Source organism: Pseudomonas fuscovaginae SE-1, from assembly GCF_000364705.1.
GTDB lineage: Bacteria > Pseudomonadota > Gammaproteobacteria > Pseudomonadales > Pseudomonadaceae > Aquipseudomonas > Aquipseudomonas fuscovaginae_A.
On sequence record NZ_AQOH01000204.1, the window covers coordinates 1 to 57,671 of the forward strand.

Sequence of the window (57,671 nt, forward strand, 5' to 3'; positions counted from 1 at the left end):
TCCAACACAGCTATCGCCAGCAAGCCGGCTCCTGCAGTACCCTGTGTGGCTATCTCGACAAGCAGCCCTGCCGCCCATGCTCTTTCTCATCGCCTACATCGCCAGCGTCGTGCTGATCAATTTCGCCTTTTCCAGCGCGCCGCACCTGGACATCATCTGGTCGGCCTGGGGCGGGTTGGTGTTCGTGCTGCGGGACATGGTGCAGACCCGCTTCGGCCATGGCGCCATCGTCGCCATGCTGGCGGCGCTGCTGCTGTCCTACGTCACTTCCGATCCGGCCATTGCCCTGGCCAGCGCCACGGCCTTCGCCGTATCCGAATGCATCGACTGGCTGGTGTTCACCATCACCCGACGCCCCCTGCATGACCGCCTGTGGATCAGTTCGGCGCTGAGCATCCCGCTGGACACCTTCATCTTCTTCGGCCTGATCGGTGCACTGACCCCCGGGGTGATCCTCACTGCGCTGGGTTCCAAGTTCGCCGGGGTCACCGTGGTTTGGCTGGCCATGGCCTGGCGCCAGCGCAAGGCCGTTCATCAGGATGCCCTGAAGGGATAGCCCGGATGGGGCGCCTGCCATACAGGCGAACCGCCGCAGTTCATGTAAAATGCCCGCCTTTCTTCCCAGCAGGTGCCCGTTGACCGGGCGCCTTCGATGATCCGTTGCCTCGAGGACCTGAAATGACCCGTATCGGAACTCCACTGTCGCCGACCGCGACTCGCGTATTGCTCTGTGGCTGTGGTGAACTGGGCAAGGAAGTGGTGATCGAACTGCAACGCCTGGGAGCCGAGGTGATTGCCGTCGACCGCTACGCGAACGCGCCGGCGATGCAGGTCGCCCACCGCAGCCACGTGATCAACATGCTCGACGGCGCCGCCCTGCGCGCGGTGATCGAAGCCGAGAAGCCCCACTTCATCGTGCCGGAAATCGAGGCCATCGCCACCGCCACCCTGGTGGAGCTGGAAACCGAAGGTTTCACCGTGGTGCCGACCGCTCGCGCCGCGCAACTGACCATGAATCGTGAGGGTATTCGCCGCCTGGCTGCCGAAGAGCTGAAGCTGCCGACCTCGCCGTATCACTTCGCGGACACCTTCGAAGACTACAGCAAGGCGGTCCAGGACCTCGGTTTCCCTTGCGTGGTCAAGCCGGTGATGAGTTCCTCGGGCAAGGGCCAGAGCCTGCTGCGCAGCGTCGATGACGTGCAGAAGGCCTGGGACTATGCCCAGGAAGGCGGGCGTGCCGGCAAGGGTCGTGTGATCGTCGAAGGCTTCATCGATTTCGATTACGAAATCACCCTGCTGACCGTGCGCCATGTCGGCGGCACCACTTTCTGCGCGCCGGTCGGTCATCGCCAGGAGAAGGGGGACTACCAGGAGTCCTGGCAGCCTCAGGCCATGAGTCCGGTGGCGCTGGCCGAATCGGAACGGGTTGCCAAGGCGGTTACCGAGGCCCTGGGTGGACGTGGCATGTTCGGCGTCGAGCTGTTCATCAAGGGCGACCAGGTGTGGTTCAGCGAAGTGTCGCCGCGTCCGCATGACACCGGCATGGTCACCATGATCTCCCAGGACCTGTCGCAGTTCGCCCTGCATGCGCGGGCCATCCTCGGTCTGCCGATCCCGCTGATCCGTCAGTTCGGCCCGTCGGCCTCGGCGGTGATCCTGGTGGAAGGCAAGTCGACCCAGACCGCGTTCGCCAACCTCGGCGCGGCCCTGAGCGAACCGGACACCGCCTTGCGCCTGTTCGGCAAGCCGGAAGTCAACGGCCAGCGTCGCATGGGCGTGGCCCTGGCACGTGACGAGTCGATCGAAGCGGCGCGGGCCAAGGCGACCCGCGCGTCCCAGGCGGTCGTTGTAGAGCTGTAAACCGCGGTTGCCCCATCCGCGGGCGAGCCCGCTCCCACAATAAGCGAGTCCGATTCGGAGTTCCTTGTGGGAGCCGGCTTGCTGGCGATCCGCCGCAGGCGGCCATCACGTCTCTATCAGCGGATCTTGTCCAAATCGCTGTAACGCGTTTCCTTCAGGCACAGAACGGCAATCAGGCTCAACGCCGCCGCCGCCGACACATACCCGCCAACCCAGCTCAAGCCCCCCATCGTCACCAGTTTCTGGGCAAAGAACGGCGCCGCCGAGGCACCGACGATACCGCCCAGGTTATAGGCTGCCGAAGCGCCGGTATAACGCACATGGGTGGGGAACAGCTCTGGCAGCAGCGCACCCATCGGGGCGAACGTCACCCCCATCAGGAACAGTTCCAGGCTCAGGAACAGCGCCACGCCCCAGGTCGAGCCATGGCCGAGCAACGGCTCCATGGTGAACCCGGAAAGCAGCGCCAGCAGCGCGCCGACGATCAGCACCGGCTTGCGTCCCAGGCGATCGCTGGCCCAGGCCGCCAATGGCGTGGCCGCCGCCATGAACAGCACGGCAAAGCACAGCAGACCGAGGAAGGTTTCGCGGCTGTAGCCCAGGTTGGCGACGCCGTAGCTCAGGGAGAACACTGCCGAGATGTAGAACAGCGCATAACACACCACCATGGCCACCGAGCCCAGCAGCACCGGTACCCAGTAGCGGCTGAACAGCTCGACCAGCGGCATTTTCACCCGCTCATGGCGCGCCACGGCATTGGCGAAGATCGGCGTTTCCTCGAGCTTGAGGCGCACATAGAGGCCGACGATGACCAGTACAGCGCTGATCAGGAACGGAATTCGCCAGCCCCACGAGCGGAACTGCTCGTCGCTGAGGCTCATGGCGAGAATCAGGAACAGGCCGTTGGCCGCGAGAAAGCCGATCGAAGGGCCCAGTTGCGGGAACATGCCGAACCAGGCGCGCTTGCCCTCGGGGGCGTTTTCGGTCGCCAGCAGCGCGGCGCCGCCCCATTCACCGCCCAGACCCAGGCCCTGGCCGAAGCGCAGCAGGCAGAGCAGCAATGGGGCCCAGGCACCAATGCTGGCGTAACCGGGCAATACGCCGATCAGCGTGGTGCACACGCCCATCAGCAGCAGCGAGGCGACCAGGGTCGACTTGCGGCCGATCCGGTCACCGAAGTGTCCGAACAGGATCGAGCCCAGTGGGCGTGCGAGAAAGGCGATACCGAAAGTCAGGAATGCCGACAGCATCTGCGCGGTGCTGTCGGTCTGGGGGAAGAACACCGGGCCGATCACCAGCGCGGCAGCGGTGGCGTAGACATAGAAGTCGTAGAACTCGATGGCGGTGCCGATGAAGCTGGCAGTCGCGACCCGGGCGGTGGAGTTCAGCGGTGTGGTCGATCTGGCGTCATCGAAGGGGGTGCTGGAAGTCATTGCGCGATTCCCTGAAAGTCTTGCTCGTACGAATTATTAGAAGTGAACACCCAGGGATAAGGGTTTTTCCCGGGCCGGTCGGGGTTCTGTCCGGCGCGGGGATCTACAGTGTGCGGGGCCGGAGGGCGGGTTGCGGGTGGGCAGGCGGTCCGGTGAGGCTGGGTAAGCCGGCTTGATTATAGGAAGCAGGCTACGCATCGAACAAGAGCGCCGCTCAGGCTTCCGGCCCGCAGCGGCTTGTCATGCACAAAATGGATGGGGACCCGGAGCTCCCTGGGAGCAGGGCTTGTCGGAACGCCGCACCGCCGCGAAGCTTTCGCCGGCCTCGAAGGCCCTTTCGCAGGTCAGCCTTGCTCCTACGGCGGAGGGGGAGTGGGCGCGCTGCTGGTGTGCCAGGCCAGTACCTGGCTGACCCGGTTGTCCTCGGTCTCGAGGATCTCCAGGCGATAACGGCCGATTTTCAGGCAGACCGCGCTTTCCGGAATGGTTTCCAGGGCCTCGGTGACCAGGCCGTTGAGGGTCTTGGGGCCGTCGCAGGGCAGGTGCCAGCCCAGGCTCTTGTTCAGCTCGCGGATCGAGGCGGCCCCTTCGATCACCAGGCGACCGTCGGCCTGGGGGTGGATGTGCGGGTTGTCGAGGCTGTGTTCGCTTTCGAATTCGCCGACGATCTCTTCGAGAATGTCTTCCAGGGTGACGATGCCCAGCACTTCACCGTACTCGTCCACGACCAGGCCCAGGCGTCGTTGCTGCTTGTGGAAGTTCAGCAACTGCAATTGCAGCGGTGTGCTTTCCGGGACGAAATAGGGTTCGTGGCAGGCGCTCAGCAGGGCGGGCAGGGTCAGGCTGGCATCGGGCAGCAGGTGGCGCACCTGGCGGGTATTGAGTACCGCCTCGACCTGGTTGATATCGCTGTGGAACACCGGCAGGCGGGTGCGCTTACTGTTGCGCAGTTGCTCGATGATGTCTTCGATCGGGTCGTCCAGGTTGATGCCGTCGACTTCGCTGCGCGGCACGAGGATGTCATTGACGGTGATGTTGTCCAGTGCATGAATGCCGGACAGCAACTGCGGTCGGGTCGAGTGTTCCTTGCCGGACTCGTCGAGGTCGACCGGCGGGACATCCTCGTCGCTCTGCCTGACCGCGCCGGCCTTGCTGATGAACGGGCGCAGCAGCAGGCGGGCCGTGCCATTGAGCAGCCAGGCGGCGGGGTAGAGGATCTTCAGCGGGATGCCGAGCAGGGCATTGCCGACCGCGAGCATGGCTTCGGGATAGCGGGCGGCGAGCAGGCGCGGCAGGTAGTCGGCCAGCACCAGCAGGGCGACGGCACTGCCCAGGCAGGCCAGCCAGGGACCGTGGTTGCCCCAGAGCAGCAGCGAGAGCAGGGTGGCGATGATCACCACGACGATGCGGCACAGGGTGTTGCAGAGGATCAGGCTTTCACGCGGGAAGCTCAGGCGGGCGGCCGGCTTGTCGCCGAAGCGGGAGGTCGGGCGCCGGGCTGTGAGCAGGTGCTGGGCGACCTCGATGGCGGTGAACAGCGCTGACCAGAGGATCAGCAGGGCCAATACGGCGAGCATCGGCCCGGCGGGCAGGTTGTCCATGTTCTCGGCCCGTCAGATATGCAGGATGTATTCGCGGACCAGCTTGCTGCCGAAATAGGCCAGCATCAGCAGGCAGAAACCGGCCAGGGTCCAGCGGATCGCCTTGTGCCCGCGCCAGCCGAGGCGGTTGCGCCCCCACAACAGTACACTGAACACCACCCAGGCCAGGCAGGCCAGCAGGGTCTTGTGCACCAGGTGCTGGGCGAACAGATTCTCGACGAACAGCCAGCCGGAGATCAGCGACAGCGACAGCAGGGTCCAGCCGGCCCAGAGGAAACCGAACAGCAGGCTTTCCATGGTCTGCAGTGGCGGGAAATTGCGGATCAGCCCGGAGGGATGCTTGTTCTTCAACTGGTGATCCTGCAACAGCAGCAGCAGCGACTGGAACACCGCGATGGTGAACATGCCGTAGGCGAGGATCGAAAGCAGGATGTGCGCGAGGATGCCCGGCTCCTCGTCGATGATCTGCACCGTACCCGAGGGCGCGAACTGCGCGAGCAATACGGTCAGCAGCCCCAGCGGAAACAGCAGGAGCAGCAGGTTCTCCACGGGAATCCGCAGGCAGGCGACCAGGGTCAGGGCAATCACCGCGACGGCGATCAGGCTGGCGGCGTTGAAGAAGTCCAGGCCCAGGCCGACCGGAGTCGCCAGGTGGGCGCACAGGGCGATGGCGTGGGCCAGTACGGCGAAGGTGCCGAGCCCGACCAGCAGGCGCTTGTCGGCCTTGGCGCGCTGGCGCAGGCGCGCGCCTTGATAGAGGGCCGCGGCGGCATACAGGCAGGCTGCGGCGATGCTGGTCAGAAAGCTGGGTGACAGAGGAGGCATAAGTCCTGTGAAGCAAGCCCGAAAGGCGCTGAGTTTGGCATACAACCGCCAGTCCACGAAAGACCGTGGCGCTAGTGCCGCGCACGCAGTCTCGTTATAATTCGCGATCTGCCCATGCTGCAGGCTCGCCAGGCGGGTTTTTCCGTTCGCCGGCGGCCCATTACCTCAGTGGCTTCAAAGGATCGCGCATGTTTGAAAACCTGACCGACCGTCTCTCGCAGACGCTGCGCCATGTCACCGGCAAGGCCAAGCTGACCGAGGACAATATCAAAGACACCCTGCGTGAAGTGCGCATGGCGTTGCTCGAGGCCGACGTCGCCCTGCCGGTGGTGAAGGACTTCGTCAATTCGGTCAAGGAGCGCGCGGTCGGTACCGAAGTCTCGCGCAGCCTGACACCGGGCCAGGCGTTCGTGAAGATCGTCCAGGCCGAACTCGAAAGCCTGATGGGCGCGGCCAACGAGGACCTGAATCTCGCGGCCGTGCCGCCTGCGGTCATTCTGATGGCCGGTTTGCAGGGGGCCGGCAAGACCACCACCGCCGGCAAGCTGGCGCGCTTCCTCAAGGAGCGCAAGAAGAAAAGCGTGATGGTGGTCTCGGCGGACGTCTACCGCCCGGCCGCGATCAAGCAGTTGGAAACCTTGGCCAACGATATCGGCGTGACCTTCTTCCCGTCCGATATCAGTCAGAAGCCGGTGACCATCGCCGAGGCTGCCATCAAGGAAGCACGGCTGAAGTTCATCGACGTGGTGATCGTCGATACCGCCGGTCGTCTGCACGTCGACGCCGAGATGATGGTCGAGATCCAGCAACTGCACGCGGCGATCAAACCGGTGGAGACGCTGTTCGTGGTCGACGCCATGACCGGTCAGGACGCGGCCAATACCGCCAAGGCCTTCGGTGACGCACTGCCGCTGACCGGCGTGGTGCTGACCAAGGTCGACGGCGATGCCCGTGGCGGTGCCGCGCTGTCGGTGCGTGCCATTACTGGCAAGCCGATCAAGTTCATCGGTATGGGCGAGAAGAGCGAAGCGCTCGATCCCTTCCATCCGGACCGGATCGCCTCGCGGATCCTCGGCATGGGCGACGTGCTCAGTCTGATCGAGCAGGCCGAGCAGACCCTCGACAAGGAAAAGGCCGACAAGCTGGCCAAGAAACTGAAGAAGGGCAAGGGCTTCGACCTCGAGGACTTCCGCGATCAGTTGCAACAGATGAAGAACATGGGCGGTCTCGGCGGCCTGATGGACAAGCTGCCGAACATCGGTGGCGTGAACCTGTCGCAGATGGGCAACGCCCAGAATGCGGCGGAGAAGCAATTCAAGCAGATGGAAGCCATCATCAACTCCATGACTCCGGCCGAGCGCCGCGACCCCGAGCTCATCAGCGGTTCGCGCAAGCGCCGGATCGCTTTGGGCTCCGGCACCCAGGTGCAGGACATCGGGCGCTTGATCAAGCAGCACAAGCAGATGCAGAAGATGATGAAGAAATTCACCGCCAAGGGCGGCATGGCCAAGATGATGCGCGGTCTTGGTGGCATGATGCCGGGTGGCGGCATGCCGAAAATGTAAGGAATCCGCGCCGGCCGTCGTGTCGGCGTTGCCCCGCAGGGATGCGGGGAACTCCAGCAAACCCGCGGTGGCGGGGGCTGGTCCGCCGTTCATCGCAACGGCTTCATGGCAGATCTCTATCGTACGGCGCTGGACGCCGGAAAAAGGCATTGGCAAAAGTCCGGATATTCCTTAGAATATGCGGCCTTTCGGGCACCCATGCCCGCTGTGCATTTAGATTTGCAGCACCGACTACAGGAACGATGTTCACATGCTAACAATCCGTCTTGCCCTTGGCGGCTCCAAAAAGCGCCCGTTTTACCACCTGACCGTAACCGACAGCCGCAACGCGCGTGACGGTTCGCACAAAGAACAAGTGGGTTTCTTCAACCCGATTGCTCGTGGTCAGGAAGTTCGTCTGTCCGTGAACCAAGAGCGCGTCAACTACTGGTTGAGCGTGGGTGCACAACCTTCTGAGCGCGTTGCTCAGTTGCTGAAGGAAAACGCCAAGGCTGCGGCCTGAGCGATATGAACGCGACGCCTGTTTCTACCGATGATCTGATCGTTATCGGCAAGATCTATTCTGTTCATGGCGTTCGCGGCGAAGTAAAGGTCTATTCCTTTACGGATCCGATCAAGAACCTGTTGAACTACAAGACCTGGACGCTCAAGCGCGAAGGTAGTGTGAAACAGGTTGAGCTGGTCAGTGGACGCGGGAACGAAAAGTTCCTGGTCGCGAAGCTCAAGGGTCTCGATGATCGTGAAGAAGCTCGTCTTCTGGCCGGTTATGAGATCTGCGTGCCAAGCAGCCTGTTCCCTGAGCTGACCGACGGCGAGTACTACTGGTACCAGTTGGAAGGTCTGAAGGTCATCGACACTCTCGGGCAATTGTTTGGGAAAATCGATCACCTGCTCGAAACCGGCTCGAATGATGTCATGGTGGTCAAGCCTTGTCCGGGCAGCCTGGATGATCGCGAACGCCTGTTGCCGTATACCGAGCAATGCGTGTTGGCAGTCGACCTGGTGGCTGGCGAGATGAAGGTGGATTGGGACGCGGACTTCTAAGCAATGGCGAGCCTGCGCGTAGAAGTGATCACGCTGTTTCCCGAGATGTTTTCCGCCATCAGCGACTACGGCATCACCAGTCGTGCGGTGAAACAGGGGTTGTTGCAACTGACCTGTTGGAACCCGCGGGACTACACGACGGATCGACATCACACTGTGGACGATCGCCCGTTTGGCGGTGGTCCGGGCATGGTGATGAAGATCAAGCCCCTCGAGGACGCCCTGGTCGAGGCCAAGGCAGCAGCGGGGGAGGCGGCGAAGGTGATCTACCTGTCGCCCCAGGGTCGGCAACTGAATCAGTTGGCGGTTCGCGACCTGGCGAAAGAGGATGCCTTGATCCTCATTGCTGGTCGTTATGAAGGCATCGACGAGCGTTTCATAGAGGCGCATGTCGATGAAGAGTGGTCGATTGGGGACTATGTCCTGTCCGGTGGTGAACTGCCGGCGATGGTCCTGATAGATGCGGTTACACGGCTGCTGCCCGGAGCTTTAGGGCATGCGGACTCCGCGGAGGAGGATTCCTTCACGGATGGTTTGCTGGATTGCCCGCACTACACCCGTCCGGAGGTGTATGCGGATCAGCGTGTTCCCGACGTGTTGCTCAGTGGCAACCACGCACATATCCGGCGTTGGCGTCTGAAGCAGTCCCTTGGCAGGACCTCGGAACGACGCGCCGATCTTCTGGAAAGACGCTCGCTTTCTGGAGAAGAGAAGAAGCTGCTCGAGGAATATATCCGCGAGCGGGACGATAGTTAACAACGTATCGATGGTAGATCCGACGATTTACCTTAGGAGCACAGCATGACCAACAAAATCATTCTGCAACTCGAAGCCGAGCAGATGACCAAAGAGATCCCAGCCTTTGCCCCGGGCGACACCATTGTCGTTCAGGTGAAAGTGAAGGAAGGCGATCGTTCGCGTCTGCAGGCCTTTGAAGGCGTGGTAATTGCCAAGCGTAACCGCGGTGTGAACAGCGCGTTCACCGTACGTAAAATCTCCAACGGTGTTGGCGTAGAGCGTACTTTCCAGACCTACAGCCCGCAAATCGACAGCATGGCTGTCAAGCGTCGCGGTGACGTACGTAAAGCCAAGCTGTACTACCTGCGCGACCTGTCGGGTAAAGCCGCTCGCATCAAGGAAAAACTGGCCTGAGTCCAGCTTCCGATGCAGAAAAAAGCAGCCTACGGGCTGCTTTTTTGTTGCCTGGATTTTTATCCTTGGGCACTCTGACTCCGTTTGCCGTGTCACGCTTTTCGAGTCTTTATGCCAGCCATCGATCATCCCCTCATCGACCAGTTTCTCGACGCCCTGTGGCTGGAAAAAGGCCTCTCGGACAATACTCGCGATGCCTATCGAAGCGACCTGACGCTTTTCAATGGCTGGCTGCAGGAAAAGGGCCTGGAACTGGTCAGCGCCGGGCGCGAGCTGATTCTCGATCACCTGTCCTGGCGTGTGGAGCAAGCCTACAAACCTCGTTCCACGGCGCGTTTTCTCTCCGGCGCACGTGGCTTCTATCGCTATCTGCTGCGAGAAAAGCTGATCGCCGTCGACCCCACCCTCCAGGTCGAGATGCCGCAATTGGGCAGGCCATTGCCCAAGTCCCTGTCGGAAGCCGACGTCGAAGCGCTACTCAAGGCGCCGGACCTGAGCGAGGCCATCGGCCAGCGCGACCGTGCCATGCTCGAAGTGCTGTATGCCTGTGGGCTGCGGGTGACCGAGCTGGTCAGCCTGACCCTGGAGCAGGTCAACCTGCGCCAGGGCGTGCTGCGGGTAATGGGCAAGGGCAGCAAGGAACGGCTGGTGCCGATGGGCGAGGAGGCAATCGTCTGGGTCGAACGCTACCTGCGCGATGCCCGTGGCGAACTGCTTGGCGGGCGACCCAGCGACGTGCTGTTTCCCAGTCAGCGCGGCGAGCAGATGACCCGCCAGACCTTCTGGCATCGGATCAAGCACCAGGCCCGGGTCGCCGGGATCGGCAAAGCGCTGTCGCCGCATACCCTGCGCCATGCCTTTGCCACCCACCTGCTCAACCATGGGGCGGATCTGCGTGTGGTGCAGATGCTGCTCGGCCACAGCGACCTGTCGACTACCCAGATCTATACCCATGTCGCCCGTGCCCGCCTGCGGGACATGCATGCCAGGCATCACCCGCGCGGTTGATCCATACGGGCTTCGGCCCGGCCGGGCTTATGTGTTAGGCTCTATCGGTTTGCGATGCGGGCGCTTGCAGTCGCTCCGTTTCAGAATGGACAGACCAGCCTGGCCCCGTGCCCGCCATCAGGAGTTTCCATGCGCTTGATCCAGATTTTCGCCGCCGCCGCCCTGGCGCTGGCCAGTACCTTCGCCCTGGCCGACGACGCTGCCGAACAGGCGATCCGCAAGAGCCTCGACAGCCTCCAGTTGGAGACGCCGGTCGAGAGCATCACCGCCAGTCCTTTGAGCGGCCTGTATGAAGTGAAGCTCAAGGGCAGCCGCGTGTTGTACGCCAGTGCCGACGGCCAGTTCGTCATGCAGGGCTACCTGTTCCAGCTCAAGGATGGCAAGCCGGTCAACCTGACCGAGAAGACCGAGCGCCTGGGTATCTCGAAGCTGATCAACGGTATTCCGGTGGCTGAAACCGTGGTCTATCCGGCCGTCGGTGAGACCAAGTCGCACATCACGGTGTTCACCGACACCACCTGCCCTTATTGCCACAAGCTGCACGCCGAAGTGCCAGCCCTGAACAAGATGGGCATCGAGGTCCGCTACGTGGCGTTCCCGCGTCAGGGCCTGGGCTCGCCGGGTGACCAGCAGTTGCAGGCGGTCTGGTGTTCGGCCGACAAGCGGGCGGCCATGGACAAGATGGTCGAAGGCGAGGAAATCAAGGCCGCCAAGTGCGCCAACCCGGTTTCCCGGCAGTTCGCCCTGGGTCAGTCGATCGGTGTCAACGGGACACCGGCCATCGTTTTGGCCGACGGTCAGGTCATTCCAGGCTACCAGCCGGCCGCACAAGTCGCCAAACTGGCACTGGCAGCCAAGTAATTCAGCTTCGGCGCACTTCGTCTTCAGGTGAGCCCGAGCACGGCCACGGGCATCTGGCCCGTCGCTCTTAAACAGCAGGCCGCTGGTGGATCAGCGGCTGTTTTTCACGGCCGACCTCGTGTCGGCCGTTTCATGGGGAGTCAAGAGTGAAACCGGTCAAAGTAGGCATCTGTGGGTTAGGTACCGTCGGTGGCGGCACCTTCAACGTACTTCAGCGTAACGCCGAGGAAATTGCTCGTCGTGCCGGGCGTGGGATCGAAGTGGCACAAATTGCCATTCGCACGCCAAAGCCTCAGTTCCAAACGACCGGTATTGCGATTACCAACGATGTCTTCGAAGTGGCCACGAACCCTGAGATCGACGTCGTCGTAGAGCTGATGGGCGGCTATACCGTTGCCCGTGAGCTGGTACTCAAAGCGATCGAGAACGGCAAGCACGTGGTCACCGCGAACAAGGCGCTGATCGCCGTGCACGGTAACGAAATTTTCGCCAAGGCCCGTGAGATGGGCGTCATCGTGGCCTTCGAGGCCGCGGTGGCAGGCGGCATCCCGGTGATCAAGGCGATTCGCGAGGGCCTGTCGGCCAACCGTATCAACTGGGTGGCCGGGATCATCAACGGCACCGGCAACTTCATCCTCACCGAAATGCGCGAGAAAGGGCGCACTTTCGAGGACGTGCTGGCCGAGGCCCAGGCCCTGGGTTACGCCGAGGCCGATCCGACCTTCGACGTCGAGGGCATCGATGCCGCACATAAGCTGACCATCCTGGCTTCCATCGCCTTCGGGATTCCGCTGCAGTTCGACAAGGCCTACACCGAGGGCATCACCAGGCTGACCACCGCCGACGTGAACTACGCCGAGGCCCTGGGCTATCGCATCAAGCACCTGGGCGTGGCACGCAGCACCGCTGCCGGCATCGAGCTGCGGGTACACCCGACGCTGATCCCGGCCGATCGCCTGATCGCCAACGTCAACGGCGTGATGAACGCGGTCATGGTCAACGGCGATGCCGCCGGCTCGACCCTGTTCTACGGTGCCGGTGCCGGCATGGAGCCGACCGCTTCCTCGGTGATCGCCGACCTGGTCGACGTGGTTCGCGCCATGACCTCCGATCCGGAGAACCGCGTGCCACACCTGGCCTTCCAGCCGGACTCGCTGTCGGCTCACCCGATCCTGCCGATCGAAGCCTGCGAGAGCTCGTACTACCTGCGTATCCAGGCCAAGGACCATCCGGGCGTGCTGGCCCAGGTGGCGAGCATCCTGTCCGAGCGCGGGATCAACATCGAGTCGATCATGCAGAAGGAAGTCGAGGAGCAGGATGGCCTGGTGCCGATGATCCTGCTGACCCACCGCGTGGTCGAACAACGCATCAACGATGCCATCGCGGCGCTGGAGGCCCTGCAGGGTGTGGTCGGCCCTGTCGTGCGGATCCGCGTCGAGCATTTGAACTGAGTCGACGTCGTCGACTGGAGAGGAATTTTTCATGCGTTACATCAGTACCCGCGGCCAGGCACCCGCGCTGAATTTCGAAGACGTGCTGCTGGCCGGCCTGGCCAGTGACGGCGGCCTGTACGTGCCGGAGAACCTGCCACGTTTCACCCAGGAGGAAATCGCTTCCTGGGCGGGCCTGCCTTACCACGAGCTGGCTTTCCGGGTCATGCGTCCGTTCGTCACCGGCAGCATCCCGGATGCGGACTTCAAGAAGATCCTCGAGGAAACCTACGGCGTCTTCGCCCATAACGCCGTGGCACCGCTGCGCCAGCTGAACGGCAACGAGTGGGTACTCGAGCTGTTCCATGGCCCGACCCTGGCCTTCAAGGATTTTGCCCTGCAACTGCTGGGTCGCCTGCTCGACTACGTGCTGGCAAAACGCGGCGAGCGCGTGGTGATCATCGGCGCCACCTCCGGCGATACCGGCTCGGCGGCGATCGAAGGTTGCAAGCACTGCGAGAACGTCGACATCTTCATCCTGCACCCGCACAACCGGGTATCGGAAGTGCAGCGTCGGCAGATGACCACCCTCTTCGGCGAGAACATCCATAATATCGCCGTCGAAGGCAACTTCGACGACTGCCAGGAGATGGTCAAGAACAGCTTCGCCGACCAGAGCTTCCTCAAGGGCACGCGCCTGGTCGCGGTGAACTCGATCAACTGGGCGCGGATCATGGCCCAGATCGTCTACTACTTCCACGCGGCACTGCAACTGGGCGGCCCGGCGCGTTCGGTATCGTTCTCGGTGCCGACCGGCAACTTCGGCGACATCTTCGCCGGCTACCTGGCGCGCAACATGGGCCTGCCGGTCAATCAACTGATCGTCGCGACCAACCGCAATGACATCCTGCACCGCTTCATGAGCGGCAACCAGTACGTCAAGGAAACCCTGCACGCCACGCTGTCGCCGTCGATGGACATCATGGTCTCGTCGAACTTCGAGCGCCTGCTGTTCGACCTGCACGGTCGCAACGGTGCGGCGATTGCCGGCCTGATGGACACCTTCAGGCAGGGCGGCGGTTTCAGCGTCGAGCAGGATCGCTGGACCGAGGCGCGCAAGCTGTTCGACTCCCTGGCGGTGGATGATGCGCAAACCTGCGAGACCATTGCCGAAGTCTTTGCCCAGACTGGCGAAGTGCTCGACCCGCACACCGCCATCGGCGTCAAGGCGGCCCGTGAATGCCGCCGCAGCCTGGACACCCCGATGGTGATCCTCGGTACCGCGCACCCGGTCAAGTTCCCTGAGGCAGTTGAGAAGGCGGGTGTAGGAAAAGCGCTTGAACTACCTGCACACCTTTCGGATTTGTTTGAAAGGGAAGAGCGTTGCACAGTGCTGGCCAATGACCTGAAAGTCATGCAGGCCTTTGTCAGCCAGCATGGCAACCGTGGCAAGCCGCTTTGACCGACTAGAAAGGTCACACTTTAGAGCCCGCCCCTTGGCGGGCTTTATCGTTTTTGCATGCCACACTTTCCCCCTGTTTTTCATGTCCATCGAGTCAAAAAGGGGGCGGGTACTTCGCCATGGCATTTGCGGGGAGATCGATCCATTCCATCCTGGCGTGGCTGTCATGGGCGCTGCTGACGAGCCTGTCTGGCGAGTTGATGGCCGCCCAGGGCCTGCCTTTCAATTTGCCCACGTCGTTCGTCGAACTGCCCCGACTGCCCCTCAGCACCGATGAACAGCGCTGGCTGGGCAGGGATCGTCGCCTCCGGGTGGGCATCTCGGTGGCCGACTATGAGCCCGTCGATATCACCAGCGACCGCAATCGCTACCAGGGCATCAGCGCCGACTATGTGGGCCTGATCCGCGATCGGCTGGGGGTGCAGGTGGAGGTACTGGGGTTCGTCGAGCGGGACCAGGCCGTGGAGGCCCTGCTCGCCGGGCAGATCGATGTGCTGACCAGCGCCAACGGTTTCGAGCGGGGCTTTCCCGAACTGGCCTTTTCCAGTGAGTACATGCCTGACCGCTCGGTGATCGTCAGCCGCACTGAAACCCCGAACCCCGACGATCTGCGGGGGCGCAAGGTACTCCTGCTCGAAGGCTACGCCGATGCCTCGGTGGTGCATGCCACCTATCCCCATAGCCGGATCATCCTCGCTCCGACCCTCTACAGTGCCCTGGAGGCGCTGCTCCAGGGTGAGGTCGACGCCTTCATCGGCAACGAGGTCATCGTCAGAGCCTACAAGACCCTGCGTCCCTACATGGGGCTGCAGATCCGCGGACAAAGCGCCCTGCCACCGATCGGTTTCGCGTTTGCCACACGCAAGTCCGAGCCTCTGCTCGGCGCCCTGATCCAGCGTGTGCTGGACAGTCTCGACGAGGCGGTACGCCGGGAGATCCTGGCGCGCTGGACGACCGGCTTCGGTTCGGACATCGCCCAGCCGCGGGTCGAGCTGACGCCGGCGGAGCGTGCCTGGATCGACCGACATCCACGGGTCACCGTCGCTTCCCAGCAGTACCCGCCCTATATCTACAGGGACGTTCACAACCGTTGGGTCGGCCTCAATGCCGACCTGCTGGCGCGGATTTCGCGGATGACCGGCCTGCAGTTCGTCTTCGACGAGAGCTTCTCCACGGTCCAGACCCTGGAGATGCTCAAGGATGGCCGGGCCCTGATGAATGGCTCGCTGGCTGAAAGTCCCGAACGCAAGGCCTTCCTGAATTTCACCTACGCGTTTGGCGGCAGTTCCTGGGTGTTCGTCGTACCGGCCGATTCTCCCCCGTTGGGCTCGCTCGGCCAGTTGGCCGGCCGGGTGCTGGCGTTGCCCGAGGAACATGCGCTGCAGGCCATGATCCGCCGCGAGTATCCGAACGTCGTGCTGCGTGGCGTCAGGACCCAGGAGGAGGCCAGGGCGTTGGTCGAAAGCGGCGCGGCGGCGGCCACCATCCAGAGTGACGCCCTGGCCTATCTGCACCCTCCTGGCAGGCTGAAGGTCGGGCGTAGCGTGGAAGGGCTCTGGTCGGCGGACAGCTTCTCGGTCGCCAAGAGCTCTCCGGAGTTGCTCAGTATCCTCAACAAGTCCCTGGAGGCCTTTCCGGTCGCGGAACTGCGGGCCTTGCGCATCAAGTGGCTGGGTGCCGTTCCGGTGGCACCGCCGCCCTCGGTCTGGAAGCGGGTACCGCGTTGGGCCTACGGGCTGGCTGTTGCCCTGCTGGTGGTGGGCGGTGTCTCGCTCATCTGGAACCGCCGCCTGAATGTGCAGATTGGCCAGCGCCGCCATGCCGAACGGGAGCTCAATGATCGGCTGGCGTTCCAGCGCGCGTTGCTCGATGGCATTCCCGATCCGATCTTCGTGCGGGATCTGCAGGGACGCCTGATCACTTGCAATCGTAGCTACGAGCAGCGCCTGGCGACGACATTGGAGCAGGTGCACGGGCGTCGAATCACCGAGGAGGGCCTGTTGCTGCCGGCGGTCGCGCAGGCGCTGCATCGCGACTTCCTTTCGTTGCTGGAGAACCAGCAACCGGTGTTCAGGGACCGGACGCTGGAGTTCCCCGATGGCAGTATCGACGTCTACCTGTGGATGGTGCCATTCCACTCGGCGGGAGCGCAATTGCAAGGGTTGTTGGGGGGCTGGATCGACATCACCGAGCGCAAGCAGCTCGAGGTGCAACTGACCGAGGCCCGCCGCGAGGCCGAGCGTGCCAGCCAAGCCAAGAGTGCGTTCCTGGCCACGATGAGTCATGAGATACGCACGCCCATGGCGGCGATCATCGGTCTGCTCGAGGTCGAGCGGGAACAGGTACTGGCCCGTGGGCAGGTGTTCTCGCAGGGGTTGCAGGTGGCCTACCAGTCGGCCCGGGAATTGACCGCGCTGATCGGCGACAGCCTTGACCTGGCCAAGATCGAGGCCGGAGGCATGCGCCTGGTGCCGCAGCCGACCGACCTGAGAACCCTGCTGGAAGGCGTCGTGCAGCTGTTCGAGGCATTGGCCCGGGACAAGGGAGTCGTCCTGAGCCTGGGTATCGATCCGCTGCTGGCGAGCCTGTATTGGCTCGATCCGCTGCGTTTGCGGCAGATCCTGCACAACCTGATCGGCAATGCGCTGAAGTTCACCAGCCAGGGTTTCGTCCGCGTGCGGGTCCTGCGCTGCGCAGAGGTGGCGGGCACCGACCGCCTGCGTATCGACATCGAGGATTCCGGCAGGGGCATCGGCCCCGAGCAGCAGGCGATCCTGTTCTCGCCCTTCGTCCAGGTACAGGGTGAGGCCGAAGAGGAGCATGGGGGCACCGGCCTGGGCCTGAGCATCTGCAAGCAACTGGTGGAACTGATGGACGGTTCCATCGAGCTTGAGAGCCAGCCGGGGCAGGGGACCCGGGTGCACATCGAGCTGGCATTGCGGCGTGAAACGCAGCCTGCACCCCCCGCGCCGCAGGACAGTGCAAGGCAGCGCCTGCCCTGCCTGAACATCCTGATCATCGATGACCTGTCCGCCAACCGCCTGGTGCTGCAACAGCAGCTCGGGTTCCTTGGCCAGAACGTGGAGGCCTGCCAGACGGCGCAGGCGGCGTTGCAGGCCTGGCGCGGCCGGCATTTCGATCTGGTCATCAGCGATTGCAACATGCCGGGTATGAACGGCTATCAATTGGCACGGGCCCTGCGTCAGTTGGAGGCCGAGGAGCAAAGGCCTCCGTGCATGATCGTCGGTTGTACGGCCAATGCCATGAGCGACGAGCGTCAACGCTGCCAGCAGGCCGGCATGAACGACCTGCTGGTCAAGCCGGTTCTTCTGGATGACCTGACCCGGCTGTTGACACAGATCGTGCCTCGGCAAAAGTCCTTCGACATCCGGACGCTCATCAGCATGACCCACGCCGATGCCGGTGTACTCCAGCATATGCTGCTGGAACTGTGGCGGAACCTGCACGATGAGCGGGCCGAACTGCAGTCCAGGCTTGGCCTGGATGACTGGGACGGTGTGGCGGCTTGCGTGCATCGCCTCAAGGGCATCGCCTGCCTGGTCGATGCGATTGCCCTGGCGCAGGCCTGCGTCGACATGGATCACTGCGTACGGTTGAGGCAACCCGAGCAATTGCCAGCCACAGGGCAAGTGCTCAAGGCCGTGATCGACCGGATGATTGCCGACATCGAGCCGAACCTGCAGGAAAAACCGGCACTTTAGGACTTGTCCTATGGGGAACGCCGGGCAGCCTGGCTAAGGTGGAAGGCCGATGCGGATAACCACCGCTTCCACTTGCGGAGATCATCGATGCGTGCGCTCAGGATCCTGGTTCTTGAAGACAACCCCTTTCAACTGATGGCCTTGCATCAGATGCTCAATGCCAATGGCGTTTTCGATGTACTCACGGCCGAAAGTGTCGAGAGTGCACGCCAGTCGCTGACCAACCGGGGGCCGGTCGACATTGCCATCTGCGATCTGCAACTGGAGGAAGGCGATGGTCTGGAACTGATCCGGCACCTGGCGGAAACCCGCGAGGCACAGGCACTGATCATTCTCAGCAGCCTTGATACGGAACTGCGCGAAGGCGCTGCCCACATGGCCCGTCAGCAGGGGCTGCATGTGCTGGGCTGCCTGCTCAAGCCTGCCACGGCAGCGATACTCGGTGAACTGCTGGCAACCTATCAGCACCGCTTCAGCCGTCAGCGTCCAGGGCTGCCGTTGGCCCAGGTCTGTGAACTGCTCTCATTGCACGAGTTGCAGGCGGGGGCCGGGGCTGACGCGATCCGCAGGTACTGCGACGTCTTCTTTCAACCGAAGGTGAGCGGTGATGGCCGGGTGCTGGGGGTCGAGGCGCTGGCTCGCTGGCAACACCCGGAGCAAGGCACGCTGCTGCCCGACACCTTCATCCCGGTGCTGGAGTATGCCGGCCTTTCCCAGGCCCTGGCCTGGCACATGCTTGAACAGGCCATCGGCCTTTCGGTGGAGGTGCATCTGGGGACCGAACGGTATCTGCCGGTGACGGTGAATATCCCGGGGGTGATGGTGGAGCAGACGGATTTCGCCAGCCGGTTGGGCGAACTGCTCGCCCGTTTCGCACTGCCTGCCGAATGCCTGACCCTGGAAGTGATCGACGGCACCGACTGCAGCAGCGAGGTGAGCCAGGCGGAAGGCCTGTTGCGTTTGCGGATCCTCGGCTGCCAGCTGTCGATCGGCAATTTCGGTGTCTCCGGTGCCGGGTTGCAGAGGCTGCTCGAGCTGCCTTTCTCGGAGTTGAAGATCGCTCCGCGCTTTGTCAGCGGCATGGCCGAGGATTCACGCAAGCGTTCGATCGTCGCCGGGGTGCTGAGCATGGCCAAGGGCATGGGGTTGCGGGCGGTGATCAGCGGTGTCGAAACCGACGAGGAGTATCGGCTGACCCGGGAGTTGGGCGACGTGCTGGTTCAGGGGCGATTCATTGCCGCCCCGATGAGTTCTGCTGAACTGTTGCCCTGGCTGAACAGGGCCGGGCCTGCCTGCACGGTCGAACGTGAATGGCAAGCGGGCTAGGACAAACCCTGCTCCTGCAGATACAGAAACAGGGCGGCATCGTTGGTGAGTCCGAGTTTACGCATCGCGCTGATTTTCTGGGCACTGACGGTCTGCTTGCTGCGGCACAGGCGGGCGGCGATCTCACCCACCGTGCGGCCCGCCGCCAGCAGGCGGGTGACTTCCAGTTCCCGCGGTGAAAGCAGTTCCGGATCACCCAGCCGGTGCCTGCCGACTTCCCCGGCCAAGGCCAGGGTCTGGCGTACGGAGTCGGCTACGAACACCTTGCCCTGGCGCACATGCTGGATGGCCATGGGCAACTCGTTCGCCAGGCTGGCCTTGCTCAGCAGCCCCATCACCCCCTGGTCGAGGATGTAGCGGAACAGTCCGGCATTGTTGAGCATGGTGACCACCACGATCGGCAGTGCCGGATAGTTGCGCAGCAGGGCCTCGATCATCCGCAGGCCGTCGTTCTGGTCTGCCGTCGGCATCATGAAGTCGGTCACGAGCGCATCGCAGGGAAGGCGGTCGAGCCGGTCGAAGAGTTCCCCCGGAGTACTCGCTTCGCCAACGACACGGAGTGCAGGCGTTCGCTCGAGGACGGCCCGCAGGCCGATCAGGAATATCGGGTGATCATCCGCCAGGACGATCCGTAGTGGCATCTGTGACGACGAACTCAAGACAAGTCTCCGGTGGCGCAGCAGCGATGTGACTGAAAATTAAGCAAAAAAGAACAGATGATCGGGCCTGTGTCTGTGAGTAAAGCCGACACAGCCTGTAGTAAAAGTCTAAAAAACCATTGATCTGATTTTAGCCGCGCTTTTCCCGCTGTTTTTTCCTTGTCATCTTTCTCGTTCATGTTCGATAGACGTCGATCAGTTCGCGGGACCTTGGAGGTTCCGGCGAACTTTCTTCTCCTACTGGCGGTCACTGACTCCAGGCACCTTTGTTTTCGACCTTTAGGCTTTTGACTATTGAGTGGTGATCGAGATGGAAAGTATCAGCCTGTTGCTCAATGAAGCGCTGAGTCCGTATGCCGTTACCCTGACGCCTTCCGGCGGGCACGGTGAGTGCGTGGTAAGCGTGAGGGGTGTTGCCGGACCGGTTCTGGTGGAGCGTGAGGTCAACCAGGCGCAATTGACCGACAAACGCCTGCTGACCGATGTGGTCGATGGCCTGCATCGTGATTTGCGCATTGCCGAAGGACGTCTGGAACCCTGCGTGATTGCGGCCCTACGCAATGCCGCTGAGCATCGGGGTGCACATGGCGCCAGCCGGTAGAAATTTTTTGGAACCTTCCTCCCGGAGGTGCTGTCAGAATTTATAACGGCAAGAGCAGGCATTGTGCTCCGGTGTTTGTGGCTTGTCGTACGGGTCTTTGTAGGCCACGTTTAGCCCCGAGTCGTCTCCCCACTTCTCGGGGTTTCTTTTGCCCGGAATTTGTCACCGGTCATCGGGGGCAAGGAAAAACTGTCGGGCATCTTCCCGGTACCTTTCCCGGTCAGCCGGTGCCAGCCACCGCGCGTAGAGTTCTACCAGCCTGTCCTGACGCAATCCGCGCAGAATGTCGTTGATACGGGGAATCGCCGCGCGGCCTTGCGGCGTGTTCGAGCAGGCGACCCGGATGAACTGGTAACGGGCGGTGTCCCTGATCGGATAGAACACCAGGTCATCATCGGCGATCTGTTGCTGCCGGGCCTGATAGCGGATCTCCACGCCGTAGCCGAGCAAGGCCTTCAGGCGTCCCGCGCGTTGCATCTGTAACAGGCTGCCAAGGGCGTCGTTGCCATAATGCCGCACCAGATGTCGCTCGTTGGCCTGGGACAATACCTCGTCGATCGGCTGGCCGTAGCTGCGCTCGGCGATGATTCCCAGTTGCAGACTGTCGCTGTTCAGCAACGCGGCGAGATCGACCTGGCCTTCGTGCAGAAAGGGTTCGATCAGTGCCCGATCCTTCTGCCGAACCACCAGGCCGTTGCTGGTCGTGCCCATGCTGCGAATGGAGAACAGCATTTTTTGCGCCCGTGCCGCTGTCCACAGCAGTGCCGGATCACAAGTGAACGCCGGGCTGTCGAGCATCTGCATGCCCCGCGCGCGGTTCACTCGCAGGATGGTGTGGTCGTACTCCGGCAGCCGCTCCATCAGCAGCGGCAACATCTGATCGACGGCGCCCTGGCCCTGTTGCGGCCCATCGAAAATGCTCAGGGGCGGCAGGTCCCGCAGCAACCAGATCAAGGTCTCCCTGGCCTGCGCGACAGGTGACAGTACGCCGATCAACATCGCCAACATCAGGGGAACGAGGCGTCGCCACAAGGCACTGGGAGTCATGAGGCTGATACCTTCCTCGGCTTGAAACCAGTCGTTGGTTACCGTGCCACGTCAAATGGCGCCACTTTCACGCAGTCGGACAATCTGTGCCTCATCGTAGCCAAGGTTGTTCAACACCTCGGTGTTGTGTTCGCCCAACCGCGGTCCGACCCATTCGCTGGAGCCGGGTGTATCCGAGAGTTTCGGCACGATGCCGGGCATCTTGAAGTCCTTGCCATCCGGCAGCTTGGCCTGCAGGAACATTTCCCGGGCGAGGAACTGCGGATCGCCGAACATGTCCTCGGCGCTGTAGATGCGGCTGGCCGGGACCTCGGCCGTGGTCAGCACGGCGAGTACCGCGTCCAGCGGTTGCGAGTTGGCCCAGCGGTCGATCACGCCATAGAGCTCATCGCGCCGGCTGTCACGCCCGTCGTTGCTGGCCAGTTGCGGGTCGTTCGCCAGGTCTTCGCGACCGATGGCGAGCATGAAGCGCTTGAAGATCGCATCGCCGTTGGCGCCGATCTGCACATGGCGGCCATCGGCGGTGGTGTGGATCGACGAGGGCGTGATGCCGGGCATGATGTTGCCGGTGCGTTCGCGGATGAAACCGAACACGTCGAACTCCGGCACCATGCTCTCCATCATCGCGAAGATCGCTTCGTACAGGGCGACATCCACCACCTGGCCCTGGCCGCCGTTCACTTCGCGGTGACGCAAGGCCATCAGCGCGCCGATCACGCCCCACAGCGCGGCGATCGAGTCGCCGATGGAGATGCCGGTGCGCACCGGCGGGCGGTCGTCGAAGCCGGTGATGTAGCGCAGTCCGCCCATGGATTCGCCGACCGCGCCAAAGCCCGGCTGGTCCTTCATCGGCCCGGTCTGGCCGAAGCCCGACAGGCGCACCATCACCAGCTTGGGGTTGAGTGCATGCAGGGTTTCCCAGCCCAGGCCGAGTTTTTCCAGGACGCCGGGGCGGAAGTTCTCGATCAGGATGTCGGCTTCGCTCAACAACTGCCTGAGGATCGCCAGGCCGTCGGGATGCTTCAGGTTCAACGTCAGGGATTTCTTGTTGCGCGCCTGGACGAACCACCACAGCGACGTGCCTTCGTACAGCTTGCGCCACTTGCGCAGCGGATCGCCGCCGTCCGGCGATTCGACCTTGATCACCTGCGCGCCGAATTCGGCGCAGATCCGCGAGGCGAAAGGCCCGGCGATCAGTGTGCCGAGTTCGATGACTTTCAGGCCGGAGAGAGGTTTGTCGGCGACTGGCATGGACGATCCTGTAGGACAAGATTGGGGTTGTAGAGCCTTTTAACATGACGCGCGCCATCTTCATAACCATCGATAGTCGTTGATTGACCTGCGTATCGGTTAGACTTGCCACCTTTCCCGTCTTTAGAAGCCCTGTTCATGGCCCAGCCGTCCACGACCTACAAGTTCGAACTCAACCTCACCGACATGGATCGCAACGTCTACGAGAGCGTCAAGCAGACCATTGCCCGCCATCCTTCGGAGACCGAAGAACGGATGGCCGTGCGGCTGTTGGCCTACGCCCTCTGGTACAACGAGCTGCTGGCCTTTGGCCGTGGCCTGTCTGAAGTAGACGAACCAGCGTTGTGGGAAAAAAGTCTGGACGACCGTGTACTGCACTGGATCGAAGTCGGCCAGCCGGACGCCGAACGCCTGACCTGGTGCTCGCGTCGCACCGAACGCACCAGCCTGCTGGCCTACGGCAGTCTGCGGGTCTGGGAAGGCAAGGTGGTGCCGGCAGTGAAGAACCTGAAGAACGTCAATATCGCCGCCGTTCCGCAAGAGGTGCTGGAAACCCTTGCCCAGGACATGCCCCGGGTGATCAAGTGGGACGTGATGATCAGCGACGGCACCGTCTTCGTCACCGACGACCGTGGCCAGCACGAAGTCCAGCTCCAGTGGCTGCTGGGCGAGCGCGGCTGAGTCCGGACGCCGTTTCAATTCCTGTGTCCTGAAGAGAAATTCCGCCAGCGTTATGCGTATCGAACCCCGCCCACTGCCCGCCACCCTGCCGTTCCTCGGTGACTTGCCGCCCCTGCTGACCCGCCTGTACGCGGCGCGGGGCGTAATGTCGCAAGAAGAGTTGGATACGAGCCTGCAACGGCTGATTCCGTATCAGCAACTCAAGGGCATTGATGCCGCGGTGGATTTGCTGGTGGCGGCCTTTGAGCAACGTCAGCGCATCCTGATCGTCGGTGATTTCGATGCGGACGGTGCGACCGCCAGTGCTGTGGGCGTGTTGGGCTTGCGTTTGCTGGGCGCCGCCCATGTTGATTATCTGGTGCCCAATCGTTTCAAGTTTGGTTACGGCCTAACTCCTGAAATTGTGACTGAGGCATTGCCGCGCAAGCCGCAGTTGCTGATCACTGTTGATAACGGAATCTCGAGTATTGATGGTGTGCTGGCGGCGAAAGAGGCTGGCCTGAAGGTGCTGGTTACCGATCACCACTTGCCTGGCGATGAGTTGCCAGCGGCGGATGCCATCGTCAACCCCAATCAGCCTGGCTGTGAATTTCCAAGCAAATCGTTGGCTGGCGTTGGAGTGATTTTCTACGTTCTGATGGCCTTACGTGCTCGCTTGCGCGACGATCTGGGTTGGTACACGAGCAAAAAACAGCCGAATATCGGCGAATTGCTTGATTTGGTGGCGTTGGGCAGCGTTGCGGATGTGGTACCGCTCGATGCCAATAATCGTATTCTGGTTCAGCAGGGGCTCAAGCGTATTCGTGCTGGGCAGGCTCGCGCAGGCATCAAGGCGATTTTGCAGATTGCCAAGCGCGACCATGCGCGTATCACCTCCACCGACCTGGGCTTCATTCTGGGACCGCGTCTGAATGCGGCTGGGCGCCTGGACGACATGAGCCTGGGGATCGAATGCCTGCTCAGCGATAATGCAGAGGTAGCCAGGGAAATGGCGACTCAGCTTGATGATTTGAACAAGGACCGTAAATCCATAGAGCAGGGTATGCAGCGTGAAGCGCTGAAGCAGTTGAAGGATTTGTCCCTGGAGACAATGCCTTTCGGCTTGTGCCTGTTCGAGCCGGATTGGCATCAGGGGGTCATCGGCATCTTGGCGTCGCGAATGAAGGACCGGTATCACCGTCCGACGATTGCTTTTGCCGATGCGGGAGATGGCATGCTTAAGGGATCGGGGCGTTCGGTAGCGGGGTTTCATATCCGTGATGCCTTGAGTGTCGTGGCGGCGCGCTATCCTAATCTGATGGGGAAATACGGTGGACACGCAATGGCTGCGGGTCTAAGTCTGCCCAAAGAACATTTCCCGCAGTTCGCCCAAGCGTTCGATGACGAAGTGCGCCGTCATTTAGGCGAAGACGACCTGACCGGCAGGCTGGTAACGGACGGGCCGTTGTCGGTGGAAGAGTTCAACCTCACCTTGGCTCACGCATTGCGCAACGCCGGCCCTTGGGGCCAGCATTTCCCTGAGCCGGTTTTCCATGGCGTGTTCGAACTGTTGAACAAGCGCATAGTGGGTGAGCGGCACCTGAAAGTGCAGCTCAGAAGCGAGTGTGGTTCGTTGAAGCTTGAGGGCATTGCTTTCGGAATCGATCCCGAGGCCTGGGCGAACGCGCGGGTAGAGTGGGTCGAGTTGGCTTACAAGTTGGACGTCAACGAATACCAAGGCAAGGAAACCGTCCAACTGAAGATCGATCATATCGAACCGCGCTGATATACGCAGCGTTTGAACCCTCCGGTGTCCGCCATTGTCGACTAGGCTCTAAGCACTGTCTGAATGGTCTTGTGACGTTGTCTTCCTTTCCACCCGCCGGGGGGGCGGCCATCTACTTCGATCATGTCACTCGCCGACGTTCTCACAGAACCCTGGAGCCAGCCCACTTGATTTGAGAGGTGCCCCATGAGTCTGCTGCTTGAACCCTATACCCTTCGTCAATTGACCCTGGCGAACCGCATCGCGGTCTCGCCGATGTGCCAGTACTCCAGTGTCGATGGCCTGGCCAACGACTGGCACCTGGTTCACCTCGGCAGCCGCGCGGTGGGGGGCGCCGGGCTGGTCTTTACCGAAGCCACGGCAGTGACCGCCGACGGCCGCATCACCGCCCAGGACCTGGGCCTGTGGAACGACGAACAGATCGAACCGTTGCAGCGCATCACCCGCTTTATCGCGGCGCAGGGCGCCGTGGCCGGGATCCAACTGGCCCATGCCGGACGCAAGGCCAGCACGCATCGGCCGTGGCTCGGCAAGCATGGCAGCGTCAAGCCGGAGGAGGGTGGCTGGACGCCGGTCGGACCGTCGCCGATCGCTTTCGACCCACAGCACACCCAGCCTGTACAACTCGACGAGGGGCAGATCGCCGATGTGATCGGGGCCTTCGTCGCGGCGGCTCGACGCGCGCTGGTCGCCGGCTTCAAGGTGGCCGAGGTGCATGCCGCCCATGGCTACCTGCTGCACCAGTTCCTCTCGCCACTGAGCAACCAGCGGCGTGACCAGTACGGTGGCTCGTTCGACAACCGTATCCGCCTGGTCCTGCAGGTGAGCGAGGCGGTGCGTGCGGTCTGGCCTGAAGAATTGCCGCTGTTCGTGCGGGTTTCGGCCACCGACTGGGTGGAGGATGGCTGGAACCCGGATGAAACCGTGGAGCTGGCGCGGCGCCTGAAAGCCCTTGGTGTCGACCTGATCGACGTCTCGTCCGGCGGGACCGCCGCCAACGCGGAGATTCCCACCGGGCCGGGCTACCAGACCCGCTTCGCCGAACGCGTGCGCAAGGAATCGGGTATCGCCACCGGCACGGTCGGGTTGATCACCGAGCCGGCCCAGGCCGAACACATCTTGCGTACCTGCCAGGCCGACATCATCCTGTTGGCCCGCGAGCTGCTGCGCGATCCCTACTGGCCGTTGCACGCCGACGACGACCTGGGCGGACGCAAGGCCGTCTGGCCGGCGCAGTACCAGCGTGCGACCCATCGCGACCAACCCATCCATGAATCGGACCTGCGTGAATAAAGGCCATAAGGTGTTGATCGAGCGAGACCTGCAGTTGGGCGACCTGGGCCAGTGGCACTGATCGATCGCAAGAAACTGATCGAACAGTCTACCGTGTCCAGGCCGACCGCGACGCGCTGTTCTGCCTGCTGAACCAGCTGGGCAGCATGTCGCGGTTCTGATAGCCGATGAATGATCGTACCTGCGACAGGCCGACATCCTTGAACGGGAAGTCGCGGCGGGTGAGGTCTGTCTTGTTGCGTTAATTGCCCGAGCAACCGTCGTCGGCCCGGGCGATTGCCGTTACCGGCTGATACTCCAGGCGTCGCCCGCTGGCGCGGTACCGCGGTCGTAGGGTTTGCCCAGCCACATGTAGAGCAGGCCGAGGCCGATGACGATCGCCGTGGTCAGGACCATGGCGTAGTTGGTGTACCACGGCGCATCCGGGGTCCGCGGCCAGGCCATGTTGACGATCGCGCTGACCCCGTAGAGCAGCGCTCCGATGTTCACCGGTAGGCCCCAGGCGCCGAGGTTGAACTGGCCACTGGGTTTCCAGCCGCGGGCCCGGGCGAACAGGGCGGCGAGCACGATCATCTGGAAGGCCAGGTAGATGCCGATGGCGGCGAAGCTGACGATGGTCGCCACCGCGTCCTGCAGGAAGAAGCCCAGGGCGATGATCAGCGCCGGCAGCACGCCGGAGACGAACAGCGCCGGGACCGGCACCTGGGTGGTCGGCGAGAGGCGCTTGAGCAGTTGGCTGCCGATGACCATCTCGTCGCGGGCGTAGGCGTACAGCAGCCGGCTGGCGGCGGCCTGCAGGCTGATCACGCAGGAGATGAACGAGATCATCACCACGCCCATCACCACTTTCGAGCCGACGCTGCCGAAGGCATTGTTGAGAATGGTGGTCACCGGGTCCTTGTCGGTGCCGTTGATCACCGCCTGCATGTCCGGCACGGCGAGGATCAGCGCCAGGCAGGCGAACATCGCCGCGATACCGCCGATGTAGATGGTCATGCGCATGGCCACCGGAATGCGCTTGCTCGGGTTCGGGGTTTCCTCGGCCACGTCGCCGCAGGCCTCGAAACCGTAGTAGAGGAACATGCCGGCCAGGGACGCGGTGAGGAACGCCGGCAGGTAGGAGCCGTCGACGCGGATGTCGAAGGTGTCGAGCAGCACGCTCAACGGCTGGTGGCGTTCGAAGACCAGCAGGTAGACCCCGACGACCACCGCGCCGACCAGTTCGCAGAGAAAACCGAACAGGGCGATACGCGCCAGGGTCTTGGTGCCGCTGAGATTGATCAGGGTGGCGAACAGCGTCAGCACCAGGGCGATGACGATGTTGGTGTGGTTGCTTGGCTCGAAACCGAGCATGGCCGCCAAGTAGGGGCCTGCGCCGACGGCGACGGCGGCGATGGTCACGCACAGGGCGATGGAGTAGATCCAGCCGACCATCCACGCCCAGCGTTTGCCGACCAGGCGCCGGGCCCAGGGATAGACGCCCCCGGAGATCGGGAACTGCGAAACCACTTCGCCGAAGATCAGGCACACCAGCAACTGCCCGCAACCGACCAGCAGGTAGGCCCAGAACATCGGGGGGCCACCGGCGGCCAGGCACAGGCCGAACAGGGTGTAGACGCCGACCACCGGCGACAGGTAGGTGAAGCCCAGGGCGAAGTTTTCCCACAGGCTCATGCTGCGATTGAAGTTCGAGGTGTAGCCCAGTTGCCTCAGTTGTTCGGCATCGCTGTCGGCGTTGGCGCCGAGATGGGGTTGTGCACTCATGGCGGTATTGCTCCGGAAGATCGGCGGATTCTGGCCGTTCGAAACCGTGGCCGGGCCATGGGGCCCGTCCCGGTTCGATGTTGTCGTGTTGGTTCTGGTTTACGGGTGGAGCGTCCATGAGACCGCAAGGCGGTCTGCCGCTGACAGGCCGGCTTCCTGCCGGCCTGCTGGCGAATCCGTCAGTGCTTGAACATCACATGGCGCACGGTGGTGTAGTCCTCCAGGCCGTACATGGACATGTCCTTGCCATAGCCGGACAGTTTCTGCCCGCCATGGGGCATCTCGCTGACCAGCATGAAGTGGGTGTTGACCCAGGTGCAGCCGTACTGCAGGCGGGCCGAGAGGCGATGGGCACGGCCGACATCGGCTGTCCAGACCGACGACGCCAGACCGTAGTCCGAGTCGTTGGCCCACTCCAGCACCTGCGCCTCATCGGTGAAGCGGGTCACCGACACCACCGGACCGAACACCTCGCGGCGGACGATCTCGTCGTCCTGCTGGGCGTCGGCCAGCACGGTCGGCTCGAAGAAGAAACCGGGACCCTCCACGGCCTTGCCGCCGGTCACCAGGCGGATGTGCGGCTGGGCGATCGCGCGTTCGACGAAGCCGACGACTCGGTCACGATGCTGGGCGGTGATCAGCGGGCCGAGTTCGGTCGACGGATCGTCCTGCGGGCCGTACTGGATGCTGCTCACGGCGGCACCGAGCTTCTCGACGAATTTCTCGTAGATGCCGGCCTGGGCATAGATGCGGCAGGCGGCGGTGCAGTCCTGTCCGGCGTTGTAAAAGCCGAAGGTGCGGATGCCCTCGACGGCGGCATCGATATCGGCGTCATCGAAGATGATCACCGGCGCCTTGCCGCCCAGTTCCATGTGCATCCGCTTGACGCTGTCGGCGGTGCTGGAAATGATGTTCGAGCCGGTGGCGATCGAGCCGGTCAGCGACACCATGCGCACTTTCGGATGGGTCACCAGCGGGCTGCCGACGCTCGGGCCACGGCCGAACACCAGGTTCAGCACACCGGCCGGAAAAATGTCGGCGGCCAGTTCGGCCAGGCGCAGGGCGGTCAACGGGGTCTGTTCCGACGGCTTGAGCACCACGGTGTTGCCGGCGGCCAGGGCCGGGGCTATTTTCCAGGCGACCATCATCAGCGGGTAGTTCCACGGTGCGATGGAGGCGATCACGCCCACCGGGTCGCGACGGATCATCGAGGTGTGGCCCGGCAGGTACTCACCGGCGGCCGAACCGCTCAGGCAGCGGCTGGCGCCGGCGAAGAAACGGAACACGTCGGCAATCGCCGGGATCTCGTCGTTGAGCGCGGCGCTCAATGGCTTGCCGCAATTGTCCGACTCCAGCTTCGCCAGCTCCTCGCCATGGGCCTCGATGGCGTCGGCGAGTTTGAGCAGCAGCAGCGAGCGGTCCTTCGGCGCGGTCTGCGACCAGTTGGCGAAGGCGGCGTCTGCGGCGCGTACGGCGGCATCGACCTGGGCCTCGCTGGCCTCGGGGATTTCCACCAGCACACGGCCCAGGGCCGGGTTGAGCACGGGTTGGGCAGGGCCTTCGCCGGTGACGAGGCGGCCGTTGATCAGCAGTCTGGTTTGCATATCGATGTCCTCATGAGGCATTCACAGGTTCCGATGAACACCGTTTCGTTGACGCGGGTTCCCTGTAGGAGCGGGGCTTGCCCGCGAAGCTTTTAGCGATCTTGCGGATGCATTCGCGGGCAAGCCCTGCTCCTACAGGTTGGGTGTTCATCCTGGTAAAGGGGTTATTTGCCGCTGCCGGCCACGCTCTCGCCGCCACGGGTCAGGTAGTAGGCGCCGAGGATCGGCAGCATGGTGACCAGCATCACCAGCATCGCCACCACGTTGGTCACCGGTACGTCCCGTGGCCGGCTGAGCTGGTTGAGCAGCCAGATCGGCAGGGTGCGTTCGTGCCCGGCGGTGAAGGTGGTGACGATGATCTCGTCGAACGACAGGGCGAAGGCCAGCATGCCGCCGGCCAGCAGCGCCGAGCCGAGGTTCGGCAGGATGATGTAGCGGAAGGTCTGCCAGCCGTCGGCGCCGAGATCCATCGACGCCTCGATCAGGCTGTGGGAGGTGCGCCGCAGCCGGGCGATGACGTTGTTGTAGACGATCACCACGCAGAAGGTCGCGTGCCCGACGACGATGGTGAACATGCCGGGTTCTATCCCCAGCGACTTGAAGGTCGCCAGCAGGGCGATGCCGGTGATGATCCCTGGCAGGGCGATCGGCAGGATCAGCATCAGCGAGATGCCCTGCTTGCCGAAGAACTCTCGGCGATACAAGGCCGCCGAGGCCAGGGTACCGAGGACCATGGCGATCAGCGTGGCGATGGCGGCGACCTGCAGCGACAGCTTGATCGCTTCCAGCACGTCCGGCCGCGAGAAGGCCACGCTGAACCACTTCAGGGTGAAGCCCTGGGGCGGGAAACTGAACGCCGCGTCTTCGGTGTTGAAGGCGTACAGGAAGATGATCAGGATCGGGAAGTGCAGGAACACCAGCCCGCCCCAGGCCGCGATACGCAGGCCCAGGGACGCTCTGTCCCCGTGCTTTTCTGACTTAGAGTGCATCGAAGGCCCCCAGGCGTTTGACGATGGACAGGTAGACGGCGATCAGCACGATCGGCACCAGAGTGAAGGCGGCCGCCATGGGCATGTTGCCGATGGCGCCCTGCTGGGCGTAGACCATGCTGCCGACGAAGTAGCCGGGCGGGCCCACCAGTTGCGGCACGATGAAGTCACCCAGGGTCAGCGAGAAGGTGAAGATCGAGCCGGCGGCGATGCCGGGTACCGACAGCGGCAGGATCACCTGCATGAAGGTCTGGCGCGGCTTCGCCCCGAGGTCGGCGGAAGCCTGCAGCAGCGAGGGCGGCAGGCGCTCCAGCGAGGCCTGGATCGGCAGGATCATGAACGGCAGCCAGATGTAGACGAACACCAGGAAGCGCCCCAGGTGCGAGGTCGACAGGGTGCTGCCCCCGACGCCGGGAATGCCCAGTACGAACTGCAGCAGCGGTTCCAGGCCCAGGTGCTGGACGAACCACTGGGCGACGCCGCCCTTGGCCAGCAGCAGGGTCCAGGCATAGGCCTTGACGATGTAGCTGGCCCACATCGGCATCATTACCGCGATGTAGAAGAACGCCTTGGTCTTGCCGCTGGTGTAGCGCGCCATGTAGTAGGCGATCGGGAACGCGACGATCCCGGCGGCGATCGATACCGCCACCGCCATGCTCAGGGTACGCACGATGATGTCGAAGTTCGCCGGATTGAACAGCGCTGCGAAGTTCGCCAGGGTCAGGTCCGGGGTGACCGCCATGGTGAAGTCGTCGAAGGTGTAGAAGCCCTGCCAGAGCAGGGTCAGCAGTGAGCCGAGGTAGATCGCGCCGAACCAGATCAGCGGCGGTACCAGCAGCAGCGCCAGGTAGAAGTTGGGCCGGCGGTAGAGCAGGTTGGAGAACCTGCGCAGGGGCGACGGACTGGCCGTCGTCGAGTTCAGGGCCAGGCTGCTCATGTCACACCTCGCTCGCCAGCTGGATCATGGCTTCCCGTGCCCAGCGCGCGGTAAGGCGCTGGCCGGTCTGGTGGCGGGCGCTGGTGTCCTGCCACTGGGTGTTGAGCTGGCTGATGTTGAGGCTCTGGCCGTTGTCCAGCTTCAGCTCGAAGCGGGTGGCGCTGCCCTGGTACTGGATGTCGTGGAGCACGCCGCTGACCTCGACCTCGTTGCCCTGGGCCGGGCCCTCGGCGAAACGCACGTGCTCGGGGCGGATCGAGAAGGGTTGGTCACTGCCGCCCAACTGCCGGGCCAATTCGCCACGGATCACGTTGGAGGTGCCGACGAATTCGGCGACGAAGGCGGTCGCCGGTTTCATGTAGAGGTTGCGCGGGGTATCGACCTGCTCGATGCGGCCCTTGTTGAACACGGCCACGCGGTCGGACATCGACAGGGCCTCGGTCTGGTCGTGGGTGACGAAGATGAAGGTGATGCCCAACTGGCGTTGCAGCTTCTTCAGTTCGCTCTGCATCTGCTCGCGCAGCTTGAGGTCCAGGGCACCGAGGGGCTCGTCGAGCAGCAGCACCCGTGGGCGATTGACCAGCGCCCGGGCCAGGGCCACGCGCTGGCGCTGGCCGCCGGACAGTTGCACCGGCTTGCGTTCGCCGTAGCCGCCCAGGGCGACCATGGCCAGGGCTTCCTCGGCGCGTGCCAGGCGTTCGCCCTTGCCGACGCCCTTGACCTTGAGGCCATAGGCGACGTTGTCACGCACGTTCATGTGGGGGAACAGCGCGTAATCCTGGAACACGGTGTTCACGTCGCGCTGGTACGGCGGCAGCCCGGCGGCTTCCTCGCCGTGGATGCGGATCGAGCCGGCGCTGGGTTGTTCGAAGCCGGCGATCAGGCGCAGGCAGGTGGTCTTGCCCGAGCCGGAGGGGCCGAGCATGGAGAAGAACTCGCCGTCCTGGATATCGATGGAAACCCGGTCAACGGCCTTCACTTCGCCAAACTGACGGGAAACGTGGGTGAACTGGACTGCAAGCGTCATGGTGCGGTGCTCCAAGAAGACATGTGTGGCGAGGGGGCTTGTCCCCGCTCGGCTGCGAAGCAGCCGTAGGCCGGTTACTGCGCTTTATCTGATGCAACCGGGCAGCCGGATTCAGGGGCGCTTTGCGCCCCAGCGCGGCGGTGCGGCGTCCCGACAAGCCCGCTCGCCACAGGTTTCGTTATTGCCGGGGGAGAATCAGCGGCCACCCATGATCGCGATGTAGTCCTGGGTCCAACGGCTGTAAGGGACGAACTTGCCGCCTTCGGCTTGCGGGGTCTTCCAGAAGGCGATCTTGTCGAAGGTCTCGAAGCCGTTGGTCTTGCAGCCTTCGGCGCCGAGCAGTTCGCTCTCCTTGCACGCCGCGGGCACCGCCGGCAGGGAGCCGAACCAGGCGGCCACGTCACCCTGGACCTTGGGTTGCAGCGACCAGTTCATCCACTTGTAGGCGCAGTTGGGGTGCTTGGCCTCGGCGTGCAGCATGGTGGTGTCGGCCCAGCCGGTCACGCCTTCCTTGGGAATGGTCGAGGCCACGGGCTGCTTGTCGGCCTGCAGGCCGTTGACCATGTAGCCCCAGGAACTGGAGGCGGCGACGCCTTCGTTCTTGAAGTCGCTCATCTGCACGGTCGCATCGTGCCAGTAGCGGTGGATCAGCGGCTGCTGGGCACGCAGCAGGTCGAGCACGGCCTTGTACTGGGTCTCGGTCAGCTCATAAGGGTTCTGGATGCCCAGTTCCGGCTTGGCCGACTTGAGGTACAGCGCCGCGTCGGCGATGTAGATCGGGCCGTCATAGGCTTGCACGCGGCCCTTGTTCGGCTTGCCGTCCGGCAGGTTCTGCGCCTCGAAGACCACGCCCCAGCTGGTAGGTGCCTGCTTGAATACGCTGGTGTTGTACATCAGCACGTTCGGGCCCCACTGGTAGGGGGTGCCGTAGGTCTGCTGGTTGACCACGTACCACGGTGCGTCCTTCAGGCGCGGATCGAGGTTCTTCCAGTTCGGGATCAGTTCCGGGTTGATCGGCTGTACACGCTTGCCGACGATCAGGCGCAGTGAGGCATCGCCCGAGGCCGTGACCAGGTCGTAGCCGCCCTTGGCCATCAGGCTGACCATCTCATCGGAGGTGGCGGCGGTCTTCACACTGACCTTGCAGCCGGTTTCCTTTTCGAAGCCGGTGACCCAGTCGTAGGCCTTGTCACTCTCGCCGCGTTCGATGTAGCCCGGCCAGGCCACGATATCGAGTTGGCCTTCGCCGGCGCCGATGGCTTTCAGCGGTTCGGCGGCCTGGACGCTGGCGCTGGCCAGCAGGGCGGTGGTCAGTGCACTGAGCAGTGCGGTCTTGTGCGCGAACATCGGTTTTCCCTCTTCTTTAATTATGGTCGGGGCAGTCGAACGGGGTAGAGCATGCCGCTGGCGGCTTCTTGTTAGGGTAGTGCGTGTTACAGATGCTGGCCGTGACGCGCCATGATGTGGCGCACCACGCTGTAGTCCTGCAGCGAATCGCTGGACAGATCCTTGCCGTAGCCGGAGCGCTTGAGGCCACCGTGGGGCATTTCGCTGACCAGCATGAAGTGGCTGTTGATCCAGGTGCAGCCGTATTGCAGGCGCGAGGCGACCTGCATCGCCTTGTCCAGGTTCTGGGTCCAGACCGAGGAAGCCAGGGCGTATTCCGAATCGTTGGCCCAGTCCACCGCCTGGCTCAGCTCGTCGAAGCGGGTCACCGTGACGACCGGGCCGAACACCTCGCGCTGGACGATCTCGTCGCTCTGCTTGCAGCCGGCGAGCAGGGTTGGCTGATAATAGAAGCCGGGACCGGAGTGCACCGCCGCACCGGTCACCCGTTCGATATGCGGCTGGCCGAGGGCGCGCTCGACGAAGCTGGCGACGCGGTCGCGCTGGCGGGTGCTGATCAGCGGGCCGATCTCGTTGTCGGCATCGCGCTTGCCGGCAAAGCGCAGGCTGGCGACCGCCGCACCGAGTTCGGCGACCAGGCGGTCATGGATGCCGGCCTGGGCGTAGATCCGGCAGGCGGCGGTGCAGTCCTGGCCGGCGTTGTAGTAGCCATAGCTGCGCACACCCTCGACCACCGCCTGGATATCGGCATCGTTGCAGACGATCACCGGGGCCTTGCCGCCGAGTTCGAGGTGGGTGCGCTTGACGCTTTTCGCGGCGGCCTGGAGGATCTTTTGCCCGGTGACGATATCGCCGGTCAGCGACACCATGCGCACCTTGGGGTGGCTGACCAGGTGGCTGCCGACACCTTCGCCGCCGCCGCAGACGATATTGATCACGCCGGCCGGCAGCAGTTCGGCCAGGGTGGGTGCCAGGGCCAGGATCGACAGTGGGGTGTGCTCGGACGGCTTGAACACCAGCGTGTTGCCGGCGGCCAGGGCCGGGGCGATTTTCCAGGCGGCCATCATGATCGGGTAATTCCACGGCGCGATGGAGGCGACCACGCCGATCGGGTCGCGGCGGACCATGCTGGTGTAGCCCGGCAGGTATTCGCCGGACAGTTGCCCGGTCTGGCAGCGCACCGCGCCGGCGAAGAAGCGGAACACATCGACCGTCGCGCTCAGGTCGTCCTGGCGTGCCAGGTGCAGCGGCTTGCCGCAATTCAGCGATTCTAGGCGGGCCAGCAGGTCGGCATTCTTCTCCACCGCGTCGGCGATCGCCAGGAGAATGTTCGAACGTTGTTGCGGGGTGGTTCGCGACCATTCGGCGAACGCCCGGTGGGCGGCGAGGATCGCGCTTTCGACCTGTTCGCTGCTGGCCTCGGCGATCTGCGTGATGACCTCGCCCGTGGCCGGGTTGAGGATCGGTTCGACGAAACCTTGGCCTGCAACGAGTTCACCGTCGATCAACAACGAGGTGAACAACGGGGTCGGGTGCGCGCCAGCCATTTTGCGAGTTCTCTTTTCTTGTGTGGCCATGAAGCTTCCCTTGCAACTGGAGTCCGGCCTTTTTCTAGATGGATGGAAAGAGACTAGTGGCCGGAGCAGAGGTCGACAAATACTAAATATTGAAAGCGGCGTTCGATTAAATCGATGGCTTGCGTCCGCCGTGGGGTTGTTCGCGGGCCACGGTGAGGAACGGGTCGACCAGCGTCGGCCGGGCCGTACCGCGGCGCCAGGCCAGGCCGACGTCGAGGGTTTGGCTGAGGTCGGCGATCGGCCGGGCCTCGATGATGTCGCCTTCCAGCGACCAGGGCCGGTAGGTCATGTCCGGCTGGATCGACAGGCCGAGCCCGGCCGCCACCAGGCTGCGCACCGCCTCGGTGGAGGCCGTGCGCAGGCTGGTGCGTGGTTGCAGGCCGGCGCCGCGCCACATGCGCTGGGCGTTGCGGTCCATCTCGTCGACGTTGAGCTGGATCAGTGGCTCACGGGCCACGTCGGCGAGGTTGATGCTGTCGTGCTCCAGCAGCGGGTGCTGGGCCGGCAGCCACAGGCGATGCGGCGAGTGGGTCAGGACTTCGGTCTGCAGGGCGTGGCGGTCTTCGAGGTTGGAGAGGATCAGCACGCCGACGTCGATCTCGCCGCTGACCAGCAGGTGCTCGATGTACGGCCGCTCGTCCTCGGTCACGCGGATCTCCACGTTGGGGTAGGCGCGCTGGAAGCGGGTGAGCAGGTCGGCCAGGTAGTAGCCGGCCACCAGGCTGGTCACGCCGACCGTCAATTGCCCGCTGACCTGGTCGGTGCTCTGTTGCAGGCTGCGCTTGGCGTTGTCGACGGTGGCCAGGATCAGGTGCGCCTGGCGCAGGAACTGGTGGCCCTGGTGGGTCAGGGTCATGCCCTTGGCGTGGCGGTTGAACAGGCTGACGCCGATTTCCTGTTCCAGTTGCTGGATCGCCAGGGTCAGGGTCGACTGGGAAATGAACACCGCCTGGGCGGCGGCCGAGATCGAGCCGGTTTCGGCCACGGCGATGAAGTGGCGGATCTGACGCAGGGTCATCATGGGGGCGTTACCCTTGCCGGTTTTCGGTGAGTTGTTTTTATGGAGATGGGCCAGTGTATATCTTTTTAATCGAATGCCTGGTCAGCAAGTCAGGGTTCGCGCAAAGGGACGTGCAACATCTGGAAGCACACTGGTCAACCGCTGTCTGAAAGCTCGTTTTACTCTGTAGGCCTATTCGTCGTTTGCGGAGCGTGTCGATGAACACTCGCGGATTGCTCGATCAGTTGCTCAAGTCCGGCCAGGAACTGTTGCAGAGTCAGGGGCGCGGCAAGCCGGACAATGCCTCGGACAAGGGCGCGCTGGGAAGCCTGCTTGGCGGCAAGGGCGGTTCGGCGGGGCTGGGCAGTCTGCTTTCCGGGGCCGGTGGTGGCGCATTGGCGGCCGGCGCCATGGGGCTGCTACTGGGCAGCAAGAAGGCGCGCAAGGTCGGTGGCACGGTATTGACCTACGGCGGGCTGGCGGCGCTGGGGGTCCTGGCCTACAAGGCCTATGGCAACTGGCAGGCCCAGCAGGCCAACGCGTCCCCGGCGCAGCCGCAGACTCTCGATCGCCTGCCGGCGGCGCAGGTGGAACAGCACAGCCAGGCGATTCTCCAGGCGCTGGTGGCGGCGGCCAAGGCCGATGGGCATGTCGACGCGCGGGAGCGGGAGTTGATCGAGGGCGAGTTCGTCAAGCTGGGCAGCGATCGCGAGTTGCAGCAGTGGCTGCATGCCGAGCTGAACAAGCCGCTGGACCCGGCGCAGGTCGCCCGGGCGGCGGGCACCCCGGAGATGGCCGCGGAAATGTACATCGCCAGCCTGCTGATGGTGGATGAAGAGAACTTCATGGAAAAGGCCTATCTGGACGAACTGGCGCGCCAGTTGCGGCTGGAACCGGGTCTGCGCCAGGAACTGGAGCGGCAGGTCCGCCAGGCCGCCGCGCAGTGACAGGGCGTCTCACTGGAAATCGGGCAGCACATCCTCCGCCTGGTGGAAATGCGCCTGGCCCTTGCCAGCGTGCTTGGCCCGGTAGAGGGCCTTGTCCGCCAGCCCCAGCACATCACTGAGGTCGGGATCGTCGAGTGGCCAGACCGCGCCGCCGATGCTGCAGCCGATCCGTGCCGGAACCTGGTGCAGCATGATCGAATGCGACAGGCTGGCGAGTATCCGGTTGGCGATGGTCCGGGCCTGAATCAGGGCGTCGCTGCGCGGTACCTGCAGCACCATGAGGAACTCGTCACCACCGAGCCGCGCGACCATGTCGCCTTCGCGTAGGCAGGTACGCAGCCGGCCGGCTACCTCTTTCAGCAATTCATCGCCGCCAGCGTGACCGAACTGATCGTTGATCGGCTTGAATCCATCCAGGTCCAGATACAGCAGTGCCAGGCAATTGTTCTGCGACTGGCTGCGCTCTTGCGCCCGTGGCAGGTATTTCTCCAGTGCCGCCCGGTTGGGCAGGCCGGTCAGTGCATCGTGGTGCGCCAGACTTTCCATGACCCCGAGGGCGGTCTGGTGGTTGCTCAGGCTGTGCACCAGGTGACGGATCGACTGGCTCAACTGGGCGATTTCCCGTGTGCCCTTGAGTTGCGGAATCTCCATCGTTTCACCGAGGCTCAGGCGATCGGCGGCATTGGCGATGACGTTCAGCGGCCGGGTGAACCAGGTTGCCAGTAGCCAGCCGATCACGGCGACGATCAATGCGAGGGCAACGCCCCAGACCAGAATGTCGCGCTGCAGCGCCTTGGACGGGGCGTACGCTTCGTCCAGGGTCTGGCGGGTGATCACGGTCCAGCCCAGGCCGGCATAGGCTTCATGGCCGCGACTGGACGCCAGTCCGGTCAGATACTCCTGGCCGTCCGGCCAGCGTTGGACCGCCCAGCGCGGTGGCGTATTCGGACTGTCGAGCAGCGGCAGGTGCAACGGTTGGCCGATGTCTTCGCGGGGGCCGAGCAGTATCCGATGATCGGCGGCCACGACAAAGAACTCGATCTTGCGCCTTGCCTGCAATGGCCTCTTCAACGACTGGCGCAGGTTTTCGGCCCAGCTCCAGGAGAGGTGCGCGGCCAGTACCCCGACTTTTTTCCGGGCCTCGCCGCTGGCGCCATTGAACACCGGCAGGCTGATGTCGACGAATTTCAGGGGTTCGCCGCTGGGGTTGGGCAACAGTCTGGAGAGCAACAGTGCCTCGTGCACATCACCGATGAACATGCCCTCGAGGCCCTGGCTGAACACCGGGCGTTGCCTGATGCTGGTGCCTTGCAGGATACCTCCGGTCGATACCCGTACCCGACCCTCGGTATCGGTGAGGCCGAGCCAGGCGAGGTCGGAGAATTCGCCCTGCAACTGATCGAGCAACTGACGGATCTGTTCCAGGTCGGTGGCCTGCTGCAGGATCTTCAGGCGGCTGATGACACTCAGCAGATGCAGGCGGTTGGCAATGGCCCGGTCCAGGCGGTCGGACATCTGGTAGGCGGCTTCCGCCAGGTCCTGGCCGATCTCGCTGCGCATCCGCACACTGGAATCATGCCCGATGAACGAGCCCAGCAACCAGCTCAGCACACTCACCAACAGGGCGATGGCAAGTGCGAGGCGGCTACGCAGGCTGGGCAGTACGGGCATCAGGCAGTTCCCATGAACGGTGCGACTAATTGACGGAAGTCATGAACGGCAACACTGCGCTTTCAACCAGGCAGGGGGATTTTGTAGAGGGTGTCGGCAGGTAGCCGGCCAGGATTAGAAATCTCCTGTAAGTTATATTCCCTATATTTGTAATTCCGGTCATAGCCTGTGCATAAATGATGGCACACCCTCGGCTATACTGCCCTCCATTTGAAAATGCTTCCCGAGGACTGATTGTGAAGAACTGGACTCTGCGTCAACGGATACTCGCGAGTTTTGCCGTCATCATCGCGATCATGTTGTTGATGGTCGTTGCCGCGTATTCCCGGTTGTTGTCGATCGAGTCCAGCGAGGAAAGTGTGCGCAGTGACGCGATTCCCGGTGTCTACTACAGCACCATGATCCGCAGTTCCTGGGTCGAGAGCTACGTGCTGACCCAGCAACTGCTCGGCTTCAACGGCGACGGAGTGATCAGCGTCGCCGACCAGGAACAATACAAGACCTTCGCCAGTCGCCTGCTCGAACAGATCGACAATTACCAGAAGACCATCTTCGATGGCGAAGACCGGGCGCGTTTCGAGCTGTTCAAGCGCGAGCACGAGGCCTATACCAAGGCCCTGGCCAATGTGCTCGACCTCTACCAGCGCAAGCAGAACGATGAAGCGATCCGCCAGTTCAAGCAACAGTTGACGCCGGCCTGGATGAATGGGCGCAAGGAACTCAACGACATCATCCTGCAGAACAAGGACGTTGCCGACAATGCCACCGATGCCATCAACTCCGCAGTGTCGTCGGCGAAGATCAGCATGGTCATTTCCCTGTTGCTCGCGGTGCTTGCCGCGGGTCTGTGCGGCTGGTTGCTGATGCGCGCCATCACTTCACCGATGCAGCGTATCGTCGAGATCCTCGAGATCATGCGTACCGGCGACATGAGCAACCGCCTGAACCTGGAACGCAAGGACGAGTTCGGTTCGGTGGAGACCGGTTTCAACGACATGATGACCGAACTGACCGCCCTGGTGTCCCAGGCGCAGCGCTCGGCGGTGCAGGTGACCACTTCGGTCACCGAGATTGCCGCCACCTCCAAGCAGCAGCAGGCCACGGCCACCGAGACCGCTGCCACCACCACCGAAATCGGTGCGACGTCGCGGGAAATCGCCGCGACCTCCCGTGATCTGGTGCGCACCATGACCGAAGTGTCGTCCGCCGCCGACCAGGCTTCGGTGCTCGCCGGCTCCGGCCAGCAGGGCCTGGCCCGGATGGAGGACACCATGCATTCGGTGATGGGGGCCGCCGAACTGGTGAACTCCAAGCTGGCGATCCTCAACGAGAAGGCCGGCAACATCAACCAGGTGGTGGTGACCATCGTCAAGGTCGCCGACCAGACCAACCTGCTCTCGCTCAACGCCGCCATCGAGGCGGAGAAAGCCGGGGAGTATGGCCGCGGTTTCGCCGTGGTCGCCACCGAGGTGCGGCGTCTGGCCGACCAGACCGCCGTGGCCACCTATGACATCGAGCAGATGGTGCGCGAGATCCAGTCGGCGGTATCCGCCGGTGTCATGGGCATGGACAAGTTTTCCGAGGAGGTGCGCCGCGGCATGTTCGAAGTGCAGCAGGTCGGCGAGCAACTGTCGCAGATCATCCACCAGGTGCAGGCCCTGGCGCCGCGGGTGCTGATGGTCAATGAGGGCATGCAGGCCCAGGCCACCGGCGCCGAGCAGATCAATCTCGCGCTGGTGCAGTTGGGCGATGCCAGCAGCCAGACCGTCGAGTCGCTGCGCCAGGCCAGTTTTGCCATTGACGAGCTGAGTCAGGTCGCGGTCGGCCTGCGCAGCGGCGTCTCGCGTTTCAAAGTCTGATGAGCGAACTGCTGGCCAAGCGCGTTGCCAGCGCGCCGTCCCGGGACAGCCTGTTCCTGGTCTTTCGCATCGGTGGCGAGCGCTACGCCTTGGGCGCCGTGGAGATCGCGGAAGTCCTGCCGCGCCGGCCACTCAAGGCCATCGCCCATGCGCCGGCGTGGGTCGCGGGCGTATTCGCCCATCGTGGCTCGATGGTGCCGGTGATCGACGTCAGTGCCATGACCTTCGGCCAGCCTGCCGTGGACCGCACCAGCACGCGGCTGGTGTTGGTGCGCTACCGGCCCGAGGCGGATGCCGCCAGTGCTTTGCTCGGACTGATTCTCGAACAGGCCACCGATACCCTGCGTTGCAACCCGAACGATTTCCAGCCTTACGGCCTGGACAATCGCCAGGCGCCCTACCTGGGACCGGTACGGGAGGACGGGCAGGGGCTGGTGCAACGTATCCGTGTCAACGACCTGCTCGGGCCAGAGGTGCGTGCGCTGCTGTTTCTCGAATCCGCCGAGGGCCTGTGATGAGCGCCGACCAGCGATTCTTCGATTTTCTCAAGGAACGTATCGGCCTGGATGTCGCCTCGGTCGGGCCGCTGATCATCCAGCGCGCCGTTCGCCAGCGTTGCACTCAACTGCAGATGGAAACGTCCGAGCAGTACTGGGACAGGCTGCAGGCTTCCGTCGATGAGCAGCAGGCGCTGATCGAGGCGGTGATCGTTCCGGAAACCTGGTTTTTCCGCTATCCCGAATCCTTCGCGACACTGGCCCGGCTGGCGACCGAGCGCCAGGAGCAATTGCGTGGCATGCGTGCGCTGAAGATCCTCAGCCTGCCATGCTCCACCGGCGAAGAGCCCTATTCGATCGCCATGGCCCTGCTGGATGCCGGGCTTGCGCCCCACCAGTTCAAGGTCGACGGGATCGATGTCAGCCCGGCGTCGGTCGAGCGCGCCAGGCGTGCGATCTATGGCCGGAACTCGTTTCGCGGCGAGGACATCGGTTTTCGCGAGCGACACTTCACGGCGCTCGACGAGGGCTACCAGGTCAGCGAAAGGGTTCGTGAGCAGGTGCGGTTGCGCGCGGGCAACCTGCTGGAGCCCGGGCTGCTGGCCGGCGAGGTCTATGACTTCGTGTTCTGTCGCAACCTGCTGATCTATTTCGACCTGCCGACCCAGCAGCAGGTCTTCGAGATTCTCAAGCGCCTGACCCATGTCGACGGCGTGCTGTTCATCGGCCCGGCCGAGGGCAACCTGCTGGGCCGGATGGGCATGCGTTCGATCGGTGTGCCGCAGTCGTTCGCCTTTCGCCACCATGCGCCGGCCGAGCCCGAACCCGTGGTGGCTTTTGTGCCGCCAAGCATGCCGCCACCCTTGCCGGCCCGTACCCCGTCCGCCAAGGTTGCCACTCCACGGCCTGGTCTTCGGCCGGCACTGTCCACCGTGCCGCCGTCGGCGCCGCCTCCTGCCAGGCCCGCGGCGTCGGCGGGCGACGCCGCGGGCCTGCTGGCGCGGATTGCCGAACTGGCCAACGAAGGTCGTAGCGACGAGGCCCGTCAGGCCTGTGACAGTTTCCTGCGCCAGCATGAGCCGGTGGCCCAGGTGTTCTACTGGCAGGGCCTGCTGAGCGATGTGGCCGGCAATGCGCGGCAAGCCCAGGCTTTCTACCGCAAGGCGCTGTACCTCGACCCGCAGCACCCGGAGGCCCTGGCGCAACTGGCGGCGCTGCTGGCCGCCCAGGGCGACGTGGCCGGAGCCCGAAGATTGCAGGACCGCGCCGCCCGTAGCGGGCGTGTCGCTGACAGTGAGCGTAAACGATGAGCGGTGTGACAGCCTTGAACCTTATCCATGAAGACGCCGAGGCCATCGACGATTGCTGGAACCGTATCGGTATTCACGGTGACAAGTCCTGCCCGCTGCTGGCTGAGCATATCCATTGTCGCAATTGCGCCGTGTATTCCGCCGCCGCCACCCGCCTGCTGGATCGCTATGCCCTGCGACAGGAAAGTCGCGAGCAGGTTGCACAGCAGGAGGGCGAGGCGGTCGCCACCCGTTCCCTGCTGATGTTCCGTCTCGGCGAGGAGTGGCTGGGCCTGGCCACCCGCTGCCTGGTGGAGATCGCGCCGTTGTGCTCGATTCATTCGTTGCCGCACCAGCGCTCGCGGGCGCTGCTGGGCGTCGCCAATGTGCGCGGGGCGCTGGTGGCTTGCCTGTCGCTGGTGGAGCTTCTGGGACTGGATGCGACGGTCACGGCCGCGCCCGCTGGCCGGGTCATGCCGCGCATGCTGATCATTGCCGCCCCGGGCGGCCCGGTGGTGGTCCCGGTGGATGAGGTGGACGGTATCCATGCCATCGACCAGCGCCTGCTCGATGGTGCGTCCGCGGCAGGTCCCCAGGCCAGCGCCAAGTACACCCGCGGGGTTTTACCCTTCAGGGGGCGCAGCCTGCGCTGGCTGGATGAAGAGCAACTGCTGTCTGCCGTGGCCCGGAGCCTGACATGACCCCCGATCAGATGCGCGACTCGTCGTTGCTCGAACTGTTCACCCTGGAGGCCGAGGCTCAGACCCAGGTGCTCAGCGCCGGCCTGCTGGCGCTGGAGCGCAATCCCACCCAGGCCGACCAGCTCGAAGCCTGCATGCGCGCCGCCCACTCGCTCAAGGGCGCGGCGCGGATCGTCGGTGTCGATGCCGGGGTGAGCGTGGCCCATGTGATGGAGGATTGCCTGGTCAGCGCCCAGGAGGGCCGGCTGTATCTGCAACCCGAGCATATCGACGCCTTGCTGCAGGGCACCGACATGCTCATGCGCATCGCTACCCCCGGTAGTGCCAACGTCGGCCCGGTCGACGTCGAGGCATACCTGCTGTTGATGAAAACGCTGCTCGACCCTTCGGCGTTGAGCGCCCGCATTGCGCCACCGACGGCGGCGGCACCGCCCGTTCTGGAACCGGAGCCGAGCGTGCCGGTGGTGGTGGCCGAGCCTGAACCGTTGCCCGCTCCGAGCGAGCCAGAGCCCGTCGTGCAGCCGAACAGGCGAGCCGCCACCGAAGGCGGCGAGCGGGTGCTGCGGGTCACGGCCGAGCGCCTGAACAGCCTGCTCGACCTGTCGAGCAAATCCCTGGTGGAAACCCAGCGACTCAAGCCCTACCTGGCCAGTCTGCAACGCCTGCGGCGCATGCAGGGCAACAGCCAGCGGGCCCTGGACAGCCTCGGCGATCAGTTGAAAGGTGTAGGCCTGAGCCTGGAGGCCGAGGAGGCGCTGGCCGATGCCCGGCGCCAGTTGGCCGAGTCGCAGCAGATGCTGATCGCGCAGATCGCCGAACTCGACGAGTTCGGCTGGCAGGCCGGCCTGCGTGCCCAGGTGCTTTATGACACGGCCCTGGCCTGCCGCATGCGGCCTTTTGCCGATGTGCTGGGCGGGCAGGCGCGGATGGTCCGCGATCTTGGCCGCAGCCTGGGCAAGCAGGTGCGGCTGGAGATCGAGGGGGAGAAGACCCAGGTCGATCGCGATGTCCTGGAGAAACTCGAGGCACCGCTCACCCACTTGCTGCGCAATGCCGTCGATCACGGTATCGAGAGCCCGGAGCAGCGGGTGCTGGCCGGCAAGCCCGCCGAGGGCCTGATCCGTCTGCGCGCCTCGCATCAGGCCGGCCTGCTGGTGCTGCAACTGCAGGACGACGGTGGAGGTGTCGACCTCGAGCGGTTGCGCCGTAGTATCGTCGAGCGCAAGTTGTCGCCCGCCGAAACCGCCGCGCAGCTCAGCGAGGAGGAGTTGCTGACCTTCCTGTTCCTGCCCGGCTTCAGCCTGCGCGACAAAGTCACCGAGGTGTCCGGACGCGGTGTCGGCCTGGATGCCGTGCAGCACATGGTTCGGCAACTGCACGGTGCGGTCGTGCTGGAGCAGACGACCGGGCAGGGCAGCCGTTTCCATCTGGAAGTGCCGTTGACCCTGTCGGTGGTGCGCAGCCTGGTGGTCGAGGTGGGAGGGGAGGCCTATGCCTTCCCGCTGGCGCATATCGAGCGGATGCTCGATCTACCGACGGAAGACATCGTGCAACTGGAGGGGCGCCAGCATTTCTGGTACGAAGGTCGCCATGCCGGCCTGGTTGCCGCCAGCCAACTGCTGCAACGGCCGGCCAGCGATCATGTCGGCGATACCCTCAAGGTCGTGGTGATCCGCGAGCGTGACGCGGTCTACGGGCTGGCGGTCGAGCGTTTCATCGGCGAGCGCACCCTGGTGGTGCTGCCGCTCGATCCGCGCCTGGGCAAGGTCCAGGACATTTCCGCCGGGGCCTTGCTCGATGATGGCTCGGTGGCGTTGATCGTCGATGTCGAAGACATGCTGCGTTCGGTGGACAAGCTGCTCAACACCGGTCGCCTGGAACGTATCGACCGGCGCAGTCGTCAGTCCAGCGAGGTGGCGCGCAAGCGCATCCTGGTGGTCGACGACTCCCTGACCGTGCGCGAACTGCAGCGCAAGCTGCTGATCAACCGGGGCTACGAGGTCGCGGTGGCGGTGGATGGCATGGACGGTTGGAACGTGTTGCGCGCCGAGGATTTCGATCTGCTGATCACCGACATCGATATGCCGCGCATGGATGGCATCGAGTTGGTCACGCTGTTGCGCCGCGATAGCCGTCTGCAGTCGTTGCCGGTGATGGTGGTTTCGTACAAGGATCGCGAAGAGGACCGTCGACGTGGACTGGACGCCGGAGCCGACTATTATCTGGCCAAGGCCAGTTTCCATGACGATGCCTTGCTCGATGCGGTGGTGGAACTGATAGGAGGCGCTCAGGGATGAGGATCGCGATCGTCAATGACATGCCCATGGCCGTCGAGGCCTTGCGCCGTGCCCTCGCGTTCGAGCCGGCACACCAGGTGATCTGGGTGGCGAACAATGGCGCCGATGCGGTGAAACTGTGCGCCGAGAATACCCCGGACCTGATCCTGATGGACCTGATCATGCCGGTGATGGATGGCGTGGAGGCCACGCGACGGATCATGGCCGAGTCGCCCTGCGCGATCGTCATCGTCACCGTCGACCGCCAGCAGAACGTGCACCGGGTATTCGAGGCCATGGGCCACGGGGCGCTGGACGTGGTCGATACGCCGGCCATCGGTGGTGCCAGTCCGCGGGACGCCGCCGCTCCTTTGTTGCGCAAGATCCTCAATATCAGTTGGCTGATCGGCCAGCGCGGCAGCCGGGTCCGCAGCGTCCCGACGCCCGATGAGAATGGCGGAAACCGGCAGAAACTGGTGGCCATCGGCTCCTCGGCCGGCGGCCCGGCTGCCCTGGAAAATCTGCTCAAGGGCCTGCCGGCCGATTTTCCCGCGGCGATCGTGCTGGTACAGCATGTCGACCAGGTGTTCGCCGCCGGCATGGCCGAATGGTTGGGCAGCGCCTGCGGTTTGCCGGTCAGGCTGGCCCGCGATGGCGAGCCACCGCAGAACGGTACGGTGCTGCTGGCTGGCACCAACCACCATATCCGTCTGTTGCAGAATGGCGCGCTGGCCTATACCGCCGAACCGGTGAACGAGATTTATCGCCCCTCCATCGATGTGTTCTTTGAAAGCGTTGCCAATTACTGGAAGGGTGACGCGGTGGGCGTGTTGCTCACCGGCATGGGCCGCGATGGTGCCCAGGGCTTGAAGTTGATGCGTGAGCGAGGCTACCTGACGATCGCCCAGGATCAGGACAGCAGCGCGGTGTACGGGATGCCCAAGGCGGCAGCTGCTATCGATGCCGCGGTGGAAATTCGCTCACTGAACAGAATCGCGCCACGTCTGCTGGAGATATTTCCAACATGAGCCCTACAACCGGCACTCGTGGCTTGAATGCAGTGAATCAGGTGACCACGCATGAATGATTTAGAGCTGGAGGAATTCAAACCCGCCGATGAAAACGCCGCGATGGTGCTGCTGGTCGACGACCAGGCCATGATCGGCGAGGCGGTGCGGCGGGGGCTGGCCACGGAGGCGAACATCGATTTTCACTTCTGTGCCGACCCCCACCAGGCTATCGCCCATGCGATCAGGATCAAGCCGACGGTGATCCTGCAGGACCTGGTGATGCCCGGGCTCGATGGCCTGAGCCTGGTGCGCGAGTACCGCAACCACCCGGCCACCAAGGACATCCCGATCATCGTGCTGTCGACCAAGGAGGACCCGCTGATCAAGAGCGCGGCGTTTTCCGCCGGGGCCAACGATTATCTGGTCAAGTTGCCGGATACCATCGAGCTGGTGGCGCGGATCCGCTACCACTCGCGCTCTTACATTATGCTGTTGCAGCGCGATGCCGCCTATCGCGCCTTGCGCCTGAGCCAGCAGCAGTTGCTCGACACCAACCTGGTGTTGCAGCGGCTGATGAACTCGGACGGCCTGACCGGACTGTCCAATCGCCGGCATTTCGACGAGTACCTGGAACTGGAATGGCGGCGGGCCCAGCGCGAGCAGACACAGTTGTCGCTGCTGATGATCGATGTCGATTACTTCAAGTCCTATAACGACAGTTTTGGCCACCTCGAGGGTGACGAGGCCTTGCGCCAGGTCGCCGGAGCGATTCGCGAGGCCAGCAGCCGGCCTTCGGACCTGCCGGCGCGCTACGGTGGCGAGGAGTTTTCGCTGGTACTGCCCAACACCTCGCACGGTGGTGCGCGGCTGGTGGCGGAGAAACTGCGCCAGAACGTGGCAGGCCTGAATATCCCGCACAGGATGCCGAGCGAGGGCTCGGTGCTGACCATCAGCATCGGCTTGTCGACCGTGGTCCCGCAACAAGGCAGCCACTGCCGGGAACTGATCCTGGCCGCCGACAAGGGGCTGTACCTGGCCAAGCACAACGGGCGCAACCAGGTGGGTATCGGCCAGCAGTGATTCGAACCGCGGTGGATTACCGTGATGGCGGGCTTTGCCCCGCCAAGCGGGCTGCCGGGACGGTGACAATTGCGTTATACTCGCCGGCTTTCAAAAGTTCACCGACGAGTGCTGCCCGCCATGGAAATCAACCCGATCCTTAACAGTATCAAGGACCTGTCCGAGCGCTCCGAAACTATTCGGGGGTATCTTTGACTACGATCAAAAGCATGAACGCCTGATCGAAGTCAATCGCGAGCTCGAAGACCCTAGCGTCTGGAGCAACCCCGAGTACGCCCAGAACCTGGGCCGCGAGCGTGCCACCCTGGCTCAGATCGTCGAGACCCTGGACGAAATGTCCAGCGGTCTGAGCGATGCCAGCGACCTGCTGGAAATGGCCGCGGCCGAGGAAGACCAGGGCGCGGTCGACGATGTCGCCGCCGAGGTCGAGCGCCTGCGCGAAATCCTCGAGAAGCTGGAATTCCGCCGGATGTTCAGCGGCGAAATGGACCAGAACCACGCCTACCTGGACATCCAGGCCGGCTCCGGCGGTACCGAGGCCCAGGACTGGGCCAACATCCTGCTGCGCATGTACCTGCGCTGGGCCGACAAGCGCGGTTTCGACGCCACCATCATGGAACTGTCCGCCGGCGAAGTCGCCGGGATCAAGGGCGCTACCGTGCACATCAAGGGCGAGTACGCCTTTGGCTGGCTGCGCACCGAAATCGGCGTGCACCGTCTGGTGCGCAAGAGCCCGTTCGACTCCGGCAACCGTCGCCACACCTCGTTCTCGGCGGTGTTCGTCTCGCCGGAAATCGATGACAACATCGAAATCGACATCAACCCGGCGGACCTGCGGATCGACACCTATCGTTCCTCCGGTGCCGGTGGCCAGCACGTCAACACTACCGACTCGGCGGTGCGTATCACCCACGTGCCGACCAACACCGTGGTCAGTTGCCAGAACGAGCGTTCCCAGCACGCGAACAAGGACACCGCCATGAAGATGTTGCGGGCGCGCCTGTACGAGCAGGAAATGCAGAAGCGCAACGCCGCTTCCCAGGCCCTGGAAGATTCCAAGTCGGACATCGGCTGGGGGCACCAGATCCGTTCCTACGTGCTCGATGCCTCGCGGATCAAGGACCTGCGCACCAACATCGAACGCAGCGACTGCGACAAGGTGCTGGACGGCGATATCGACGAATACCTGGTAGCCAGCCTCAAGCAGGGGCTGTAAGACGCTACTGTGGGAGCCGGCTTGCTGGCGATCCCCGGCCGCAGGCCGGGGGCAACGAACCTGTGATGGAAAATTTAAAGACATGAGCGACCAACAACTCGACCCGCAAGCCCTGCAACAGGAAGAAAACGCCCTGATCGCCCTGCGCAAGGAAAAGCTTGCCGCCGAGCGCAGCAAGGGCAATGCCTTCCCCAACGACTTCCGCCGTGACGCCTACTGTGAAGACCTGCAGAAACAGTACGCCGACAAGACCAAGGAAGAACTGGCAGAAGCGGCGATTCCGGTCAAGGTTGCCGGTCGCATCATGCTCAACCGCGGTTCGTTCATGGTGATCCAGGACATGTCCGGGCGCATCCAGGTCTACGTCAACCGCAAGACCCTCTCGGAAGAGACCCTGGCGGCGGTGAAGACCTGGGACCTGGGCGATATCATCAGCGCCGAAGGCACCCTGGCCCGTTCCGGCAAGGGCGACCTGTACGTCGAAATGACCGACGTGCGCCTGCTGACCAAGTCGCTGCGTCCGCTGCCGGACAAGCACCACGGCCTGACCGACACCGAGCAGCGCTATCGCCAGCGCTACGTCGACCTGATCGTCAACGAGGACACCCGCCAGACCTTCCGCGTGCGTTCGCAGGTCATCGCCCACATCCGCAGCTTCATGATGAAGCGTGATTTCATGGAAGTGGAAACGCCGATGCTGCAGACCATTCCCGGGGGGGCCGCGGCCAAGCCGTTCGAAACCCACCACAACGCGCTGGACATGGGCATGTACCTGCGGATCGCGCCGGAACTGTACCTCAAGCGCCTGGTGGTCGGTGGCTTCGAGCGCGTGTTCGAGATCAACCGCAACTTCCGTAACGAAGGTGTTTCGACCCGGCACAACCCCGAGTTCACCATGCTCGAGTTCTACCAGGCCTACGCCGACTACGAAGACAACATGGACCTGACCGAAGAACTGTTCCGTGAACTGGCCCAGGCCGTTCTGGGCAGCACCGACGTGCCTTACGGCGACAAGGTGTTCCACTTCGGCGAGCCGTTCGCCCGCATGTCGGTGTTCGACTCGATCCTCAAGTACAACCCGGAACTGACCGAAGCCGATCTGCTGGATGTCGACAAGGCTCGCGAAATCGCCAGGAAGGCCGGTGCCAAGGTGCTCGGTCACGAAGGTCTGGGCAAGCTGCAGGTGATGATTTTCGAAGAGCTGGTCGAGCACAAGCTGGAGCAGCCGCACTTCATCACCGAGTACCCGTTCGAAGTGTCGCCGCTGGCGCGTCGCAACGACAAGAACCCTAACGTCACCGACCGCTTCGAACTGTTCATCGGCGGCCGTGAAATCGCCAACGCCTACTCGGAACTCAACGACGCCGAGGACCAGGCCGAACGCTTCAAGGCCCAGGTGGCGGAGAAGGATGCCGGTGACGACGAGGCCATGCACTACGACGCCGATTTCGTCCGTGCCCTGGAGTACGGCATGCCTCCGACCGCCGGTGAGGGTATCGGCATCGACCGCCTGGTGATGCTGCTGACCAACGCACCGTCGATCCGTGACGTCATCCTGTTCCCGCACATGCGTCCGCAAGCATAAGATCGTCGTTGAAAAAGCCGCCCTCGCAAGGCGGCTTTTTTATTTGCGTTGGTACTGAAGTTTCAGATTATTACAAGAGAGGAATACCTGTAGTGAACCGTGCAATGGCTCAAGAAGGGGCTGCTGGCGTGGCCAGCGCGTTGGCTGAAAGCGTTCAGTACCAGGGACGCAAGGCCAGCCGACAGGGCAGTGAGCAACGGCGACAGGACATTCTCAATGCAGCCATGCGGATCGTCGTGCGTGACGGCGTGCGTGGCGTGCGCCACCGCGCAGTGGCCGCCGAGGCGGGCGTGCCGTTGTCGGCCACCACCTACTACTTCAAGGACATCGACGACCTGCTGACCGATACCTTTGCCCAGTACGTCGAGCGCAGCGCGGCCTACATGGCCAAGCTGTGGGAGAACAACGAAGGCCTGTTGCGCGAGATGGTCGCCTACGGTGACGGCAGCCCCGCCTCGCGGGCGCAACTGGCCGACGAGATCGCCCGGCTGACCGCCGATTATGTCCAGCGCCAGTTGCACAACCGCCGCGAGTACCTGATGGCCGAGCAGGCGTTTCGCCAGGAGGCGCTGCTCAACCCGCGCCTGGCGCAGCTGGTGCGCGCGCACCAGCAGATTCTCCTGCGTGGCTCCTGCCAGTTCTTCCAGGTGCTGGGCTCCAGGCAGCCGGAACAGGATGCCAAAGTGTTGACGGCGATTATCGGCCGGATGGAATATCAGGGCCTTCTCGACGATGCAGAGCCCGAGAGCGAGCAGGATCGGCTCGGGATTCTCACCCGTTACATGCATCTGGTGCTGGCCTCCGTCTAAGCTACAGGGCACGGCCAATTACCGCAGCGACGATCAGGAGTGTTTCTTGGACGAATACCAGCAGACGATACGCAGCCTGTCCGATCGCATTGTGTCGGCACAGACACCGATTCGCGTGCTCGATGCGGTGAAATGGGACGAGAGCATCCGCAAGGGCTTTCTCAAGGCCAAGGGCAAGGAAATGCCGGCGGTGGACCGCGACTACTACGCCGCGCGGCCGCTGTCGTTCGACTCCGGCGCGGTCAAGCTGGAGTTGCAGAACATCGAGCGCGACATCACTCGCCAGCTCGGCCAGTTCAGCCCCGTCGGGCAGATCATGCGGCGCATGTGCCGGGAGTACCGCATGGTCGTGCGCATGCTCGAGGCCCGCGGCACCCCGGACTTCGGGCTGATTTCCCAGGAACTCTACGGCGCCGCTTCCGATGCCTTCCACGCCGGCGACCCGACCCTGGCCGACCTCGGCCTGATGCTGTCCGACTACCTGAACAACATCGACGGCCGTGGCGACCTCAAGGACGAACCCAAGACCCTGACCGCCAAGGACGCCGTCGACATGCTGCAGCGGCGACTGAACAAGGTGTTCGGCGAGGCCGAGGAAACCATCCGGGTGTTCGAATCGGACGGTATTGTCGCCGACGCGGCGGCCGGTGCCGACTACATCAAGATCCGCGCCGATGCGCTGTTCAACACCCGGGATGTGCGGGCGCTGGAGGTGCATGAGGGGCTGGTGCACGTCGGCACCACGCTCAACGGGCTTAACCAGCCGATCTGCACCTTCCTGTCCAAGGGCCCGCCCTCCTCGACGGTGACCCAGGAAGGTCTGGCGATCCTGATGGAAATCATCACCTTCGCCTCCTACCCGAGCCGCCTGCGCAAGCTGACCAACCGCACCCGGGCCATCGATATGGTCGAGCAGGGCGCGGACTTCCTCCAGGTGTTCGAGTTCTTCCGCGAGCAGGGTTTCGAAATGGCGGAAAGCTACGGCAATGCCAGCCGGGTGTTCCGCGGCTCGGTGCCGAACGGGCTGCCGTTCACCAAGGACCTGTCGTACCTCAAGGGCTTCATCATGGTCTACAACTACATCCAGCTGGCCGTGCGCAAGGGCAAGCTCGAACAGGTGCCGCTGCTGTTCTGTGGCAAGACCACCCTGGAGGACATGCGCACCCTGCGCCAACTGGTGGACGAGGGGCTGGTGACGCCGCCGAAATACCTGCCGGAGCAGTTCCGTGACATGAATGCGCTGTCGGCCTGGATGTGCTTCAGCAACTTCCTCAATCACCTGAGCCTGGATCGGATCGAGGCGGATTATTCCAATATCCTCTGATCCGGAATCTTACGTCGTCCCTGTAGGAGCGGGCTTGCCCGCGAAGGCGCCCTTCAAGTTGACGCATTACTTCAGGGAGTGCCTCTTCGCGGGCAAGCCCAGCTCCTACAGGGAACGGTGTCGTGGCCACTGAATTCCGCGAGGTTTCAACCGGATGAGAATCCTAGGCATCCTCTGCCTGCTCCTGACCCTGAACGGCTGCAGCTCGCTGCTGTTCTATCCCGAGCCCGGCTTGCCGTTCACTCCGGACAAGGCCCATCTTGAATACCGCGACGTCACCCTGACCACCGCCGACGGCACCCGTTTGCGGGCCTGGTGGCTGCCGGCCAAGGCCGGCGTGCCGGTCAAGGGCACGGTGCTGCACCTGCATGGCAACGGTGGCAACCTGTCGATGCACCTGGGCGGCAGTTGGTGGCTGCCGGAGCAGGGCTACCAGGTGTTGTTGGTCGATTACCGGGGTTATGGCCTGTCCGCGGGCGAGCCAAGCCTGCCGGCGGTCTACCAGGATATCGACGCCGCGTTCCAGTGGCTGGAGCAGGCTCCGGAGGTCCAGGGCAAGCCGCTGGTGGTCCTCGGGCAGAGCCTCGGCGGTGCGATGGCGGTGCATTACCTGGTCGAGCACCCTGGCTACCAGCCCCGTCTCAAGGCCTTGGTGCTCGATGGCGTGCCCGCCAGCTATCGCGCGGTGGGGCAGTTTGCCCTGAGCGGCTCCTGGCTGACCTGGCCGTTCCAGGTGCCGCTGTCCTGGCTGGTGCCGGATGGCGACAGCGCGATTCATTCCATGGCGCAACTCAAAGGCGTGCCCAAGCTGATCTTCCAGAGTATCGACGACCCGCTGGTACCGATGGACAACGGTATTGTCCTGTATCAGGCCGCACCGCCGCCAAGAGTGCTACAACTGACCCGCGGCGGGCATGTGCAGACCTTCGCCGACCCGACCTGGCGCCAGGTGATGTTGCGCTATCTCGAGGACCCGCAGCATTTCGATGGCCTGCGTCGTCTGGGCGAGATCCCCAATTATCCCGCTGCCCCGAATTCGACTGTTGAACCAGAGAGCCCGCAATGACCGAAGAACGCAACGCCATTCCCCTGATCATCACCGGTATCTGCAGCATCATCGGCACCGTGGGCTGCCTGTGGTACTACGGCTACCTGCACTTCGCCAAGCCGGAGGATGCGTTGGAGCTCAACCAGTTCACCATGCTCAAGACCATCCCGGGGGAGGACTACAAGGTCTCGCTGACGCCGGCCAACCAGGTGGCCCAGTGCATCGACGGCGTGCTGGTGCTGTTCGACACCGAGCAGAAAGGCCTGACCGGTGTGCTGGTCAACGACAAGAAGCAGGCGGTGCGCTGCATGGGCCAGGAGACGCCCAGGCTGGAGCAGTGAGCTGGCGGCCTGCCGTATGAAAAAGCCCCGCCTGGTCCGACCAGGCGGGGCTTTTCCATTGGCGCGTCGAACGATCAGTAGTTGCTGCTGACCGAGGAGCGCGGTGCGACGGGCTGATTGTCGTTGGAGATGGTCACTTCCACGCGACGGTTCATCGCACGGCCGGAGACGCTGCCGTTATCCGCGACCGGATACTCCTTGCCATAGCCCTGGGTGACAATGCGGCTCGGGTCGACGCCCATTTTGATCAGGGCCACCTGGACCGAGGTCGCGCGGCGTTCGGACAGGCTCTGGTTGTAGGCCGCGGTACCGGTGCTGTCGGTGTAGCCCTCGACGATCACCTTGCGGTCGGGGTTCTGCTGGAGGAATTGCGCCAGCTTGCTGATGTTGGCCAGGCCATTGGGCTTGAGTTCGGCCTTGTTGGTGGCGAACAGGACGTCACCGAAGGTCACCAGAGTGCCGCGATCGGTCTGCTTGGCGTTAAGGCTTTCCTGCAACTGGCGGATCTGCGCGTCGCGGGCGTCCAGGCGGGCCTGGGCCCGTTGCGCGGCGGCGTTCTTCAGGTTGGCCTCGGCGGTGCGCAGGGCGATGGTCTGCTTGGCGACTTCGACACGCTGGTTGGTCAGATAGGCCAACTGGTCGACGACCTTTTCATCCTCACGGTTCTGATAGGCCTTGTCCGCCTTGTCCAGGTAGTCGCTGGCGTCCTTGGTTTCCAGGGCCGCCACCTTGCTCGCCTGCGGGTCGGCCTGCAGGCCGGAGAAGTTGGTGCGCGCCTGTTCCAGGTTGGGGTTGGGCGGGGTGGAGCAGGCGGCGAGGCCGACGCTCATGGCCAGCAGGGCGGGGATCATCAATTGATTGCGCATAATGTTCGTCCTTTATTCTGTCCGTTGAAACTTCAGGCTACGGCAGCGCTTACTGCGCCGGCTGCACCACGGGCCGCTGGCTTTCCTGGCGCAGTTCCTGAACACCTTTCTGGGCATCCTTCACGGCCAGTTCGGCCTTGGCGGCCTGGGCCTTGCGTTCGGCGACGCGGGCATCCCACTCGGCCTGCTCGGCCAGGCGACGGGCGTCGTCGTACTTCTTGTCATGCATGGCCAGCTCGGCCTGCTTGAGCTTGTCCTGGGCCGATTTCATTTCCACGGCCGCGTATTCGGTACCGCCGGCGCTGACGGCGCTGTTGACGGCGGACTGGGTCACCGCGTACTGCTCGCTCGGCGGGTTTCCGGCACAGCCGGCCAGGATGAAGCTGGTACCCAGTGCCAGAGCGGCCAGTTTCAGCCCGCGCAGGTGGTTGAACGAGGATGTGACTGTGCTGGTTTTCATGGTCTTCAACTCCATTGGATAGCTCCTGAAAAACATCAATCCCCATCACGGGCCCGAGGGCCTTCAGCGCAGACCCCGCCGTCTCGGCCGGGCATTTTTCGCAGCAGCTGTGCCAGTGATGGCTACTGGCTGTGACCTGAGGCTTTTTTGAATAGTTCAGCGGATATGGCCAATCGCCCGAAAAAAATGCTGACTGATCGGTCAATTCGGAAAATCTGAACTTTTGCGTGCCGCAGCGGTATCCCGGCTCGGTCGGGAGCCAGGAATACCGGGGCTTGCGGGAGCGTGGCGGGTTTCTTCAGTGCTTGGATTCGTCGGTCCCGGAAGACAGATTATGCAGATAGCGGCGTGATAGTGTCAGGAAGCGCGGGGTGGCACCGACGTCTTCGTACAAGGGATCACCTTCCTCGTCGGTGGCGACCACATGCTGACCCTGGACGTAGGGGAAACTCGCTTCAAGCTCCTCAAGGGCGGCGCCGATCAGTTCGCCGAGCAGTTCCTCGGGGCTGCGCTTGGGGTACATTTCGGTGATCGCGGCGAGGCGGGCGGCCGCTTCCACGTCCAGATGAACGGCGTAGCCGGTGTCGGTCAGGCGACCCTTGGCATTCTCTTCCCAGTGCTGGGCTAGCTCACGGATTTTCATGGTGACCTCAATTCATACCCGCCGACGGCGGGGATCGATGAGTGACCGGGTTGGCATTGACGCCGGGCCGGCCGTCAGCCCCGCGCAGGGCTGCTCAATCATCAGACTAGCTCCTGGCGGTGAGGTTCGACGGGGAATTTCCGGAGGTGGCGATCGACCTGCCGACTTGTAGGCACTTGTCGCAGTGGTGCACTCTTGGGGGAGGGAAGCGTCCCAAAGTCCGCTGGAGAGCCTGCCGATGTCAGATATCGATGTGCGTTTGCGAGAAGACGTTCACCTGCTGGGTGAGTTGCTGGGCAATACCATCCGCGACCAGCATGGCGAGGAATTCCTCGACAAGATCGAGCGCATTCGCAAGAGCGCCAAGGCCGATCGCAGCGATGCGGCCAGTACCGAACTGAGTGCCAGTCTCGATGATCTCGGTGACGACGAGTTGCTGCCGGTGGTCCGGGCCTTCAACCAGTTTCTCAACCTGGCGAACATCGCCGAGCAGTACCAACTGATTCATCGTCGCGACGAATCCCAGCCAGCTCCGTTCGAGTCGCGGGCGCTGCCGGAACTGCTGGCCCGGCTGCAGGCCGAGGGCCATGACCCGGAATCCCTCGCGCGGCAACTGGCGCGCCTGGACATCGAATTGGTGCTGACCGCGCACCCGACCGAGGTGACGCGGCGCACGCTGATCCAGAAGTACGACGCCATCGCCGCGCAACTGGCGCTGCAGGACCACCGCGACCTCACCGGCGCCGAGCGCGAGCAGATCCGCCAGCGCCTGCAGCGGCTGATCGCCGAGGCCTGGCACACCGAGGAGATCCGTCGCACCCGGCCGACCCCGGTGGATGAAGCCAAATGGGGCTTTGCGGTAATCGAGCATTCACTCTGGCAGGCGATCCCGAATTATCTGCGCAAGGCCGACCAGGCCCTGCATGCCGCCACTGGTCTGCACCTGCCGCTGGAGGCGGCACCGATCCGCTTCGCTTCCTGGATGGGCGGCGACCGCGACGGCAACCCCAACGTCACGGCCAGGGTGACCCGTGAAGTCCTGCTGTTGGCCCGCTGGATGGCGGCCGACCTGTACCTGCGCGATGTCGATCACCTGGCCGCCGAGCTGTCGATGCAGCATGCCAGCGAGGCCTTGCTGGCCCGGGCCGGCAACAGTGTCGAGCCCTATCGGGCGGTGCTCAAGCAGCTGCGCGAGCGGCTGCGCGCGACCCGCCAGTG

General features: G+C 63.5%; 50 protein-coding genes (1 of these 50 running past the window's edge). 32 read left to right on the forward strand and 18 right to left on the reverse strand.

All coding sequences use genetic code 11. The annotated features are described in order from the left end of the window. The first annotated feature begins 76 nt into the window (after positions 1-76). Both K675_RS0118420 and purT read left to right on the forward strand, forming a co-directional pair. Entirely contained in the window at positions 77-556 is a 480-nt protein-coding gene (locus K675_RS0118420) for a preQ0 transporter (protein WP_017904959.1), read from the forward strand. A gap of 122 nt (positions 557-678) precedes the next feature. Next, the gene (gene purT / locus K675_RS0118425; RefSeq protein WP_017904960.1) at positions 679-1,860 is read left to right on the forward strand and encodes a formate-dependent phosphoribosylglycinamide formyltransferase; all 1,182 of its coding nucleotides are present in this window, start codon (positions 679-681) and stop codon (positions 1,858-1,860) included. A gap of 116 nt (positions 1,861-1,976) precedes the next feature. On the opposite strand, the gene K675_RS0118430 is transcribed toward purT, so the two are convergent. From K675_RS0118430 to K675_RS0118440, 3 genes are all read right to left on the reverse strand, one after another. Beyond that, the gene (locus tag K675_RS0118430; RefSeq protein ID WP_017904961.1) at positions 1,977-3,293 is read right to left on the reverse strand and encodes an MFS transporter; all 1,317 of its coding nucleotides are present in this window, start codon (positions 3,291-3,293) and stop codon (positions 1,977-1,979) included. 356 nt (positions 3,294-3,649) lie between these two features. Continuing rightward, positions 3,650-4,894, reverse strand: a complete 1,245-nt coding sequence (locus K675_RS0118435; RefSeq protein ID WP_017904962.1) for an HlyC/CorC family transporter — start codon at positions 4,892-4,894, stop codon at positions 3,650-3,652. Positions 4,895-4,906: 12 nt separating this feature from the next. Next, positions 4,907-5,719 (reverse strand): cytochrome C assembly family protein, encoded by an 813-nt coding sequence (locus K675_RS0118440; protein WP_017904963.1) that lies wholly within the window; start codon positions 5,717-5,719, stop codon positions 4,907-4,909. 188 nt (positions 5,720-5,907) lie between these two features. Between K675_RS0118440 and ffh the strand changes: the two genes are divergently transcribed. From ffh to K675_RS0118495, 11 genes are all read left to right on the forward strand, one after another. Beyond that, a complete protein-coding gene (gene ffh, locus K675_RS0118445) occupies positions 5,908-7,284 on the forward strand; it encodes a signal recognition particle protein (protein ID WP_017904964.1) in 1,377 nt (458 codons plus the stop codon). A 250-nt stretch (positions 7,285-7,534) separates the two neighbouring features. Next, positions 7,535-7,786 carry a 30S ribosomal protein S16 gene (gene rpsP / locus K675_RS0118450; protein ID WP_017904965.1) on the forward strand — a complete coding sequence of 84 codons (252 nt, stop codon included), beginning with the start codon at positions 7,535-7,537 and terminating at the stop codon, positions 7,784-7,786. 5 nt (positions 7,787-7,791) lie between these two features. Next, a complete protein-coding gene (rimM, locus tag K675_RS0118455) occupies positions 7,792-8,328 on the forward strand; it encodes a ribosome maturation factor RimM (RefSeq protein ID WP_017904966.1) in 537 nt (178 codons plus the stop codon). A gap of 3 nt (positions 8,329-8,331) precedes the next feature. Then, a complete protein-coding gene (gene trmD, locus K675_RS0118460; RefSeq protein ID WP_017904967.1) occupies positions 8,332-9,084 on the forward strand; it encodes a tRNA (guanosine(37)-N1)-methyltransferase TrmD in 753 nt (250 codons plus the stop codon). Between the two features lie 45 nt (positions 9,085-9,129). Continuing rightward, positions 9,130-9,480, forward strand: coding sequence for a 50S ribosomal protein L19 (gene rplS / locus K675_RS0118465; protein WP_017904968.1), 351 nt, complete (start codon positions 9,130-9,132; stop codon positions 9,478-9,480). A 111-nt stretch (positions 9,481-9,591) separates the two neighbouring features. Beyond that, a complete protein-coding gene (gene xerD / locus K675_RS0118470; protein ID WP_017904969.1) occupies positions 9,592-10,488 on the forward strand; it encodes a site-specific tyrosine recombinase XerD in 897 nt (298 codons plus the stop codon). Between the two features lie 129 nt (positions 10,489-10,617). After that, positions 10,618-11,349: a DsbC family protein gene (locus tag K675_RS0118475; RefSeq protein WP_017904970.1), complete on the forward strand. Its 732-nt coding sequence runs from the start codon at positions 10,618-10,620 to the stop codon at positions 11,347-11,349. A 146-nt stretch (positions 11,350-11,495) separates the two neighbouring features. Beyond that, positions 11,496-12,800, forward strand: a complete 1,305-nt coding sequence (locus K675_RS0118480; RefSeq protein ID WP_017904971.1) for a homoserine dehydrogenase — start codon at positions 11,496-11,498, stop codon at positions 12,798-12,800. Between the two features lie 31 nt (positions 12,801-12,831). After that, positions 12,832-14,241, forward strand: a complete 1,410-nt coding sequence (thrC, locus tag K675_RS0118485) for a threonine synthase (RefSeq protein ID WP_017904972.1) — start codon at positions 12,832-12,834, stop codon at positions 14,239-14,241. 200 nt (positions 14,242-14,441) lie between these two features. Further along, positions 14,442-17,963, forward strand: a complete 3,522-nt coding sequence (locus K675_RS0118490) for an ATP-binding protein (RefSeq protein WP_017904973.1) — start codon at positions 14,442-14,444, stop codon at positions 17,961-17,963. 87 nt (positions 17,964-18,050) lie between these two features. Continuing rightward, the gene (locus tag K675_RS0118495) at positions 18,051-19,289 is read left to right on the forward strand and encodes an EAL domain-containing response regulator (protein WP_017904974.1); all 1,239 of its coding nucleotides are present in this window, start codon (positions 18,051-18,053) and stop codon (positions 19,287-19,289) included. Here K675_RS0118495 and K675_RS0118500 read toward each other — a convergent pair. Continuing rightward, positions 19,286-19,948, reverse strand: a complete 663-nt coding sequence (locus K675_RS0118500; protein ID WP_026145325.1) for a response regulator transcription factor — start codon at positions 19,946-19,948, stop codon at positions 19,286-19,288. The genes K675_RS0118495 and K675_RS0118500 overlap by 4 nt on opposite strands. Positions 19,949-20,258: 310 nt before the next feature. Here K675_RS0118500 and K675_RS0118505 point away from each other — a divergent pair, with 310 nt between their 5' ends. Then, positions 20,259-20,549, forward strand: coding sequence for a DUF3509 domain-containing protein (locus tag K675_RS0118505; RefSeq protein ID WP_017904976.1), 291 nt, complete (start codon positions 20,259-20,261; stop codon positions 20,547-20,549). Between the two features lie 162 nt (positions 20,550-20,711). On the opposite strand, the gene K675_RS0118510 is transcribed toward K675_RS0118505, so the two are convergent. Then, positions 20,712-21,596: a TIGR02285 family protein gene (locus K675_RS0118510; RefSeq protein ID WP_020481067.1), complete on the reverse strand. Its 885-nt coding sequence runs from the start codon at positions 21,594-21,596 to the stop codon at positions 20,712-20,714. Positions 21,597-21,647: 51 nt separating this feature from the next. Further along, positions 21,648-22,847, reverse strand: coding sequence for a CaiB/BaiF CoA transferase family protein (locus K675_RS0118515; protein ID WP_017904978.1), 1,200 nt, complete (start codon positions 22,845-22,847; stop codon positions 21,648-21,650). A gap of 138 nt (positions 22,848-22,985) precedes the next feature. Between K675_RS0118515 and K675_RS0118520 the strand changes: the two genes are divergently transcribed. The 3 genes from K675_RS0118520 to K675_RS0118530 all read left to right on the forward strand — a co-directional run bounded on the left by K675_RS0118520 (position 22,986) and on the right by K675_RS0118530 (position 26,586). Then, positions 22,986-23,528, forward strand: coding sequence for a YaeQ family protein (locus K675_RS0118520; RefSeq protein WP_017904979.1), 543 nt, complete (start codon positions 22,986-22,988; stop codon positions 23,526-23,528). Positions 23,529-23,580: 52 nt separating this feature from the next. Then, positions 23,581-25,293, forward strand: coding sequence for a single-stranded-DNA-specific exonuclease RecJ (gene recJ, locus K675_RS0118525; protein WP_017904980.1), 1,713 nt, complete (start codon positions 23,581-23,583; stop codon positions 25,291-25,293). 186 nt (positions 25,294-25,479) lie between these two features. Then, a complete protein-coding gene (locus K675_RS0118530; RefSeq protein ID WP_017904981.1) occupies positions 25,480-26,586 on the forward strand; it encodes an NADH:flavin oxidoreductase/NADH oxidase in 1,107 nt (368 codons plus the stop codon). 282 nt (positions 26,587-26,868) lie between these two features. Here K675_RS0118530 and K675_RS0118535 read toward each other — a convergent pair whose 3' ends face one another. The 8 genes from K675_RS0118535 to K675_RS0118570 form a co-directional block, all read right to left on the reverse strand. Then, positions 26,869-28,350, reverse strand: coding sequence for an APC family permease (locus K675_RS0118535; RefSeq protein ID WP_017904982.1), 1,482 nt, complete (start codon positions 28,348-28,350; stop codon positions 26,869-26,871). A 179-nt stretch (positions 28,351-28,529) separates the two neighbouring features. Continuing rightward, positions 28,530-29,954, reverse strand: coding sequence for a gamma-aminobutyraldehyde dehydrogenase (locus K675_RS0118540; RefSeq protein WP_026145327.1), 1,425 nt, complete (start codon positions 29,952-29,954; stop codon positions 28,530-28,532). 164 nt (positions 29,955-30,118) lie between these two features. Next, positions 30,119-30,943 carry an ABC transporter permease gene (locus K675_RS0118545; RefSeq protein ID WP_026145328.1) on the reverse strand — a complete coding sequence of 275 codons (825 nt, stop codon included), beginning with the start codon at positions 30,941-30,943 and terminating at the stop codon, positions 30,119-30,121. Beyond that, entirely contained in the window at positions 30,933-31,880 is a 948-nt protein-coding gene (locus K675_RS0118550; protein WP_017904985.1) for an ABC transporter permease, read from the reverse strand. The genes K675_RS0118545 and K675_RS0118550 overlap by 11 nt, the downstream gene beginning before the upstream one ends. Before the next feature lies 1 nt (position 31,881). Continuing rightward, the gene (locus K675_RS0118555) at positions 31,882-32,907 is read right to left on the reverse strand and encodes an ABC transporter ATP-binding protein (protein WP_017904986.1); all 1,026 of its coding nucleotides are present in this window, start codon (positions 32,905-32,907) and stop codon (positions 31,882-31,884) included. 195 nt (positions 32,908-33,102) lie between these two features. Next, complete coding sequence (ydcS, locus tag K675_RS0118560; RefSeq protein ID WP_017904987.1) at positions 33,103-34,254, reverse strand: putative ABC transporter substrate-binding protein YdcS; 1,152 nt, start codon at positions 34,252-34,254, stop codon at positions 33,103-33,105. An 86-nt stretch (positions 34,255-34,340) separates the two neighbouring features. Then, entirely contained in the window at positions 34,341-35,831 is a 1,491-nt protein-coding gene (locus tag K675_RS0118565) for a gamma-aminobutyraldehyde dehydrogenase (protein ID WP_080635366.1), read from the reverse strand. Positions 35,832-35,937: 106 nt separating this feature from the next. Then, the gene (locus K675_RS0118570; RefSeq protein ID WP_017904989.1) at positions 35,938-36,852 is read right to left on the reverse strand and encodes a LysR family transcriptional regulator; all 915 of its coding nucleotides are present in this window, start codon (positions 36,850-36,852) and stop codon (positions 35,938-35,940) included. Between the two features lie 197 nt (positions 36,853-37,049). Between K675_RS0118570 and K675_RS0118575 the strand changes: the two genes are divergently transcribed. Beyond that, positions 37,050-37,778, forward strand: coding sequence for a tellurite resistance TerB family protein (locus K675_RS0118575; protein ID WP_017904990.1), 729 nt, complete (start codon positions 37,050-37,052; stop codon positions 37,776-37,778). A gap of 9 nt (positions 37,779-37,787) precedes the next feature. Here the strand turns inward: K675_RS0118575 and K675_RS0118580 are convergent, their stop codons facing one another. Continuing rightward, complete coding sequence (locus K675_RS0118580) at positions 37,788-39,449, reverse strand: diguanylate cyclase domain-containing protein (protein ID WP_017904991.1); 1,662 nt, start codon at positions 39,447-39,449, stop codon at positions 37,788-37,790. A gap of 296 nt (positions 39,450-39,745) precedes the next feature. On the opposite strand from K675_RS0118580, the gene K675_RS0118585 reads away from it, so the two are divergent. The 13 genes from K675_RS0118585 (at position 39,746) to K675_RS0118645 (ending at position 54,484) form a co-directional block, all read left to right on the forward strand. After that, positions 39,746-41,308, forward strand: a complete 1,563-nt coding sequence (locus tag K675_RS0118585; RefSeq protein WP_420066344.1) for a methyl-accepting chemotaxis protein — start codon at positions 39,746-39,748, stop codon at positions 41,306-41,308. Further along, positions 41,308-41,823, forward strand: coding sequence for a chemotaxis protein CheW (locus tag K675_RS0118590; RefSeq protein WP_017904993.1), 516 nt, complete (start codon positions 41,308-41,310; stop codon positions 41,821-41,823). Before K675_RS0118585 ends, K675_RS0118590 begins: the two co-directional genes overlap by 1 nt. Beyond that, positions 41,823-43,115 carry a CheR family methyltransferase gene (locus tag K675_RS0118595; protein ID WP_017904994.1) on the forward strand — a complete coding sequence of 431 codons (1,293 nt, stop codon included), beginning with the start codon at positions 41,823-41,825 and terminating at the stop codon, positions 43,113-43,115. Before K675_RS0118590 ends, K675_RS0118595 begins: the two co-directional genes overlap by 1 nt. Next, positions 43,112-43,795 (forward strand): chemotaxis protein CheW, encoded by a 684-nt coding sequence (locus K675_RS0118600; RefSeq protein WP_017904995.1) that lies wholly within the window; start codon positions 43,112-43,114, stop codon positions 43,793-43,795. Before K675_RS0118595 ends, K675_RS0118600 begins: the two co-directional genes overlap by 4 nt. Then, entirely contained in the window at positions 43,792-46,092 is a 2,301-nt protein-coding gene (locus tag K675_RS0118605; protein WP_017904996.1) for a hybrid sensor histidine kinase/response regulator, read from the forward strand. Before K675_RS0118600 ends, K675_RS0118605 begins: the two co-directional genes overlap by 4 nt. Then, on the forward strand, positions 46,089-47,099 hold the full coding sequence (locus tag K675_RS0118610) for a chemotaxis response regulator protein-glutamate methylesterase (protein ID WP_017904997.1): 1,011 nt from the start codon (positions 46,089-46,091) through the stop codon (positions 47,097-47,099). The genes K675_RS0118605 and K675_RS0118610 overlap by 4 nt, the downstream gene beginning before the upstream one ends. Positions 47,100-47,150: 51 nt before the next feature. After that, positions 47,151-48,161, forward strand: coding sequence for a response regulator (locus K675_RS0118615; protein WP_017904998.1), 1,011 nt, complete (start codon positions 47,151-47,153; stop codon positions 48,159-48,161). A gap of 120 nt (positions 48,162-48,281) precedes the next feature. Beyond that, a protein-coding gene (prfB, locus tag K675_RS0118620; RefSeq protein ID WP_152972956.1) for a peptide chain release factor 2 occupies positions 48,282-49,377 on the forward strand; the annotation gives its coding sequence in 2 pieces (ribosomal slippage) (positions 48,282-48,353 and positions 48,355-49,377; 1,095 coding nt in all). Between the two features lie 82 nt (positions 49,378-49,459). After that, positions 49,460-50,962, forward strand: coding sequence for a lysine--tRNA ligase (gene lysS, locus K675_RS0118625; protein ID WP_017905000.1), 1,503 nt, complete (start codon positions 49,460-49,462; stop codon positions 50,960-50,962). 92 nt (positions 50,963-51,054) lie between these two features. Further along, on the forward strand, positions 51,055-51,771 hold the full coding sequence (locus K675_RS0118630; protein ID WP_026145329.1) for a TetR/AcrR family transcriptional regulator: 717 nt from the start codon (positions 51,055-51,057) through the stop codon (positions 51,769-51,771). Positions 51,772-51,817: 46 nt separating this feature from the next. Beyond that, on the forward strand, positions 51,818-53,095 hold the full coding sequence (locus K675_RS0118635) for a flavohemoglobin expression-modulating QEGLA motif protein (protein ID WP_017905002.1): 1,278 nt from the start codon (positions 51,818-51,820) through the stop codon (positions 53,093-53,095). 154 nt (positions 53,096-53,249) lie between these two features. Beyond that, positions 53,250-54,161, forward strand: a complete 912-nt coding sequence (locus K675_RS0118640; RefSeq protein ID WP_017905003.1) for an alpha/beta hydrolase — start codon at positions 53,250-53,252, stop codon at positions 54,159-54,161. Continuing rightward, a complete protein-coding gene (locus tag K675_RS0118645; RefSeq protein ID WP_017905004.1) occupies positions 54,158-54,484 on the forward strand; it encodes a hypothetical protein in 327 nt (108 codons plus the stop codon). Before K675_RS0118640 ends, K675_RS0118645 begins: the two co-directional genes overlap by 4 nt. 74 nt (positions 54,485-54,558) lie before the next feature. Here the strand turns inward: K675_RS0118645 and K675_RS0118650 are convergent, their stop codons facing one another. The 3 genes from K675_RS0118650 to K675_RS0118660 form a co-directional block, all read right to left on the reverse strand. Continuing rightward, the gene (locus K675_RS0118650; RefSeq protein WP_017905005.1) at positions 54,559-55,350 is read right to left on the reverse strand and encodes an OmpA family protein; all 792 of its coding nucleotides are present in this window, start codon (positions 55,348-55,350) and stop codon (positions 54,559-54,561) included. A 49-nt stretch (positions 55,351-55,399) separates the two neighbouring features. Then, positions 55,400-55,810 carry a DUF4398 domain-containing protein gene (locus K675_RS0118655; RefSeq protein ID WP_192842721.1) on the reverse strand — a complete coding sequence of 137 codons (411 nt, stop codon included), beginning with the start codon at positions 55,808-55,810 and terminating at the stop codon, positions 55,400-55,402. 298 nt (positions 55,811-56,108) lie between these two features. Continuing rightward, entirely contained in the window at positions 56,109-56,453 is a 345-nt protein-coding gene (locus tag K675_RS0118660; protein WP_017905007.1) for a hypothetical protein, read from the reverse strand. A 238-nt stretch (positions 56,454-56,691) separates the two neighbouring features. On the opposite strand from K675_RS0118660, the gene ppc reads away from it, so the two are divergent. Beyond that, positions 56,692-57,671, forward strand: partial view of a phosphoenolpyruvate carboxylase gene (gene ppc, locus K675_RS0118665; RefSeq protein WP_017905008.1) — the 5' end (the start) only. The gene runs 1,651 nt beyond the window's last position; the window shows 980 of its 2,631 coding nt (coding positions 1-980); the start codon lies at positions 56,692-56,694; its stop codon lies off the right edge, out of view.

What these genes read in the sequence shown, in the direction of transcription:
- K675_RS0118590 (WP_017904993.1), top strand. Translation starts at nt 41,308, where the DNA reads ATGAGCGAACTGCTGGCCAAGCGCGTTGCCAGCGCGCCGTCCCGGGAC.
- K675_RS0118570 (WP_017904989.1), bottom strand. Translation starts at nt 36,852, where the DNA reads ATGATGACCCTGCGTCAGATCCGCCACTTCATCGCCGTGGCCGAAACC.
- rimM (WP_017904966.1), top strand. Translation starts at nt 7,792, where the DNA reads ATGAACGCGACGCCTGTTTCTACCGATGATCTGATCGTTATCGGCAAG.
- K675_RS0118505 (WP_017904976.1), top strand. Translation starts at nt 20,259, where the DNA reads ATGGAAAGTATCAGCCTGTTGCTCAATGAAGCGCTGAGTCCGTATGCC.
- K675_RS0118610 (WP_017904997.1), top strand. Translation starts at nt 46,089, where the DNA reads ATGAGGATCGCGATCGTCAATGACATGCCCATGGCCGTCGAGGCCTTG.
- ffh (WP_017904964.1), top strand. Translation starts at nt 5,908, where the DNA reads ATGTTTGAAAACCTGACCGACCGTCTCTCGCAGACGCTGCGCCATGTC.
- K675_RS0118535 (WP_017904982.1), bottom strand. Translation starts at nt 28,350, where the DNA reads ATGAGTGCACAACCCCATCTCGGCGCCAACGCCGACAGCGATGCCGAA.
- xerD (WP_017904969.1), top strand. Translation starts at nt 9,592, where the DNA reads ATGCCAGCCATCGATCATCCCCTCATCGACCAGTTTCTCGACGCCCTG.
- K675_RS0118555 (WP_017904986.1), bottom strand. Translation starts at nt 32,907, where the DNA reads ATGACGCTTGCAGTCCAGTTCACCCACGTTTCCCGTCAGTTTGGCGAA.
- K675_RS0118615 (WP_017904998.1), top strand. Translation starts at nt 47,151, where the DNA reads ATGAATGATTTAGAGCTGGAGGAATTCAAACCCGCCGATGAAAACGCC.
- K675_RS0118540 (WP_026145327.1), bottom strand. Translation starts at nt 29,954, where the DNA reads ATGCAAACCAGACTGCTGATCAACGGCCGCCTCGTCACCGGCGAAGGC.
- K675_RS0118600 (WP_017904995.1), top strand. Translation starts at nt 43,112, where the DNA reads ATGAGCGGTGTGACAGCCTTGAACCTTATCCATGAAGACGCCGAGGCC.
- K675_RS0118475 (WP_017904970.1), top strand. Translation starts at nt 10,618, where the DNA reads ATGCGCTTGATCCAGATTTTCGCCGCCGCCGCCCTGGCGCTGGCCAGT.
- K675_RS0118605 (WP_017904996.1), top strand. Translation starts at nt 43,792, where the DNA reads ATGACCCCCGATCAGATGCGCGACTCGTCGTTGCTCGAACTGTTCACC.
- K675_RS0118430 (WP_017904961.1), bottom strand. Translation starts at nt 3,293, where the DNA reads ATGACTTCCAGCACCCCCTTCGATGACGCCAGATCGACCACACCGCTG.
- K675_RS0118515 (WP_017904978.1), bottom strand. Translation starts at nt 22,847, where the DNA reads ATGCCAGTCGCCGACAAACCTCTCTCCGGCCTGAAAGTCATCGAACTC.
- K675_RS0118645 (WP_017905004.1), top strand. Translation starts at nt 54,158, where the DNA reads ATGACCGAAGAACGCAACGCCATTCCCCTGATCATCACCGGTATCTGC.
- K675_RS0118650 (WP_017905005.1), bottom strand. Translation starts at nt 55,350, where the DNA reads ATGCGCAATCAATTGATGATCCCCGCCCTGCTGGCCATGAGCGTCGGC.
- K675_RS0118575 (WP_017904990.1), top strand. Translation starts at nt 37,050, where the DNA reads ATGAACACTCGCGGATTGCTCGATCAGTTGCTCAAGTCCGGCCAGGAA.
- thrC (WP_017904972.1), top strand. Translation starts at nt 12,832, where the DNA reads ATGCGTTACATCAGTACCCGCGGCCAGGCACCCGCGCTGAATTTCGAA.
- lysS (WP_017905000.1), top strand. Translation starts at nt 49,460, where the DNA reads ATGAGCGACCAACAACTCGACCCGCAAGCCCTGCAACAGGAAGAAAAC.
- trmD (WP_017904967.1), top strand. Translation starts at nt 8,332, where the DNA reads ATGGCGAGCCTGCGCGTAGAAGTGATCACGCTGTTTCCCGAGATGTTT.
- K675_RS0118640 (WP_017905003.1), top strand. Translation starts at nt 53,250, where the DNA reads ATGAGAATCCTAGGCATCCTCTGCCTGCTCCTGACCCTGAACGGCTGC.
- K675_RS0118495 (WP_017904974.1), top strand. Translation starts at nt 18,051, where the DNA reads ATGCGTGCGCTCAGGATCCTGGTTCTTGAAGACAACCCCTTTCAACTG.
- ydcS (WP_017904987.1), bottom strand. Translation starts at nt 34,254, where the DNA reads ATGTTCGCGCACAAGACCGCACTGCTCAGTGCACTGACCACCGCCCTG.
- rpsP (WP_017904965.1), top strand. Translation starts at nt 7,535, where the DNA reads ATGCTAACAATCCGTCTTGCCCTTGGCGGCTCCAAAAAGCGCCCGTTT.
- rplS (WP_017904968.1), top strand. Translation starts at nt 9,130, where the DNA reads ATGACCAACAAAATCATTCTGCAACTCGAAGCCGAGCAGATGACCAAA.
- purT (WP_017904960.1), top strand. Translation starts at nt 679, where the DNA reads ATGACCCGTATCGGAACTCCACTGTCGCCGACCGCGACTCGCGTATTG.
- K675_RS0118520 (WP_017904979.1), top strand. Translation starts at nt 22,986, where the DNA reads ATGGCCCAGCCGTCCACGACCTACAAGTTCGAACTCAACCTCACCGAC.
- K675_RS0118660 (WP_017905007.1), bottom strand. Translation starts at nt 56,453, where the DNA reads ATGAAAATCCGTGAGCTAGCCCAGCACTGGGAAGAGAATGCCAAGGGT.
- K675_RS0118655 (WP_192842721.1), bottom strand. Translation starts at nt 55,810, where the DNA reads ATGAAAACCAGCACAGTCACATCCTCGTTCAACCACCTGCGCGGGCTG.
- K675_RS0118580 (WP_017904991.1), bottom strand. Translation starts at nt 39,449, where the DNA reads ATGCCCGTACTGCCCAGCCTGCGTAGCCGCCTCGCACTTGCCATCGCC.
- K675_RS0118545 (WP_026145328.1), bottom strand. Translation starts at nt 30,943, where the DNA reads ATGCACTCTAAGTCAGAAAAGCACGGGGACAGAGCGTCCCTGGGCCTG.
- K675_RS0118585 (WP_420066344.1), top strand. Translation starts at nt 39,746, where the DNA reads ATGTTGTTGATGGTCGTTGCCGCGTATTCCCGGTTGTTGTCGATCGAG.
- K675_RS0118440 (WP_017904963.1), bottom strand. Translation starts at nt 5,719, where the DNA reads ATGCCTCCTCTGTCACCCAGCTTTCTGACCAGCATCGCCGCAGCCTGC.
- K675_RS0118510 (WP_020481067.1), bottom strand. Translation starts at nt 21,596, where the DNA reads ATGACTCCCAGTGCCTTGTGGCGACGCCTCGTTCCCCTGATGTTGGCG.
- K675_RS0118550 (WP_017904985.1), bottom strand. Translation starts at nt 31,880, where the DNA reads ATGAGCAGCCTGGCCCTGAACTCGACGACGGCCAGTCCGTCGCCCCTG.
- K675_RS0118565 (WP_080635366.1), bottom strand. Translation starts at nt 35,831, where the DNA reads ATGGCCACACAAGAAAAGAGAACTCGCAAAATGGCTGGCGCGCACCCG.
- K675_RS0118595 (WP_017904994.1), top strand. Translation starts at nt 41,823, where the DNA reads ATGAGCGCCGACCAGCGATTCTTCGATTTTCTCAAGGAACGTATCGGC.
- recJ (WP_017904980.1), top strand. Translation starts at nt 23,581, where the DNA reads ATGCGTATCGAACCCCGCCCACTGCCCGCCACCCTGCCGTTCCTCGGT.
- K675_RS0118435 (WP_017904962.1), bottom strand. Translation starts at nt 4,894, where the DNA reads ATGGACAACCTGCCCGCCGGGCCGATGCTCGCCGTATTGGCCCTGCTG.
- K675_RS0118530 (WP_017904981.1), top strand. Translation starts at nt 25,480, where the DNA reads ATGAGTCTGCTGCTTGAACCCTATACCCTTCGTCAATTGACCCTGGCG.
- K675_RS0118490 (WP_017904973.1), top strand. Translation starts at nt 14,442, where the DNA reads ATGGCCGCCCAGGGCCTGCCTTTCAATTTGCCCACGTCGTTCGTCGAA.
- K675_RS0118420 (WP_017904959.1), top strand. Translation starts at nt 77, where the DNA reads ATGCTCTTTCTCATCGCCTACATCGCCAGCGTCGTGCTGATCAATTTC.